Annotated in this window: 50 protein-coding genes; 23 read left to right on the forward strand and 27 right to left on the reverse strand. The window is 65.5% G+C overall.

The genetic code is table 11. From position 1 onward, the window contains the following. Positions 1 to 494: 494 nt before the first annotated feature. The gene (locus ACFPPA_RS16075; protein ID WP_377321745.1) at positions 495 to 689 is read right to left on the reverse strand and encodes a hypothetical protein; all 195 of its coding nucleotides are present in this window, start codon (positions 687 to 689) and stop codon (positions 495 to 497) included. Positions 690 to 800: 111 nt separating this feature from the next. Then, positions 801 to 998 carry a rubredoxin gene (locus ACFPPA_RS16080; protein ID WP_377321747.1) on the reverse strand — a complete coding sequence of 66 codons (198 nt, stop codon included), beginning with the start codon at positions 996 to 998 and terminating at the stop codon, positions 801 to 803. Positions 999 to 1,025: 27 nt separating this feature from the next. Between ACFPPA_RS16080 and ACFPPA_RS16085 the strand changes: the two genes are divergently transcribed. Together ACFPPA_RS16085 and hemL are read left to right on the forward strand one after the other, a co-directional pair. Further along, positions 1,026 to 1,748, forward strand: coding sequence for a thiamine phosphate synthase (locus tag ACFPPA_RS16085; protein ID WP_377321749.1), 723 nt, complete (start codon positions 1,026 to 1,028; stop codon positions 1,746 to 1,748). Next, positions 1,748 to 3,031 carry a glutamate-1-semialdehyde 2,1-aminomutase gene (gene hemL, locus ACFPPA_RS16090; protein WP_377321751.1) on the forward strand — a complete coding sequence of 428 codons (1,284 nt, stop codon included), beginning with the start codon at positions 1,748 to 1,750 and terminating at the stop codon, positions 3,029 to 3,031. The genes ACFPPA_RS16085 and hemL overlap by 1 nt, the downstream gene beginning before the upstream one ends. A gap of 166 nt (positions 3,032 to 3,197) precedes the next feature. Here the strand turns inward: hemL and ACFPPA_RS16095 are convergent, their stop codons facing one another. The 4 genes from ACFPPA_RS16095 to ACFPPA_RS16110 all read right to left on the reverse strand — a co-directional run bounded on the left by ACFPPA_RS16095 (position 3,198) and on the right by ACFPPA_RS16110 (position 7,782). Beyond that, positions 3,198 to 3,617: a VOC family protein gene (locus ACFPPA_RS16095; RefSeq protein ID WP_377321753.1), complete on the reverse strand. Its 420-nt coding sequence runs from the start codon at positions 3,615 to 3,617 to the stop codon at positions 3,198 to 3,200. A gap of 81 nt (positions 3,618 to 3,698) precedes the next feature. Further along, entirely contained in the window at positions 3,699 to 4,130 is a 432-nt protein-coding gene (locus tag ACFPPA_RS16100; RefSeq protein WP_377321755.1) for an HIT family protein, read from the reverse strand. Next, positions 4,127 to 5,353: an acetylornithine/succinylornithine family transaminase gene (locus tag ACFPPA_RS16105; RefSeq protein ID WP_377321757.1), complete on the reverse strand. Its 1,227-nt coding sequence runs from the start codon at positions 5,351 to 5,353 to the stop codon at positions 4,127 to 4,129. The genes ACFPPA_RS16100 and ACFPPA_RS16105 overlap by 4 nt, the downstream gene beginning before the upstream one ends. A gap of 986 nt (positions 5,354 to 6,339) precedes the next feature. After that, on the reverse strand, positions 6,340 to 7,782 hold the full coding sequence (locus tag ACFPPA_RS16110) for a sigma-54 dependent transcriptional regulator (protein WP_377321759.1): 1,443 nt from the start codon (positions 7,780 to 7,782) through the stop codon (positions 6,340 to 6,342). On the opposite strand from ACFPPA_RS16110, the gene ACFPPA_RS16115 reads away from it, so the two are divergent. Further along, positions 7,781 to 8,011: a hypothetical protein gene (locus ACFPPA_RS16115; RefSeq protein ID WP_377321761.1), complete on the forward strand. Its 231-nt coding sequence runs from the start codon at positions 7,781 to 7,783 to the stop codon at positions 8,009 to 8,011. The genes ACFPPA_RS16110 and ACFPPA_RS16115 overlap by 2 nt on opposite strands. 77 nt (positions 8,012 to 8,088) lie before the next feature. Here the strand turns inward: ACFPPA_RS16115 and ACFPPA_RS16120 are convergent, their stop codons facing one another. From ACFPPA_RS16120 to ACFPPA_RS16135, 4 genes are all read right to left on the reverse strand, one after another. Continuing rightward, positions 8,089 to 8,907, reverse strand: a complete 819-nt coding sequence (locus ACFPPA_RS16120) for an SDR family oxidoreductase (protein WP_377321763.1) — start codon at positions 8,905 to 8,907, stop codon at positions 8,089 to 8,091. A 58-nt stretch (positions 8,908 to 8,965) separates the two neighbouring features. Next, positions 8,966 to 9,568: an LON peptidase substrate-binding domain-containing protein gene (locus tag ACFPPA_RS16125; protein WP_377321765.1), complete on the reverse strand. Its 603-nt coding sequence runs from the start codon at positions 9,566 to 9,568 to the stop codon at positions 8,966 to 8,968. A 61-nt stretch (positions 9,569 to 9,629) separates the two neighbouring features. After that, on the reverse strand, positions 9,630 to 11,003 hold the full coding sequence (gene mpl, locus ACFPPA_RS16130; protein ID WP_377321766.1) for a UDP-N-acetylmuramate:L-alanyl-gamma-D-glutamyl-meso-diaminopimelate ligase: 1,374 nt from the start codon (positions 11,001 to 11,003) through the stop codon (positions 9,630 to 9,632). A 46-nt stretch (positions 11,004 to 11,049) separates the two neighbouring features. Next, positions 11,050 to 11,634, reverse strand: coding sequence for an adenylate kinase (locus ACFPPA_RS16135; RefSeq protein ID WP_377321768.1), 585 nt, complete (start codon positions 11,632 to 11,634; stop codon positions 11,050 to 11,052). Positions 11,635 to 11,827: 193 nt separating this feature from the next. Here ACFPPA_RS16135 and ACFPPA_RS16140 point away from each other — a divergent pair, with 193 nt between their 5' ends. From ACFPPA_RS16140 to ppa, 6 genes are all read left to right on the forward strand, one after another. Then, the gene (locus ACFPPA_RS16140) at positions 11,828 to 13,102 is read left to right on the forward strand and encodes a 6-phosphofructokinase (RefSeq protein WP_377321769.1); all 1,275 of its coding nucleotides are present in this window, start codon (positions 11,828 to 11,830) and stop codon (positions 13,100 to 13,102) included. A gap of 97 nt (positions 13,103 to 13,199) precedes the next feature. Then, on the forward strand, positions 13,200 to 14,132 hold the full coding sequence (locus tag ACFPPA_RS16145; RefSeq protein ID WP_377321771.1) for a 1-phosphofructokinase family hexose kinase: 933 nt from the start codon (positions 13,200 to 13,202) through the stop codon (positions 14,130 to 14,132). 354 nt (positions 14,133 to 14,486) lie between these two features. Continuing rightward, positions 14,487 to 16,541 carry a sodium-translocating pyrophosphatase gene (locus ACFPPA_RS16150; protein ID WP_377321773.1) on the forward strand — a complete coding sequence of 685 codons (2,055 nt, stop codon included), beginning with the start codon at positions 14,487 to 14,489 and terminating at the stop codon, positions 16,539 to 16,541. Between the two features lie 85 nt (positions 16,542 to 16,626). Further along, complete coding sequence (locus tag ACFPPA_RS16155) at positions 16,627 to 18,765, forward strand: prolyl oligopeptidase family serine peptidase (RefSeq protein WP_377321775.1); 2,139 nt, start codon at positions 16,627 to 16,629, stop codon at positions 18,763 to 18,765. Positions 18,766 to 18,882: 117 nt separating this feature from the next. Then, positions 18,883 to 19,737: a 2OG-Fe(II) oxygenase gene (locus tag ACFPPA_RS16160; RefSeq protein WP_377321777.1), complete on the forward strand. Its 855-nt coding sequence runs from the start codon at positions 18,883 to 18,885 to the stop codon at positions 19,735 to 19,737. Positions 19,738 to 19,840: 103 nt separating this feature from the next. Continuing rightward, positions 19,841 to 20,377, forward strand: a complete 537-nt coding sequence (ppa, locus tag ACFPPA_RS16165; RefSeq protein WP_377321779.1) for an inorganic diphosphatase — start codon at positions 19,841 to 19,843, stop codon at positions 20,375 to 20,377. Positions 20,378 to 20,448: 71 nt separating this feature from the next. Here ppa and ACFPPA_RS16170 read toward each other — a convergent pair whose 3' ends face one another. Further along, positions 20,449 to 21,471: a DUF2333 family protein gene (locus tag ACFPPA_RS16170; RefSeq protein WP_377321781.1), complete on the reverse strand. Its 1,023-nt coding sequence runs from the start codon at positions 21,469 to 21,471 to the stop codon at positions 20,449 to 20,451. A gap of 81 nt (positions 21,472 to 21,552) precedes the next feature. Continuing rightward, positions 21,553 to 22,461: a LysR family transcriptional regulator gene (locus ACFPPA_RS16175; protein WP_377321783.1), complete on the reverse strand. Its 909-nt coding sequence runs from the start codon at positions 22,459 to 22,461 to the stop codon at positions 21,553 to 21,555. Positions 22,462 to 22,561: 100 nt separating this feature from the next. Here ACFPPA_RS16175 and ACFPPA_RS16180 point away from each other — a divergent pair, with 100 nt between their 5' ends. The 3 genes from ACFPPA_RS16180 to ACFPPA_RS16190 are packed head-to-tail and all read left to right on the forward strand — an operon-like array spanning position 22,562 to position 25,873. After that, positions 22,562 to 23,779, forward strand: coding sequence for an MFS transporter (locus ACFPPA_RS16180; RefSeq protein ID WP_377321785.1), 1,218 nt, complete (start codon positions 22,562 to 22,564; stop codon positions 23,777 to 23,779). A 19-nt stretch (positions 23,780 to 23,798) separates the two neighbouring features. Continuing rightward, positions 23,799 to 24,860 (forward strand): aldo/keto reductase, encoded by a 1,062-nt coding sequence (locus ACFPPA_RS16185; protein WP_377321786.1) that lies wholly within the window; start codon positions 23,799 to 23,801, stop codon positions 24,858 to 24,860. After that, entirely contained in the window at positions 24,857 to 25,873 is a 1,017-nt protein-coding gene (locus ACFPPA_RS16190) for a zinc-binding alcohol dehydrogenase family protein (RefSeq protein WP_377321788.1), read from the forward strand. Before ACFPPA_RS16185 ends, ACFPPA_RS16190 begins: the two co-directional genes overlap by 4 nt. A gap of 13 nt (positions 25,874 to 25,886) precedes the next feature. On the opposite strand, the gene ACFPPA_RS16195 is transcribed toward ACFPPA_RS16190, so the two are convergent. The 4 genes from ACFPPA_RS16195 to ACFPPA_RS16210 all read right to left on the reverse strand — a co-directional run bounded on the left by ACFPPA_RS16195 (position 25,887) and on the right by ACFPPA_RS16210 (position 29,308). Further along, positions 25,887 to 26,486: a ferritin-like domain-containing protein gene (locus ACFPPA_RS16195; protein ID WP_377321790.1), complete on the reverse strand. Its 600-nt coding sequence runs from the start codon at positions 26,484 to 26,486 to the stop codon at positions 25,887 to 25,889. A 158-nt stretch (positions 26,487 to 26,644) separates the two neighbouring features. Further along, positions 26,645 to 27,505, reverse strand: a complete 861-nt coding sequence (locus ACFPPA_RS16200) for a sulfotransferase family protein (protein WP_377321792.1) — start codon at positions 27,503 to 27,505, stop codon at positions 26,645 to 26,647. Continuing rightward, positions 27,505 to 28,488 carry an aspartyl/asparaginyl beta-hydroxylase domain-containing protein gene (locus ACFPPA_RS16205; protein WP_377321794.1) on the reverse strand — a complete coding sequence of 328 codons (984 nt, stop codon included), beginning with the start codon at positions 28,486 to 28,488 and terminating at the stop codon, positions 27,505 to 27,507. Before ACFPPA_RS16205 ends, ACFPPA_RS16200 begins: the two co-directional genes overlap by 1 nt. Before the next feature lie 220 nt (positions 28,489 to 28,708). Further along, positions 28,709 to 29,308 (reverse strand): TetR/AcrR family transcriptional regulator, encoded by a 600-nt coding sequence (locus ACFPPA_RS16210; protein WP_377321796.1) that lies wholly within the window; start codon positions 29,306 to 29,308, stop codon positions 28,709 to 28,711. Positions 29,309 to 29,622: 314 nt separating this feature from the next. On the opposite strand from ACFPPA_RS16210, the gene ACFPPA_RS16215 reads away from it, so the two are divergent. Together ACFPPA_RS16215 and ACFPPA_RS16220 are read left to right on the forward strand one after the other, a co-directional pair. Further along, complete coding sequence (locus ACFPPA_RS16215; protein WP_377321798.1) at positions 29,623 to 30,282, forward strand: protein-L-isoaspartate O-methyltransferase family protein; 660 nt, start codon at positions 29,623 to 29,625, stop codon at positions 30,280 to 30,282. Between the two features lie 32 nt (positions 30,283 to 30,314). Further along, positions 30,315 to 31,664, forward strand: coding sequence for a TolC family outer membrane protein (locus tag ACFPPA_RS16220; protein ID WP_377321800.1), 1,350 nt, complete (start codon positions 30,315 to 30,317; stop codon positions 31,662 to 31,664). A 75-nt stretch (positions 31,665 to 31,739) separates the two neighbouring features. Here the strand turns inward: ACFPPA_RS16220 and waaA are convergent, their stop codons facing one another. Then, the gene (gene waaA, locus ACFPPA_RS16225; RefSeq protein ID WP_377321802.1) at positions 31,740 to 33,005 is read right to left on the reverse strand and encodes a lipid IV(A) 3-deoxy-D-manno-octulosonic acid transferase; all 1,266 of its coding nucleotides are present in this window, start codon (positions 33,003 to 33,005) and stop codon (positions 31,740 to 31,742) included. Between the two features lie 94 nt (positions 33,006 to 33,099). Here waaA and lpxL point away from each other — a divergent pair, with 94 nt between their 5' ends. Continuing rightward, positions 33,100 to 34,017, forward strand: coding sequence for an LpxL/LpxP family Kdo(2)-lipid IV(A) lauroyl/palmitoleoyl acyltransferase (lpxL, locus tag ACFPPA_RS16230; protein WP_377321804.1), 918 nt, complete (start codon positions 33,100 to 33,102; stop codon positions 34,015 to 34,017). Here lpxL and ACFPPA_RS16235 read toward each other — a convergent pair. From ACFPPA_RS16235 to ACFPPA_RS16250, 4 genes are all read right to left on the reverse strand, one after another. After that, positions 34,011 to 34,784 (reverse strand): glycosyltransferase family 2 protein, encoded by a 774-nt coding sequence (locus tag ACFPPA_RS16235; protein ID WP_377321806.1) that lies wholly within the window; start codon positions 34,782 to 34,784, stop codon positions 34,011 to 34,013. The two genes, lpxL and ACFPPA_RS16235, sit on opposite strands and share 7 nt — an antisense overlap. After that, entirely contained in the window at positions 34,774 to 36,105 is a 1,332-nt protein-coding gene (locus tag ACFPPA_RS16240) for an O-antigen ligase family protein (RefSeq protein ID WP_377321808.1), read from the reverse strand. Before ACFPPA_RS16240 ends, ACFPPA_RS16235 begins: the two co-directional genes overlap by 11 nt. 79 nt (positions 36,106 to 36,184) lie before the next feature. Then, positions 36,185 to 37,312, reverse strand: a complete 1,128-nt coding sequence (locus ACFPPA_RS16245; protein ID WP_377321810.1) for a glycosyltransferase — start codon at positions 37,310 to 37,312, stop codon at positions 36,185 to 36,187. A gap of 78 nt (positions 37,313 to 37,390) precedes the next feature. Further along, on the reverse strand, positions 37,391 to 37,600 hold the full coding sequence (locus ACFPPA_RS16250) for a zinc-finger domain-containing protein (protein WP_377321812.1): 210 nt from the start codon (positions 37,598 to 37,600) through the stop codon (positions 37,391 to 37,393). 201 nt (positions 37,601 to 37,801) lie between these two features. Here ACFPPA_RS16250 and ACFPPA_RS16255 point away from each other — a divergent pair, with 201 nt between their 5' ends. Continuing rightward, a complete protein-coding gene (locus ACFPPA_RS16255; protein WP_377321814.1) occupies positions 37,802 to 39,073 on the forward strand; it encodes a Yip1 family protein in 1,272 nt (423 codons plus the stop codon). A gap of 61 nt (positions 39,074 to 39,134) precedes the next feature. On the opposite strand, the gene ACFPPA_RS16260 is transcribed toward ACFPPA_RS16255, so the two are convergent. Next, complete coding sequence (locus ACFPPA_RS16260) at positions 39,135 to 39,728, reverse strand: YceI family protein (RefSeq protein WP_377321816.1); 594 nt, start codon at positions 39,726 to 39,728, stop codon at positions 39,135 to 39,137. 42 nt (positions 39,729 to 39,770) lie between these two features. Beyond that, a complete protein-coding gene (locus tag ACFPPA_RS16265; RefSeq protein WP_377321818.1) occupies positions 39,771 to 40,364 on the reverse strand; it encodes a malonic semialdehyde reductase in 594 nt (197 codons plus the stop codon). A 135-nt stretch (positions 40,365 to 40,499) separates the two neighbouring features. Here ACFPPA_RS16265 and ACFPPA_RS16270 point away from each other — a divergent pair, with 135 nt between their 5' ends. Continuing rightward, entirely contained in the window at positions 40,500 to 41,483 is a 984-nt protein-coding gene (locus tag ACFPPA_RS16270) for a mitochondrial fission ELM1 family protein (protein WP_377322234.1), read from the forward strand. Here ACFPPA_RS16270 and ACFPPA_RS16275 read toward each other — a convergent pair. Further along, complete coding sequence (locus ACFPPA_RS16275; protein WP_377321820.1) at positions 41,478 to 44,471, reverse strand: diguanylate cyclase; 2,994 nt, start codon at positions 44,469 to 44,471, stop codon at positions 41,478 to 41,480. The genes ACFPPA_RS16270 and ACFPPA_RS16275 overlap by 6 nt on opposite strands. A gap of 142 nt (positions 44,472 to 44,613) precedes the next feature. Continuing rightward, on the reverse strand, positions 44,614 to 47,475 hold the full coding sequence (gene glnE, locus ACFPPA_RS16280) for a bifunctional [glutamate--ammonia ligase]-adenylyl-L-tyrosine phosphorylase/[glutamate--ammonia-ligase] adenylyltransferase (RefSeq protein ID WP_377321822.1): 2,862 nt from the start codon (positions 47,473 to 47,475) through the stop codon (positions 44,614 to 44,616). Positions 47,476 to 47,683: 208 nt separating this feature from the next. Between glnE and ACFPPA_RS16285 the strand changes: the two genes are divergently transcribed. Together ACFPPA_RS16285 and ACFPPA_RS16290 are read left to right on the forward strand one after the other, a co-directional pair. Beyond that, positions 47,684 to 49,582 (forward strand): LTA synthase family protein, encoded by a 1,899-nt coding sequence (locus ACFPPA_RS16285; protein WP_377321824.1) that lies wholly within the window; start codon positions 47,684 to 47,686, stop codon positions 49,580 to 49,582. A 226-nt stretch (positions 49,583 to 49,808) separates the two neighbouring features. Continuing rightward, the gene (locus tag ACFPPA_RS16290) at positions 49,809 to 50,303 is read left to right on the forward strand and encodes a hypothetical protein (protein WP_377321826.1); all 495 of its coding nucleotides are present in this window, start codon (positions 49,809 to 49,811) and stop codon (positions 50,301 to 50,303) included. Positions 50,304 to 50,542: 239 nt separating this feature from the next. On the opposite strand, the gene groL is transcribed toward ACFPPA_RS16290, so the two are convergent. Both groL and ACFPPA_RS16300 read right to left on the reverse strand, forming a co-directional pair. Further along, entirely contained in the window at positions 50,543 to 52,195 is a 1,653-nt protein-coding gene (groL, locus tag ACFPPA_RS16295; RefSeq protein ID WP_377321828.1) for a chaperonin GroEL, read from the reverse strand. A gap of 127 nt (positions 52,196 to 52,322) precedes the next feature. Beyond that, positions 52,323 to 52,616, reverse strand: coding sequence for a co-chaperone GroES (locus ACFPPA_RS16300; protein WP_377321830.1), 294 nt, complete (start codon positions 52,614 to 52,616; stop codon positions 52,323 to 52,325). Between the two features lie 231 nt (positions 52,617 to 52,847). Between ACFPPA_RS16300 and cutA the strand changes: the two genes are divergently transcribed. From cutA to aroQ, 4 genes are all read left to right on the forward strand, one after another. Continuing rightward, on the forward strand, positions 52,848 to 53,177 hold the full coding sequence (cutA, locus tag ACFPPA_RS16305) for a divalent-cation tolerance protein CutA (RefSeq protein ID WP_377321832.1): 330 nt from the start codon (positions 52,848 to 52,850) through the stop codon (positions 53,175 to 53,177). Between the two features lie 61 nt (positions 53,178 to 53,238). Beyond that, positions 53,239 to 55,422, forward strand: a complete 2,184-nt coding sequence (locus tag ACFPPA_RS16310; RefSeq protein ID WP_377321834.1) for a protein-disulfide reductase DsbD family protein — start codon at positions 53,239 to 53,241, stop codon at positions 55,420 to 55,422. Further along, on the forward strand, positions 55,422 to 55,973 hold the full coding sequence (locus ACFPPA_RS16315; protein WP_377321836.1) for a TlpA family protein disulfide reductase: 552 nt from the start codon (positions 55,422 to 55,424) through the stop codon (positions 55,971 to 55,973). Before ACFPPA_RS16310 ends, ACFPPA_RS16315 begins: the two co-directional genes overlap by 1 nt. 141 nt (positions 55,974 to 56,114) lie before the next feature. Further along, the gene (gene aroQ / locus ACFPPA_RS16320; RefSeq protein ID WP_377321838.1) at positions 56,115 to 56,573 is read left to right on the forward strand and encodes a type II 3-dehydroquinate dehydratase; all 459 of its coding nucleotides are present in this window, start codon (positions 56,115 to 56,117) and stop codon (positions 56,571 to 56,573) included. Positions 56,574 to 56,577 lie beyond the last annotated feature (4 nt).

Raw genomic sequence — 56,577 nt, forward strand, 5'->3', positions numbered from 1 at the left:
CCAACAAAATCAAAACTCATTACTGACTTTTTTCTTTCATTGGACGCTTGCATTTCTTGGACAGGTCGTAACCCGCCATCGCAAGACGTCCACACAATTCACCTGCGCACACTGTCAAAGATCAACCACTTGCAACCGATTTCTCGATTACCCCTGAAGACGTTTCGTCCTAGGTGAGCCGCCCATTCTACATCGCTTTTTGCGACCGTCAACACCCTCGTTGAAAAACTTTCATCGTGGTTCGTTGCGGAGTCCTTCGCGAGAGGGCGTCTCGTCGAAGGGGCGAGAATCATAGCGCCACACCGCCTCCCTGTGAAGGGGGCACACGAACTTTTCTGTCGTGTGCTGCGGCATGTGATCCTCTATTGCATCACCGCATGCGTGCTCACGCCGTGGCGAGCACGCATGCGGTCAGGTCGAACTGACCGAAATCGCCAGGCTGGGCGTCTTTGCCGCCAAAGTGCGCCCCGCGCTTGACTGGCACGCCTGGATCGTCACGCCCCGGAGCGTCCTGTCGGTGCAATGCAGGGAATCGACGGATAGCCAGGTGACGGCGTCGAAGCGCGATGGGCGGACTGGGCTGCCGGATCACGATCCGCCAGCAGACCGACCCGATAGGGAATCAATTCTTCGGGGCGCAGGTTTTCCAATGCGTCCCAGTCGTCTTCAAAGGGGATGAACTGTTGCATGGGATGCTCCTTGAGAATGGCGCGTCACCGGATGGTGCGCAGGAACATCAAAGCAGGCGGCCCGGCCAATACGCCGGCAAGATCGGGCCGTTTGCTGGCGGACGTGGGCGCTCAGTCGAGTTCGATCATCTCGAAATCGTCCTTGGTGGTGCCGCAGTCCGGACAGGTCCAGGTGTCGGGCACATCCTCCCAGCGCGTGCCGGCGGCAATGCCTTCATCGGGCACGCCCACAGCCTCGTCATAGATATAGCCGCAGACGACGCACATCCATTTGCGCAAGGCGGTGGTTTCGGTGGAACTCTGGCTCATGGTCGGACTTCTTCGGATCACAATGGAATGGGACATTCTCTCAACTCATCCGACAATACGAAAGCATGGCGACGTCATCAGCTCGCCAGCGACAGCTCCGGAGATCAGCCATTGAAAGTCCATGCTTCACTCACAGGCGGCGGCCTCTACGCGATTACAGACGGGCCGCGCCCGGATTTGCTGGATGTTGCCGCGATGGCCCTGGCCGGTGGCGCCCGCCTGCTGCAATACCTCGACGAGGGAACTGACGCGCCCCGGCGTCATGCGGAGGCCGCGGCACTCCTGCAACTGTGCCGCGCCCACGGCGTGCCCCTGATCATTCATGAAGACATCCCGCTGGCCCGGTCGGTCGGTGCCGACGGAGTACACCTCTCGAACGCCGCGGATGGCCTGGATGCAGCGCGCGCCTCGCTCGGGACCGACGCGATCATCGGGGTGGCATGCCGCGATTCGCTGGACAGCGCCCGCATGGCAGCACGCGCTGGCGCCAGTTACGTCTCCTTCGGTGCGTTCTTTGCCTCGCCCACCAAGCCGCTGGCCCCGCGTGCGCCGCTCGATCTGCTGCGGCAAAGTGCTGCGCTTGGTGTACCGCGGGTGGCGATCGGCGGCATCACACCGGACAATGCACGTCCCCTCGTCGAAGCGGGCGCCGAGTTTCTCGCCGCCATTTCCTCCGTGTTCGGTGCCATCGACGCGCGCCATTCAGCCCAACGCTTCGCTCACCTTTATGCCCAGCCACTGAGAAACTGATGACCACCAATCATGAACTCTTCCAGCGCGCCCGCCAGCTGATGCCCGGTGGCGTGAACTCGCCGGTTCGCGCGTTCAAGTCGGTCGGCGGCGAACCGTTTTTCACGGCACGTGCGGACGGCGCCTGCCTGTGGGATGTGGAGGGCAAGCGCTATATCGACTATGTGGGGTCATGGGGACCGATGATCGTCGGCCACAATCATCCCGCCGTGCGCGAGGCGGTCGAGCGCGCAGTAAAGGACGGACTCTCGTTCGGAACACCGTGCGCCGCCGAGATCAGCATGGCCGAGACCCTCGGCCGGCTTGTCCCGTCGATGGAAATGGTGCGCATGGTCAACTCCGGCACCGAGGCCACCATGTCGGCGATCCGGCTCGCCCGCGGCGCGACCGGTCGCAGCAAGATCGTGAAGTTCGAAGGCTGCTACCACGGCCACGGCGACAGTTTCCTGGTCAAGGCGGGATCCGGCGCGCTGACGTTCGGCGTGCCCACGTCGCCGGGCGTTCCGAAGGAGAATGCCGACCTCACGCTGACCCTGCCATACAACGATAGCGATGCGGCGAAAGCGCTGTTTGCCGAACAGGGCCCCGAGATCGCCGCACTGATCATCGAGCCGGTCGCCGGCAACATGAACTGCATACCTCCGGTGGACGGCTACCTGCAGGCTCTGCGCGAACTGTGCACGCAGTCCGGTGCCCTGCTCATTTTCGATGAAGTGATGACCGGCTTCCGCGTCGCGCTCGGTGGCGCACAGGCCTATTACGGAGTGACTCCCGACCTGACCACGTTCGGCAAGATCATCGGTGGTGGCATGCCGGTCGGCGCCTACGGCGGCCGGCGTGACCTGATGGAGCAGATCGCCCCGGCCGGACCGATCTACCAGGCCGGAACCCTCAGCGGCAATCCGGTGGCGATGGCGGCTGGCCTGGCGATGCTGGAACTGGTCCAGGCCCCTGGCTTCCACGAGCAGCTGGCCGCACGCACGTGCCTGCTCGTCGACGGCCTGCAGTCGGCGGCCGATGCCAGCGGCATCGCGTTCACGACCAACGCCGTCGGGGGCATGTTCGGCCTGTTTTTCGGCGCCGCGAAAGTGGATACGTACGCCAAGGCCGTGGAATGCGACAGCGCGTCGTTCAATCGCTTTTTCCACGCCATGCTCGAGCGTGGCGTGTATCTGGCACCGTCGGCGTTCGAGGCCGGTTTCATGTCGAGCGCGCATGACGACGACGTGATTGCGCAGACGATCGCTGCCGCGCGTGAAGCCTTCAGGACGTTGGCGGCATGAGTCCCGACGAGTAGTACAGGGATCGGCGGCGCATGAACTCGATGGCATGCGCCGCCGTCACCTGTGTCGCACGATGGCCATCGGCTCGCTGTCTGCCTGTCGACCCGCGATCCGCGGATGCCATTCAAGACCGCACGTCGCCGCCACCGGTGGCGACGACGGGGGTTTACCAGCTTCCCGTGTTCGGCATGGACGCCCACGGTTCCCGCGCCGGCAGGCGGCCGTCCTGCAGCAGCTCGATCGAGATCAGGTCGGGCGAACGGACAAACGCCATGTGCCCATCGCGCGGCGGCCGATGGATGGTGTAGCCCATCGCCAGCAATCGCGAGCAGGTGGCGTAGATGTCGTCGACCCGAAACGCAAGATGGCCGAAGTTTCGCGCCGAACCGTAGTCTTCCTGCGAACCCCAGTTGAAGGTCAGCTCGATCTCTGCGTCGGGGCTGTCCGGGGCGGAGAGGAACACCAGCGTGTACTTGCCCTCGGGCACTTCGGTGCGCCGGACTTCGTTCAGCCCGAGTCCTTCGCAATAGAAGCGCAGCGAGGCGTCGAGATCGCGCACGCGGACCATGCTGTGGAGATATTTCATGCGGATACCGTCCTGAATGTCGTTCGAAACATGGTACTTGGTGAGAACAGCGTACCCCGCCGGCATCACGGAAATCCCGAGTCAGGACTGCAGCCGGGAGCGCAACGAGCGGGCCATCGCTTCGAGCTCTTCGGCTCCGGTGCATGGCGGCGAACCCTGCGGATAGACGCGCAGTAGGCCATCGCCTGGACGGCGCGGGTGCACATGCAGGTGGAAGTGCAGCACCTCCTGTCCGCCGGCCTCGCCGTTGGACTGCCAGAGATTGAGGCCCGGGACGTGGTACGCCTCGCGCAAGGCTCGGGCCACGCGCACGGCAACCTGCATCACTCCGGCCGCCTCGCCGTCATCGAGCGCATAGAGGTCCGGCACATGCTTGCGCGGTACCACCAGCACATGCCCTGGCACTGCCTGACGCAGATCCATGAACGCCAGCACCTTGCCGTCATCGTGGATCACGCTGGCCGGTGCGTCTCCGGCAGCAATGGCACAGAATGGACAGGCTGCTGCAGTCATGTCCCGACAAAATCGGCCAGGGCGTCACGGAGCCGGTCCAGGCCATCGGCCAGTTCCTCGCCGGTGATGGTCAGTGGCGGCACGAAGCGCAACACGTCCGGGCCGGCCTGCAGCAGCAGCAGGCCATGCGTTGCGGCGTGATCGAGTATCTCGCCGGCCCTGCCCTTCCAGGCATCGGCGAGCACGGCGCCGATCATCAGGCCGCGACCGCGGACCTCAGCAAACAGCTGCCGAGAGTGGTCGATCCGCGACAGGCCCGCGCGGAGGTCTTCCGCCTGTCGCCGCACATTCATCAGCACGGCTGGCGAAGCGAGTTTGGCCAGTGCCACGCGAGCCACCGCGGCAGCCATGGGGTTGCCACCGAAGGTCGTGCCATGGGCGCCGTACTGCATGACCTGGGCGACCTTCGGCCCGGCCAGCATCGCGCCGATCGGAAAACCGCAACCAAGTGCCTTGGCCAAAGTCACGATGTCCGGCACCAGATCATCCTGGGTGTGCGCGAACAGCGTGCCGGTACGACCCATGCCGCACTGGATCTCGTCCAGCACCAGCAAGGCGTCGTAGGTATCGCAAAGCTCGCGTACGCGCCTGAGGAATCCCGGCGCGGCCGGCAGGACGCCACCCTCACCCTGCACCGGTTCGACCATAACCGCAGCGATGCCGCCTTCCGCGAATGCCGCTTCCAGCGCCTCGACGTCATTGAAATCGAGGTAGCGGAAGCCGCCAGGCAGCGGCTCATAACCCTCCTGGTATTTCGGTTGCGCGGTGGCGGTCACCGTGGCCAGCGTGCGGCCATGAAATGAACCTCTGAAGGTGACGATGGTGCGCTGCTCCGGCACTCGCCCTTTCGACGCCGCCCACTTGCGCACGAGCTTGATCGCCGCCTCGTTCGCCTCCGCCCCGGAGTTGCACAGGAACACCCGTTCGGCAAACCCCGAAGCCGCCACCAGTTCCTCGGCCAGCCGCAGCGGTGGCTCGGTATAGAAGACATTGCTGGCATGCCACAGCTTGTGCGCCTGCCGGGTCAACGCATCCAGCAGATCCGGGTCCTGATGGCCGAGCGCGTTCACCGCGATACCGGCGCCGAAGTCGACGTAATCGCGCCCCAGCGTGTCCCAGACACGAGCCCCCTTGCCGTGATCGAGTACCAGTTCGCGGGGCTTGTACACCGGAAGCCAATAGCGTTTGCCGAGATCGATAAGGCTGGTGTCGTGCGCTGGCATGGATATTCCGTACGGTGATCGGCTGCTCGGCTGGCCGGCGTGAAGACGGATCCAGGCTTCGCCAATTATCCATCGTAATTGCTGCCGGATGGCTTTGGACAGGGCCTGGTACCCGGCCGCTGTATACCGGGACTTCCGCTGTAACAACCCTGTTACACCCGGCGGGGACCGCGGCGTGGCGCGCGGCGAGCCACCAGCGCGCGGAAAGCCCGGCTTCTCTTGTAAATGCGGTGTTACAGACAGCGCGCGTGCGACATGACGCCTTCGGCCGCCAATCCCTGCTGCAGCCTCATTTGCCGGTATTGGCATGGCACTTGCCACTACTTCGGCATGGAACACGAGGGGACACCCATGGACCATCCACTCGCACATGCTGCCTGCCGTCAGGTCAGGGGTGGCCCTGCTGGCGGCAGGCCTGCTGGCGCTTCCCGCCGCGGCATGGGCCGCCGATGCGCACAAGGCAGTGCAGCTGGCGGACCCGCTCGATGGCGGTACCGCAACCCGCACCAGTGGTGGTACCAGCGCTGGCATTAAAGGAATGGAGTGAATGGAGTAAATCAAGAGGGCATGGAAGCTCTGCATCGGCCAGTGACGGCCGATAACTCATGCAGCCGTGCAAGCGGCCAATGAGGGCGGTAACCCGGCATCCTGTAGCCGGGCACCTACGGAACCCCCCGGCTCGTCCCCTGCGGGCCGGGGGTCTTCCCTTTGCATGGAATAGAGACACTTCGTTGGAATCGTGGGGAGAATCCTCCTTGCGGGCGCGCCGCGAGAATCTCAGTCTCGACGGCAAGATCGCTGCGCTGGCGACGGCTCAAGCCGTTCGAGATATTCGCCGACATGATCGAACGTCACTGGGATGGCATTGCCGCCTGCTGCCATCGCGAAAACAAGGTCTCGCCCGGCCTTCTCGAAAGACTCAACAACAATATCCGCGCCTGAAGTTGCTCACCCGCATGCCGCCGTAACTGTGAAATCGGATGAATCTACCCACACGATTTCACGAAGCCGCTCTCTTGATTGAAGCCCGGCTCGCGGTCATGCGCGCCATTCATAAGCTTTCGGCCAGGCAGCCGCGTGCTTTTGTGGCGGAGATTTTCAAGCACCAGGTGATGCTTTTTGCACAGCCTGTAGACGGTCACACGGGATACGCTGAGTCGGCGCGCGCATTCGCTGATGTTGAAATGGCTTTCGTGCAGGCAGCTGAGCACCGCTTCGCGCTCGGCCGAGACACGAGTCAAATCGAGACTGGAAGGAGGGATTGAAGTCTGCAGTACGTGCTGCAGGTCCAGATCGGACGGACTTATCAACGAACCCTCGGCCACGACCGCCGCACGCTGTACCCGATTCAGCAACTCGCGAACATTACCGGGCCATGCGAATCCACGTATCGCGTCACGAGCACTGCTGCTGAAGGCCCGAGCGCGACTGCGATTTCGCAAACGGAAGGCATCGAGAAAGTGTTGTGCCAGCAGTTCGACATCGCCTTCGCGTTGGCGCAACGGCGGCATGTGCAGCCGAAGCACGTTGAGTCGATAGTACAGATCCTCGCGGAAGCGACCCTCCGCCACAGCCTGTTCGATATCCACATGGGTGGCGGCCAGAATGCGTACATCGAGCTTGACCGGCTGAGTGGAGCCTACGCGGACCAGGGTCCCTTCCTGCAACAAACGCAGCAAGCTGGTCTGGGCATCGAACGGCAGGTCCCCGATTTCATCGAGGAACACCGTACCTCCGGCCGCAGCCTCGAAATGTCCGACGCGCCGGGCATTCGCTCCGGTGAACGCGCCGCGTTCGTGGCCGAACAACTCCGACTGCACCAGATTCACCGGCAGGGCACCGCAGTTGATGGCAGCGAAAGGGCGATTGCAGCGCGGGGACAGCCCATGCAGCGCACGGGCCGCGATTTCCTTGCCGCTGCCTGTCTCGCCGGTAATCAACACCGGCAGTTCCACCGGTGCAAACTTGCGCAAACTGGCCAGGGTCTCGCGCATCACGGGGCTGAACGCGCCAACGATGCCGGGGACGGCATCTCGTTCAACGGCCGACGAGCAACCGCTGCCGATCTTCATCAAGGTTTCGAGCAGACGTTTCAGATCCACTGGCGCGGTAAAAAATTCGTTACTGGCCCGCAGAATCCGTTCCACCTCGGGCGTGTCCGCTGCGGTGCTCTTCAAAACCAGAGCGAGCCACGGCAACCAAGGGTGAGCATCCATCAGCCGGCCCATGGCCTTGACCGCTTCCGTGTCGGCATTGCGCAGATCCGCCATCGCCACGACGATATCGTCGCGACGCATACCGACACCGCCCTTGAGCCCCGGGTCCCCCACACGCGTGTGCCAGCCTGCTTGCGCCAGGCAACCGCACTCCTCGTCAGTCGGCTGACCGAACCAGACCACGCAACGCCTGGATGACTGTTCGTTTGACATGGCTCTGTCTCCCCTGCTCCCCCAGGGTCGCCGAAGCGACCGGGAACAACGCACCCCGGCTGGTGATCTGTTCCGATGGTTCCACAAGCGCATCCTGCGCCGCATTTGCTACAAAAATGTGATCCAGATCACACAATATACTCTCCCGCGTGAGGAATTTGTAAGAAAATACGAGATCGAAATGGGGGAAAAACCTATTTTAAACAGCAATTTGACGCAAAAATTGTAGGTGAATGGCTCATTTCGTTGTCAGGGTTTGCCCGGCCCAGCCAACTCGCTGCCGCTTCTCGACGTCGATATGGCAGCTCAGTCCAGGAACAGATCCGGCAGCAACGGCATCCCCGGCGCTACGGCGTAACCGTCGAAATCATCGACTCCAGCCTCTCTCAGGATGTCCTCGTCGATCGCGAAATGGCCGGTGTAATCACGTGCCGGGCGTATCAGGATGGCGTGCGCAGCATCGGCGACGATCTCGGGCTTGCGGCAATGCTCGACAGTCACGCCTTCGATCATGCCGATCGCCGCCGTGGCGATCACGGTACGCGGCCACAGCGCATTGACCGCAATGCCCAGCGACGCGAACTCGCCGCTCATGCCGAGTACGCACAGGCTCATGCCGTATTTGGCGATGGTGTAGGCGGTATGCGGCGCAAACCACTTCGGATCGAGATTCGGCGGCGGCGACAGCATCAGCACATGTGGATTGGCAGCCTGCTTCAGGTACGGCAGGCAACTCTGGGTAACCATGAAAGTTCCGCGGGTATTGACCTGATGCATCAGGTCATAGCGCTTCATCGGTGTCTCGGCCACACCGGCCAGCCAGATCGCGCTGGCGTTGTTGACCACGATATCGATCCCGCCGAAGTGTTCGGCCGCTCTCGCCGCGGCGGCTCGCACCTGTTCCTCTTCGCGGATGTCCACCTGCAATGCCAGCGCCTTGCCGCCCGCCGCCTCGACCGCCGCTGCGGCGGTATGGATCGTCCCGGGCAACTTGGGATTCGGCACGCCGCTCTTGGCGGCAATGACGATATTGGCGCCGTCGCGGGCCGCACGCAGCGCGATCGCCAGACCGATACCGCGCGAGGCACCAGTAATGAACAAGGTCTTGCCGGCAAGATGGCTCATGCGTGTCGACTCCGTTGCTTGCGTCAGATGAAGTCCGCCCAGTGTAGGGCTTGCCGATTCACGGCTTCTGGAAGCGCGGCAGGATATCCCGCAGTTCGGCCAGCCGCTGCACCGGATCGTTCAGTTCCAGCATGAGCTGTTGCTCGGACACATCCAGCGGCAGCAGCTCGGCCAGCCGGAAGCCCAGCCAGCTGGCGTCGTCATAGGCACTGCGCGGGGCGTGCCGCCACTGTGGTGCCATGGTCTCGATCAGTCGCTCGAGGATGCTCTGCAACAGGGCGAATTCCACCGGCACCGGCAGCTCCGGCTCACCCGGCCAGACCTCTGCGTCCCCCCGAACCAGACCATCGGACCGCACTCGGCTGCGCGCCACACGGAAACGCGCGCCGCCCTCGGCGACGATACCGAGCAGGCCATTCTCATCGCGGTGAAAATCCCGGATGCGTGCGATCGTGCCGACCGCAGCCGGAGTCGCGGGCTCGCCCGCCTCCTGCCCGTCGAGAATCAGGCAGACGCCGAACCCGGTGCCATAACGCGTGCACTCGCGCACCAGATCGAGGTAACGCGGCTCGAAAATGCGCAGGTGCAGCTGACCCCCGGGAAACAACACGGAGGAAAGCGGAAACAACGGCATTTCGATCAGCGGCGACGGAACGACCATGCCGCCAGTGTAACCAGTGCCGAGAGCCGGGGCAGCTGCAGGCAACACGCTCGATGTCCGCTCAATCGCCCTGCAGACTGTCGACAAACCGTCGCGGCGCCGCCTCGAAGCCGCCGTTGGACATGAAGATCACCTGGTCTCCGGCCAGCACCTGGCGGCGCAGCATCTCGAGCAGGGCGTCCACCGTCGGCGCCGTGTTGCCGCGGCCCTCGAGCTCCGCGATGACATGACCGGCGTCCCACGGCAGCTCGACCCGATGCAGGAACACCACGGCGTCGGCATCGGCCAGCGAAGGCGCCAGCGCCTCGGCGTGTGCCCCCTGGCGCATCGAGTTGGAGCGCGGTTCCAGCGCCACCACGATGCGCGCCTTGCCGACCTTGGCGCGCAGGCCGGCAAGAGTGGTGGCAATCGCGGTGGGGTGATGGGCGAAATCGTCATAGACGCGTACACCGGCCACCTCGCCGACCAGTTCCATGCGCCGCTTGACGCTCTCGAACGTGGCGAATGCGGGCAACAGTGCCTGTGGATCGGCCCCCGCCGCCGCTGCCGCGGCCAGCGCGGCCAGCGCATTCATCACGCTGTGGTTGCCCAGCAGGGTCCAGTGCACCGCACCGATCAGCCGACCATCGCGATGCACGGTGAATGCCGAGCCGTCCGCTTCGAGCAGCGTCGCGCTCCAGTCGCCGCAGCCGATACCGAAGGTCTCCACCGGGGTCCAGCAGCCCATCGCCAGCACCTCGGCGAGTCGCGCATCGGTGGCGTTGACGATCAGTCGGCCATTGCCCGGTACCGTGCGCACCAGATGGTGGAACTGGCGCTGGATCGCAGCCACATCCGGAAAAATGTCCGCGTGGTCGTATTCGAGGTTGTTGAGGATCGCGATGCGCGGCCGGTAGTGCACGAACTTGGAGCGCTTGTCGAAGAACGCGGTGTCGTATTCGTCGGCCTCGATCACGAACGGCCCGCCCTGCCCCAACCGCGCCGACACACCGAAATTGCCCGGCACGCCGCCAACCAGGAAACCCGGCGCGAGACCTGCACTTTCCAGCAGGTGCGCCAGCAGGCTGGTGGTGGTGGTTTTGCCGTGGGTGCCGGCCACGGCCAGCACCTCGCGTCCGGCCAGCACGTTCTCGCCCAGCCACTGCGGACCGGAGATGTAGCGCAGGCCCTGCTCGAGCATGTATTCGACGGCCGGGTTGCCACGGCTCATCGCGTTGCCGACCACGATCAGATCCGGCGGTTCACGACCCGGGCCGGCTTGCAGATGCTCCGCCGCGTAGCCGCTCATCAGGTCGATGCCGAGCGCCTCCAGCTGGGTGCTCATCGGCGGATAGACGTTGGCGTCGGAGCCCTCGACAGCGTGGCCCAGCTCGCGCGCCAGTGCGGCGACACCGCCCATGAAGGTGCCACAGATGCCGAGGATATGCAGACGCATGTGGGAGGAATTCCTTGAAACCCGCTTCGACGGAAGCGGGATGTGCTCAGCCGTTCGCTGCCGCCGATTCGTTCTGCAGCGCCTGCTTGACCCGGGCGGTGACCTCGCTCAACTCGCCGACGCCGTCGACGATCTGCAGCTTGCCGCGCCTGGCGTAGAAATCTGCCACGGGTGCGGTCTGCTCGGCGTAGATGGCCAGGCGCTTGCGCACCGTGTCCGGGTTGTCGTCGGCACGCCCTTCGGCCTTGAAGCGGATCTCGCAGCGGCCGATGATCACCTCGCTGGGCACCTTGAGCTTGACTACCGCATCCAGCGGCTGACCGATCTTCGCCAGCAGCTGATCCAGTGCATCGGCCTGAGCCAGATTGCGTGGATAGCCGTCGAGGATGAAGCCGGCTTTCGCGTCGTCCTGGGTCAGCCGATCCTCCAGCATGCCGAGCAGGATGTCGTCCGAAACCAGCTGGCCGGCGTCCATCACGGCCTTGGCCTTGAGTCCCATCGCGGTACCGGCCGCGACAGCGGCCCGCAGCATGTCGCCGGTGGAGATATGCGGCACGCCGAGTTCGGCCTTCAACCTTGCAGCCTGCGTGCCTTTGCCCGAGCCGGGCGCACCAAGTAGGACGAGTCGCATAATGCTCCACAAGTTCGGCGGGCTGCCGCACACTGCAGCGACCCGCTCGATTCTCAGAAATTCAGCGTCAAATTAGCGTCTGCGCCCGATGCCGTCAAACGGAGCCCTTCGCCAACAGTCGCCAAGTAATTGTTGCCAAAATGATTTGCCGCAAAGTAGCACGACCCAGCCATTGCCAGATTTGAGGATTCCCATGAGCCCGAGCCGCCGTAACACCGTCACCGGCAACCTGCTGTATGCCCAGTCTGGCGGAGTCACCGCCGTCATCAATGCCACCGCCGCAGGGGTCATCCAGGCTGCCCGTGGCCAGGGCGTGAAAGTGTACGCGGCCCGCAACGGCATCCTCGGCGCACTGCGCGAGGAGCTGATCGACACATCGAAGGAATCTGCAGCAGCCATTGCCGCCCTGCGGCATACGCCCGGCGGCGCGTTCGGCTCATGCCGTTACAAGCTGAAGTCGCTGGAAGACAACCGCGCCGAGTATGAACGGCTGATCGACGTGTTCCGCACCCACGACATCCGCTGGTTCCTCTACAACGGTGGCAACGATTCCGCCGACACGGCGCTGAAGATATCCCGGCTGGGCGAGGCGATGGGCTACGACATCCGCTGCATCGGCGTACCGAAGACGGTGGACAACGACCTGGCCGTGACCGACTGCTGCCCCGGCTTCGGCTCGGTGGCGAAGTACACGGCGATCTCCACCATGGAGGCGAGCCTCGATGTCGCCTCGATGGCCGAGACCTCGACCAAGGTGTTCATTCTCGAGGTGATGGGTCGCCACGCCGGCTGGATCGCCGCCGCCGCGGGTCTGGCCGGCGAAGGCGCGGATGCACCGCCGCACATCATCCTGTTCCCGGAAAATGTCTTCGACGAAACGGCGTTCCTGGCCCGGGTGAAGGCGACTGTCGAGCGGGTCGGCTGGTGCACCGTGGTGGCTTCCGAGGGCGTGCGCAACGCGGCCGGCCAGTTCCTTGCCGAAGCCGGCACCCGCGACGCCTTCGGGCATGCGCAACTCGGTGGCGTGGCACCGGTGCTTGCGGCGCTGGTGAGGGAAAAGCTTGGCTACAAATACCACTGGGCATTGCCTGACTACCTGCAACGTTCCGCGCGCAACATGGCTTCCAAGACCGATGCGGACCAGGCCTATGCGGTCGGCAAGGCAGCGGTCGAATACGCGCTGGCCGGCATGAACGCGGTGATGCCGGTGATCACGCGGACATCAGATAAGCCGTATCGCTGGAAGATCGAACCAGCAGCGTTGGACAGGATTGCCAATCGCGAGAAGAAAATGCCGGCCGAGTTTCTTACTCTCGATGGTTTCGGCATCACGGCGGCCGCACGACGCTATCTGGCACCTTTGATCCAGGGTGAGGCGCACCCGCCGCATGGGCGTGACGGATTGCCCAAGTATGGACGGCTGAAGAACACCGCGGTGGCGAAGAAATTGCCGACGTTCGAACACTGACCGGTTCGCGGCAGGACACAGGGCTTTCCTGCTCGAACGCCCGCTTTCCGATTTCGTCGTCCTTTGGCCCAAGGCTCATTTGCTCGCGGAGATTGTCATGACGAAGATCGTCACGCTGACGATGAATCCGGCACTCGATATCGCGACATCGACCGATCAAATCGCCCCGGAGCACAAGTTGCGCTGCGATTCGCCTCGCTACGATCCGGGCGGCGGCGGGATCAACGTCGCCCGGGCAGTTCACTCACTCGGCGTCGATGCGCTTGCGGTATTTCCTGCCGGCGGGGCGGCGGGAAATCTGATCGATCATCTGCTGCATCAGGAGGGTGTCGAGCACCGGGTTATCCCGATCGCCGGGTTCACGCGCGAGAGCCTCAACGTCGTCGAGCGCGAGAGTGGCGCGCAATACCGCTTCGTTCTTCCCGGTCCCGAGATCGGCAGCTTCGACCAGCAGCTCTGCCTCGACGAATTGGCGGCCGCAGCGGCTGACGCGACCTACATCGTTGCCAGCGGAAGCCTGCCACTGGGCGTCCCCGAGGATTTCTACGGCCGTGTCGTGGATCTGGCCAGGCGCCAGGGAAAGCGTCTGGTTCTGGATACCTCCGGGCCGGCGCTCAAGAGTGCCGGTGCCGGCGTCTATCTGCTGAAGCCGAGCCTTGTCGAACTGGAGAGCCTGACGGGCCGTCCGATCCGCGGCGAGCGCGAAGAGGAGCAGGCGGCACGAGAGCTGATCGAGCAAGATCGTTGCGAGATCGCGGTGGTATCCCTCGGCGCGAGAGGCGCCATTCTGGCAAGCAAGGACGCCATCGAGCGTTTGCGGTCCGTCCCGGTTGCCGTAAAAAGCGCGGTCGGAGCCGGTGACTCGATGCTGGCCGGTGTCCTCGTGGGATTGACTCGTGGCCTTTCCTTGAGAGAAGCGACACGTTTCGGCATCGCGGCCGGCGCCGCGGCATTGCTCGCCGAGGGCACCCAATTATGTCGCCTCGATGACGTCGAGCGGATCTACCGGCAGCTCCCTGCAGCCGAATGACCCGGGGCATGTCCGGAGATGGCTACTCAGGCCTTGGATGGGCCGGCGGACCGACTTTTTGCCTGTTCTTTTCCCTGTGACTATCTGTTTCGGATAAGCAGCGAAGGGGAGAGAAGCGCCCTCTTTCGCACTAAGGCAGGCATGGGCCCTCACCCTTCCCGGTGACTCGCAGGTAGTCCTCGCGGGATAAGCCACGGGCAGCGAGTTGACCCGCGCATGGAATTTTTGACTCGACGCACCCCGGAACCGGTATCGCGCCGCTGCGCCGCACAACAGACTGTGCAACAACGTCTGCCTATACTCGTGGGAACCGCCCGTTTCGGACGGCCGCTAACAACCCATGGGGAGGCTCCGATGCTGCAGCAGTATGGCTGGTGGATCGTTCTGGCGTGTGCCGTAGTGGCGGTTTTGTATGGCGCGATTTCCTCGCGCTGGATCCTGGCGCAATCGCCGGGCAACGAGCGGATGCAGGAGATTGCGGCGGCCATCCAGGAAGGCGCGCGCGCCTACCTCAACCGTCAGTACACCACCATCGGCATGGTCGGTGTGGCGCTGCTGCTGTTGATCGGATTCTTTCTCAATTGGCCCACTGCGGTGGGCTTTTTATTGGGCGCCGTACTGTCCGGGTCGGCCGGTTACATCGGCATGAACGTGTCGGTGCGAGCCAACGTGCGCACCGCCGAGGCGGCCCGGCGCGGCCTCAGCCCGGCGATGGACGTGGCCTTCCGCGGCGGCGCGATCACCGGCATGCTGGTGGTCGGGCTGGCCTTGCTGGGCGTTGCCGGCTACTGGCTGGTGCTCAACCACATGGGCATCACCGGCGAAGCGGGCCTGCATGCGCTGGTCGGCTTTGCGTTCGGCAGCTCGCTGATCTCGATCTTCGCGCGTCTGGGCGGCGGCATCTTCACCAAGGGCGCCGACGTGGGGGCGGACCTGGTCGGCAAGGTGGAGGCCGGCATTCCCGAGGACGATCCGCGCAACCCGGCAGTGATCGCCGACAACGTGGGCGACAACGTGGGCGACTGCGCCGGCATGGCCGCCGACCTGTTCGAGACCTACGCGGTGACCGTGATCGCCACCATGCTGCTGGGCAGCCTGATGGTCAGCGAAGTGGGCGCCAACGCCGTGCTGTATCCGCTGCTGCTGGGCGCTGTATCGATCATCGCCTCGATCATCGGCACGCTGTTCGTCAAGGTGAAGGAAGGCGGCTCGATCATGGGCGCGCTGTACAAGGGCGTGATCGTCTCGGCCGTGCTGGCCGCCGCGGCGTTCTACCCGATCACCATCCGCCTGATGCCCGACTTCAGTCACGGCGCAGTGAACCTGTGGGGTTGCACCCTGATCGGGCTGGCGCTGACCGGCGCAATCGTGTGGATCACCGAGTACTACACCGGCACGCAATTCAAGCCGGTGCGGCACATTGCGGCCGCCTCCACCACCGGCCACGGCACCAACATCATCGCCGGCCTCGGCGTATCGATGAAGTCCACCGCGTGGCCGGTGCTCGCGGTATGCGCCGCGATCCTGGCCGCGTTCACGCTGGGCGGCCTGTACGGCATCGCGATCGCGGCGACCGCGATGCTGTCGATGGCCGGCATGATCGTGGCGCTGGATGCCTACGGTCCGATCACCGACAACGCCGGCGGCATCGCCGAAATGGCCGACCTGCCGCCGGAAGTGCGTGGCGTCACCGACCCGCTCGACGCGGTCGGCAACACCACCAAGGCGGTGACCAAGGGTTACGCGATCGGCTCGGCGGCGCTGGCGGCGCTGGTGCTGTTCGCCGACTACACCCACAACCTCGACGTGATGGCGAAGGCCAAGGCGCTGGCCGCCCATGTCGACTACCAACCGATGACGTTCGACCTCTCCGACCACATGGTGATCATCGGCCTGCTGATCGGCGGGCTGATCCCCTACCTGTTCGGCGCCATGGCGATGGAGGCGGTCGGCCGCGCGGCCGGCGCCGTAGTGGTCGAGGTGCGCCGCCAGTTCCGCGAGATCCCCGGCATCATGCTGGGCACCGCGAAACCGGAGTATTCGCGTGCGGTCGACATGCTGACCAAGTCGGCGATCCGCGAGATGATCTTGCCGTCGCTGCTGCCGGTCGCCGTGCCGATCGCGGTCGGCCTGCTGCTGGGGCCGAAGGCACTCGGCGGCGTGCTGATCGGCACCATCGTCACCGGCCTGTTCGTGGCGATCTCGATGACCACCGGTGGTGGCGCGTGGGACAACGCGAAGAAATACATCGAGGACGGCCACCACGGCGGCAAGGGTTCGGAGGCGCACAAGGCCGCGGTCACCGGCGACACCGTGGGCGACCCGTACAAGGACACTGCCGGCCCGGCGGTGAATCCGCTGATCAAGATCATCAACATCGTGGCGCTGCTGCTGATCCCGCTGCTGTAGGGCCAAGCCACAGCCACACCAGGAGTCCCGCTTCGGCGGGACTTTTTTTGGGGAATATTCCTGCAGCCCGGGGAAGAACGTCCCGATGAAAACGGCCTGGCTGATCCTGGCGCCCGGCGTCACAATGCCCGGCATGAATGATGCCGCAAGCCACGACAACCCGCTCGACAAGGCAACCATGACCGACAACGTGAACGACGATCCGTTCCTGTGGCTGGAGGAGATCAGCGGCACCCGCTCGCTGGACTGGGTGAAGCAGCAAAACGCGGTGACGACGAAGCAGTTTGTCGACAACGCCGAATTCGCCCGCACCCGCGACAGCATCCTCGAAGTGCTCGATTCCGATGCACGCATCCCGTATGTCCAGCGGATGGGCAACGAGCTGTACAACTTCTGGCGTGACAAGACCTACCCGCGCGGCATCTGGCGGCGCACCACGCTGGAGGAGTATCGCAAGGCCGAGCCGAAGTGGGAGGTGCTGCTGGACATCGACGCGCTGAACGAGGCCGAAGGCAAGCGCTGGGTGTTCAAGGAAGTCGAATGCCTGAAGCCGGACTACGAACGCTGCCTGATTTCGCTCTCGCCGGACGGCGGTGACGCGACGGTGGTGCGCGAGTTCAGCATTCCGCACAAGGCTTTCGTGGAGGGCGGCTTCGAGTTGCCGGTGGCGAAAAGCGAGGTCCGCTGGATCGACCGGGACACGGTCTACGTCGGTACCGACTTCGGCCCCGGGTCGATGACCCGATCGAGCTATCCGCGCATCGTCAAGGAATGGAAGCGCGGCACACCGCTGAGCACCGCCAGGACCATCCACGAGGGCAAGCCGAGCGATCTCGCGGTCAGCGCCTGGCACGATCACACGCCCGGCCACGAGCGCGACTTCGTTTCCGTTGCCGGGGATTTCTTTCACAGTGAGCTGTACCAGCGCAGTGGCGACCAGCTGACCCGCGTGGACGTGCCCACCGACGCCCACGCCGAGGCTCACCGAGAGTGGCTGCTGGTACAGACGCGCTCGCCGTGGACGGTCGACGGCACCACCTACCCGTCCGGTGCGCTGCTGGCGACCCCGTTCGACGACTTCATGGCCGGAGGGCGGCGCATCGTCGTGCTGTTCCAGCCGGACGCGCACACTTCGCTGGATTCGTTCGCCTGGACCCGGCATCACCTGATCCTCAACCTGATGGATGACGTCAAGAGCCGGCTGGAGGTGCTTACACCACCGCAGATCGCCGCGGCCGACGGCGACTGGAAGCGCGAGAGCCTGCCCGGCGCCCCGGCCATGAGCACGATCCACGTGGTCGATACCGACCCCGACCACGACGACGAATACTGGCTCGACGTCGGCGGCTTTCTCGCTCCGTCATCGCTCGAGCGCGGAGTGCTCGGCAGCGCGCCGGCCGAAAGGATCAAGCAGGAACCGGCGTTCTTCGACGCCTCCGGCTTCACGGTCAGCCAGCACTTCGTTCATTCGAAGGACGGCACCCGCGTGCCGTATTTCGAGATTGCGCCGAACGACCTCCGGCTGGATGGTTCCCACCGCACCCTGCTGTACGGCTACGGCGGTTTCGAGGTTTCGCTGCAACCGCACTACAGCGGCAGCATCGGTCGCGCCTGGCTGGAGCGCGGCGGCGTGTACGTCATCGCGAACATCCGTGGCGGCGGCGAATACGGCCCGGCATGGCACCAGGCCGCGTTGAAGGCCAACCGCCCGCGCGCCTACGAGGACTTCGCCGCGGTCGCCGAGGACCTGATCCGACGCGGCGTCACGTCGGCCAGGCATCTGGGTGCCGAAGGCGGCAGCAATGGCGGCCTGCTGGTGGGCAACATGCTGACCGACTATCCGCAGCTGTTCGGCGCGATCGCCTGCGAGGTGCCCTTGCTCGACATGAAGCGCTACACCCATCTGTCCGCCGGTGCCTCGTGGATGGCCGAATATGGCGATCCGGACACCGCCGACTGGGACTTCATCCGCACGTTCTCGCCCTACCAGAACGTGAAGAATGACGGTCACTACCCACCGGTGCTGTTCTACACCGCTACCAGCGACGACCGCGTCGGCCCGGTGCAGGCGCGCAAGATGGCCGCGAAGATGCAATCGATGAGCCTGCCGGATGTGTGGTTCTACGAAAACCTCGAAGGCGGCCATGGCGCCGGTGCGGACAACCGCCAGTCCGCGCACATGCACGCCATGGCGTACGATTTCCTGTGGAATCAGTTGAAGTAGAGCCCTCGCTTCGCGCCAGCCGACTACCGCGAGCCGACGGTCGCCGGCGAGCGCTTGCCGCACGATCGCGAGACGATTCGTGCGGTAAGCTTTCCGCTTTATCGCCAGCCACACATCATGCATCCACGTATCACGATCAGTCCGGAACTGCGCGAATGGATACTCGCCACGACGCGCGCGGGTCATGGCGTGCCGGACGTGTTGCGGCTGATGAAGGAAAACGGCTACGACCCGAGGCAGAGCCGCAGCATCGTCGCCGAAGTGCTGAAGCTGCCGCTCGCCGCACTCCATGCCAGTACCGGCAAGGTGGCGCCGCAGGGCCTGCGCACGACACACCCGCAGGCGCCCCAGGTCACCGTCGACGGGCACACCATCGAGATTCCGATCAGCGTGGAGGCACCCGCGCTGCGGGTACTCGAGGGCCTGCTTACCGCACAGGAGTGCGCCGAGCTGATCCGGTTGGCCCAGCCGCGACTGCAGCGCGCACTCACCGTCGATACCGACGGCAGGAATCAGGTGGACGATCGACGCACCAGTGAGGGCATGTTCTTCGAGCTGAACGAACTGCCGCTGATCGGGCGGATCGAACACCGCCTGGCCAGCCTGCTCGGGATCCCGGCGAACCACGGCGAGGGCCTGCAGATCCTGCACTACCTGCCCGGCCAGGCATACGAGCCGCATTTCGACTGGTTCGATCCGCAGCAACCGGGCTTCGGCAAGATCACCGCGGTCGGTGGCCAGCGCATCGCCAGCGTGGTGATGTATCTGAATACGCCGGAACAAGGCGGCGGCACGGCGTTCCCGGAGATCGGCCTGACCGTGACCGCGCGGCGCGGCGCGGCCGTGTACTTCGCCTACGAAACCGGCGACCCGAGCTCGTTGCATGCCGGCCTGCCCGTACTCCGGGGCGAGAAATGGATCGCCACCAAATGGCTGCGCGAACGGCCGTACCGGCAACCGAAGCAGTCCTGAGCCGGGACGCGGCACGCGCTTTCGACGCACGGGGTTGCTGCGATGCAACAGCGTTTGGCGTATCCTTGGCGGTCGACATTCCCCCTGTTACCAAGGACATCCCATGGGCCTGCATCTTGTCTCCGCCGGCAGCGACGTGCCGCACGAAATCAACGTCGTCATCGAAATCCCGAAAGATGCCGAGCCGGTCAAGTACGAGGTCGAGAAGGAAAGCGGGGCGATCTTCGTCGACCGCATCCTGTCCACCCCGATGCGCTACCCGTGCAACTACGGCTATGTGCCGGGCACACTGGGTGGCGACGGCGATCCGCTGGACGCGCTGGTGATCCTGCCGCTGTCGCTGATTCCCGGCTCGGTGATCCGCTGTGTCCCGGTCGGCATGCTGAAGATGTCCGACGAGGCCGGCAGCGACGAGAAACTGCTGGTGCTGCCCGCACCGAAGATCTTCCCCGGCTATGCCCACATCACTGACCTGAAAGGCGTCTCGCCGCACTGGCTGGAGCGCATCGGTCACTTCTTCGAGCACTACAAGGATCTGGAGAAGGGCAAGTGGGTGAAGGTCGAGGGCTGGGTCGGCGCCGCCGAGGCCAAGGCCGAGATCAGCGCGGGCATCGCCCGTTACCAGGCAAGCAACGCCTGAGCATGACCCGTGGACGGCGCGTCGCCCGGGCGGGCGACGCGCCGTTTTCATGTCCGTCGTGCCGGTGAAACTCAACCGCGCTTGAGCAATTCGCGCAGGTCGATCAACGCCGCGTTCGCACGCGAGACGTAGTTCGCCATCACCAGCGAATGATTGGCGAAGAAGCCGAACGGCGAGCCGTTCAGCACGATCGGGCTGTGCAACGGTCGCTGGGCTTCCTCCAGCTCGCGGATCACCTGCTGCAGGCTGACGTCGGCGTGCTTGCTGCGCAGGATCGGGCCGAAATCCTGCTGGATCGCCCTGAGCTGCTCCAGCAGGGTCCAGGTGTAGCCACGGGCCTCGTAGAAATTGTCATCGACCTTGGTCCACGGCGTCTTCACCATGCGCCCGCCTTCGGGTGCGCGCACCGAACCGGCTTTCGCCGGCTCGTCCGTTGCCGGCACCTCGCCGATGCGAATCTGCCCCACGCTGGCCGACAGCCGCTGCGACAGCGAGCCCAGCCGCGACGAGACGAGCTGCAGGTAATCGGCGAGATTGTCGGCGCGCGCGTAGAAGTGCGCGCTGCTGTCCTCGGCATCGCCGAGCCGGCCCAGATAGCCGTCCAGATGGCCGATGGCCTTGCGGTACTGGCTTTCCGAGCTGGGCAGCAGCCAGCGATCGTTCGGACTGTTGAGCAGCGGATCGGCCTCGGCCAGGTCCTTGTCCTCGGTGGACTGCGTCTGCGAGCGGCTGAAATCGTTGCGCAGTGCACGCACCAGATCGCGTGATGCGGTGAGCGAGCCGAATTCCCAGTTCGGCAGGTTGTCCATCAACACGCCCGGCGGCAGCTTGTCGTTGCTGAGGTAACCACCGCGTTTGTCGAGCAGGGTGCGCACGGAAGTAATCAGGGTCACCGTGGTGGTCGCACCGACGCTGATCGGGTGCTTCAGCTCCTGCATCTGCGCCTGGGTGACGACCAGCGGATCGAACTGCGCCGGCTCGGTGTCCCACCACCACATCAGGCCGGCCACGAACAGCACCACCAGCACGCACACGGCGGCAATGGATCGCCCAATGGCGCGATGCGACGGCTTCGACGGATCCTGGGTCTGCATCGGGCGGCTCCTGCGCAATGGATAGGGACGGCCCAGCTTACAACGCCGATGGCCGATCGACCGAGGCAGGCCACGCCCTGCTCACTGCTCCCACGGTGGATGCTCGCCCAGCCGCCCAGCCAGGAAATCGACGAACGCACGCACCCGCGGCGGCACCAGCCGGCGCTGCGGCATCACCGCATGGATGCCGGTGGTGGCCAGCGGATAGTCCGGCATCACCACGCGCAGTCGCCCCGCCCGCAGCTCCTCGTGGACGTGCCAGACCGAGTGCACCGCGATGCCCAGCCCGGCCACCGCCGCATCGCGAAGCAGCTCGCCCTGGTTGCTCTCGAAACGGCCCTCCACCCGCTGGGCGATTTCGCCACCGCTGCCGTCGCCGAAGCGCCACACGTCCTGGCGCCCCTGACTGCCGACCAGCAGCAGGCAGTCGTGCCCGGCCAGCTCGGCGGGAGCGTACGGTGTACCGCGACGGCGCAGGTAGTCCGGTGATGCGCACAGCACGCGCCGGTTGACCGCCAGCTGGCGCGAAACCAGGCCGGAATCACCCAGCGCACCCACGCGGATGCCCAGGTCGAAACCGGAACCGACCAGGTCGAGCATCTGGTCATCGAGGTTCACGCTGAGCTTCAGCCGTGGATGCAGCGCGAGGAATTCCGGCAACAGCGGGGAGATGTACTGGCGCCCGAACGAGGCCGGCAACGTGACCCGCAAGGTCCCGGCCACCTCCGTCGCCGCCTGGCGCAGACCGCCGGTCAGCGCCTCGAGATCCTCCACCAGCACGCGGCCCTGTGCGGCCAGCGCAGCGCCCTCCGGCGTGGCGTGCAGTTGGCGGGTGGTCCGGTGCAGCAGGCGCACGCCCAGATCGCGCTCCAGCCGCTTCAGGCGCTGGCTGGCCACCGCCACCGACAAGTCGAGGCTGCGCGCCGCGGCGCTGATCGAGCCCAGGTCGAGCACGCGCAGGAACAGGCTGAGGTCGCCGACACGATCCATGACTATCAACCATTTATTGATAATGATTAGTCATTCTGATGCTTTTTCATCGAAAGGCAATTGCCTAGGCTGGCGCCTCTTTCCTCAGGAATCTGCCGCCATGCGTTCCACTCCCAACCGGGCACGTACTCCGCTCGCGCTCTACGCGCTGACCGCCGGGGCGTTCGGCATCGGCACCACCGAATTCGTGATCATGGGCCTGCTGCTGCAGGTGTCCGCCGATCTCCACGTCAGCATCGCGGCGGCCGGGCTGCTGATTTCCGGCTACGCGCTGGGTGTGTTCGTCGGCGCGCCGCTGCTCACCGCGGCGACCAGCCGGCTGCCGCACAAGACCGCGCTGATCGCCTTGATGATCATCTTCACGATCGGCAACCTGGCCAGTGCGCTGGCGCCGAGTTATACGGTACTGATGATCGCGCGGGTGATCACCTCGCTGGCCCACGGCACTTTCTTCGGTGTCGGTGCAGTGGTCGCGACCGGGCTGGTGGCGGAGGACCGCAAGGCCTCGGCGATCTCGATCATGTTCACCGGCCTGACCGTGGCGACCCTGCTCGGCGTACCGGCCGGCGCATGGCTGGGGCTGCACTTCGGCTGGCGTGCGACGTTCTGGGCGGTCAGCGCGATCGGCGTGCTCGCTACCGCGATCATCGCCCTGCTGGTGCCGGCCGACCGCGGTGACAGCGCCCCGATGAAGTTCGTCGAGGAACTGAAGGGCATCGCGCATCCCCAGGTGTTGCTCGGCCTGCTGATGACCGTGCTCGGCTTTGCCGGCGTGTTCGCGGTGTTCACCTATATCCAGCCGATCCTGACCCGGGTGACCGGCTTTGCCGACAGCGCGGTGTCACCGATCTTGCTCGTATTCGGCGGCGGCATGGTGATCGGCAACCTGCTCGGCGGTCGCCTCGCCGACCGCCGCCTGGTGGCCACGTTGCTTGGCTCCTTGGCCGCGCTGGCGCTCGTGCTCGGCGCGATGGCGTTCGCCCTGCACAGCAAGCCGGCGATGATCGCGTTCAGCGGCCTGCTTGGCATTGCCGCGTTCGCCACCGTGGCACCGCTGCAGTTGCGCGTGTTGCAGAAAGCCACCGCCGGCCAGGTGCTGGCATCGAGCTTCAACATCGCCGCGTTCAATCTCGGCAACGCGATCGGTGCGTGGCTGGGCGGCATGGTGATCAGCCACGGCCCGGGTCTCGGCGCCGTGACCTGGGTGGCCGCGCTGTTGCCGCTGCTCGGCCTGTCGGTGGCGCTGTGGAGCGTGCGGCTGGAAAACAGCAGGCCACGACCGCCGGCTCGCATCGCCTGCGTCGAAACCATTCTCTGACTCACGAAGGACTGCCTTCATGGAATACCGCTATCTCGGCAACTCCGGTTTCAGGCTGCCCGTGCTCGGCTTCGGCGCCGGCACCTTCGGCGGCAAGGGCCCGCTGTTCAGCGCCTGGGGCCATACCGATGTCGAGGAGGCGAAACGGTTGATCGATATCTGCCTCGAGGCCGGCGCCAATCTGTTCGACAGCGCGGACGTCTACTCGGACGGCGCCTCGGAATCGATCCTGGGGGACGCACTGAAGGGCCGCCGCACGCAGGCGATCATCTCGACCAAGCTCAACCTGCGCGCAGGCGACGGTCCGAACGACGTCGGCGCCTCGCGTCATCATCTGGTCAAGGGCGTCGATCGCGCACTGAAACGCCTGGGCACCGACTACATCGACCTGCTGCAGCTGCACCACTTCGACGCGATGACGCCGGTGGAGCAAGTGATGTCGACACTGGACGACCTGGTTCGCGCGGGCAAGGTCCGCTATCTCGGCGCGTCCAACTTCTCAGGCTGGCAGCTGATGAAGTCGCAGGCCGCTGCCGACAAGCGTGGCTATTCGCGTTTCGTGGCAAACCAGACCTACTACTCACTGATCGGCCGCGACTACGAGTGGGAACTGATGCCGCTGGGCCTGGATCAGGGCATCGGTGCCCTCGTGTGGAGCCCGCTCGGCTGGGGTCGCCTCACCGGCAGGCTGCGCCGCGGTCAGCCCCTGCCGCAGGGCAGCCGTCTACACGACACCGCGGGCTTCGCGCCGCCGGTGGACGAGAAACGGCTGTATCGGGTGGTCGACGCGCTGGACGCAGTCGCTGCGGAAGCCGGCAAGACCATTCCGCAAGTCGCGCTGAACTGGCTGCTGCAGCGGCCGACCGTCTCGAGCGTGCTGATCGGCGCACGCAACGAGCAACAGCTGCGCGACAATCTGGGTGCGCTCGGCTGGACGCTGGATCCGGCGCAGGTCGCGCGACTGGATGCAGCCAGCGCGGTGACCCCGCCTTATCCCTATTACCCCTACTGGAATGGCATGTTCGGCGAGCGCAATCCGCCACCGGTAACGTCCACTGCCCCCATGGAGTCGCAAGCATGAAAGCCGTAGCGCTCACCCGTTACCTGCCGATCGACGATCCGGCATCGCTGGTCGAAGTCGAACTGCCCCAGCCGATACCCGGCGCGAACGACCTGCTGGTGCGTGTCGAGGCGGTCTCGGTCAACCCGGTCGACACCAAGGTGCGTTCGCCCAGGCCGCTGGTGGAGGCGCAGCCGAAAGTGCTGGGCTACGACGCGGCCGGCACGGTCGAGGCGATCGGCACGGCAGTCGACGGCTTCCGGCCGGGCGACCGCGTCTACTACGCCGGCGACATCACCCGTCCCGGCAGCAACGCGCAGTTCCAGCTGGTCGACGCGCGACTGGTCGGCCATGCGCCGCGCTCGATCGATCCGGCCGACGCCGCCGCGCTGCCGCTGACGGTGCTCACCGCGTGGGAGCTGTTGTTCCAGCGCATGCCGTTCGACAGCGAACAGGGCGGCAAGGACAAGTCATTGCTGATCATCGGAGGCGCCGGCGGGGTCGGCTCGATCGCGATCCAGCTGGCGCGCCGCGCCGGCTTCACGGTGATCGCCACGGCCTCGCGTGGCGAGACCATCGAGTGGTGCCGTTCGCTGGGTGCGTCGCACGTGATCGATCATCGCCAGCCGCTGGAACCGCAACTGCAGGTGCTGGGCTTCGAGCATGTCGACGCCGTGCTCAACCTGGCCGACACCGATCGCTACTGGGACGTGATCGGAGAAATCCTGGCGCCGCAAGGCCATGTCGGCCTGATCGTGGAGCCGGTGGGTGCACTGAAGATCGGCGATCCGTACAAGGCCAAGGCCATAGGCATCCACTGGGAAATGATGTTCGCGCGACCGCGCTTCAAGACGGCCGACCAAGCCGAGCAGGGGCGCATCCTCGAGCGCGTGGCGGCGCTGATCGACGCGGGCGCATTGCGCAGCACCCGCTGCGAAACCCTGATGCCGATCAACGCGGCGAACCTGCGCGAGGCGCATCGCCGGCTGGAGTCGGGCCGCACGATCGGCAAGCTGGTACTGACCGGCTGGTGATCCTTCGCCGCGATCAGCCGCGCTTGCGTGCGGCTGGTTTGCGGACGGGTGACGACTTCGCCGGCTCGCCCTTCTTGCCGATCTGCTCCAGCAAGGTATTCATGTCCTCGGCGTGCTCCTCCTCCATCGCCAGGATGCCTTCCAGCACACGGCGGGTGGTCGGGTCGTCGGTGCCGATGTAGCTGATCATCTCGCGATAGCTGTCGATCGCGATGCGTTCCGCGACCAGGTCTTCCTTGATCATGTCGACGATGTCCTCACCCTCGACGTAGTCGGAATGGCTGCGGCTGAGCAGGCCTTCCGGCGACAGGTTCGGCTTGCCGTCGAGCTGGGTGATGCGCTCGGCGAGCAGGTCGGCGTGACCCTGCTCCTCGTTCGCGTGCTGCAGGAATTCGGCCTTGATCGCCTGCGAGTGGATTCCCGAGGCCATGTAGTAGTGGTACTTGTAGCGCAGTACGCAGACGATCTCGGTGGCCAGCGCATGGTTGAGCAACTTGACCACGGTGGCCCGATCGGCACGGTAACCGGCGGTCATCGCGCCCTTGTCGATATCCTGACGCGCGCGCTTGCGGATGTTCTCGATGTCGCTGACGAACGGCTTGGTCTTGGCCATTGGCTTGCTCCTGGGGACATTGCATGGATGTCGACCCGCCAGTCGGGTCGATGTCTAAGATTGTCCAGTGAGCCTATAAAGCCGGGCGGAAAAGTCAGGTGAAGAACAGCACCGCAACCAGGCTGTCACGCGAATGCGATCTCGGCGAAGCCGCCCGGTCAGCGCACCGCGAATCGTTCGGCACGATCGAGCGTGGCCTGCAGGCCGGGAAGAACCCGCTCGATCAGGTCGGCGTGACGGCGCCATTTGTCCGGTGCTGGCCGGGAGACGGTGTAGCGGGAAAACGGAAGAGCGGCATCGAGCGGCCGGTCCCATTCGAGTCCCAATGCATTGCACAGGCTTTTCATCTCCGCAGCCGGGGCGGCGAGGAACTCGTCATAGCGGATCTTGTGGCACCGATCCGGCGGGAATACCGACAGGTCGTCCAGCAGGATACGCGTGGTGGTTTCCCACTGCACCGCCACGATTTCCTCCAGTGGTCGGCCGACCAGCTCGCGCCAACCCGGTATCAACAGCAGGGACCAGGGCAACCCGGTCCAGCCGGGCAGCTGCGGATAGGTACGGAACCTTCCGGACTGCCAGGCCTCCATCATGCTGCTCAGGGTCTGGCGCGGATCGCGGTACAGGTAAACGAACTGCGCCTCCGGAAAGGCCCGTGCCAGAAGCGGAATGCGCAGCGCGTTCTTCGGGGTCTTTTCCAGCAGCCGGTATGGCTGTCGCGCCGGCGGCTGCCCGTCGCGATCGCGCATCTGCGAATGGAAGCGCCGGCGCAACTCGTCAACCACGGCCGGCGTTGCGGACGATGCGTCGAGTCGATTGGAATCGTAGCCGCGGAACGCCGGATTCAGGCTGGTGATGCCTTCGATCAAGCCATGACTTTCCCGGCCGGTAGTGAACAGGCCCGGTGCCTGCGCCAGCGTTTCGAACAGCAGGGTCGAGCCGGATCGGGGCGGGGAGATGATGAAGACTGGACGATCGAATACGGGATCCCGTGAAGCTTCCGTCTTGAAAGGTTGCATCACGATGCCCGCCTCATGCCTTGCGTGGCAGTCGGCTGCCGGCGATCGCCCAGCGCACCTATGAAAATCAGCCCGTTCATGCCTTCGATGAAGGACATGTTGCTGTTGAACTTCAACTCTCCGGCAAAACGGTGAATCTGCTGTTCGAAGGCATCCAGTTTCTCGCGATAGATCGGCCATGCGTGCGGGGCATCGCCATGTGCCGCCCAGATCTCCTGCCAGACAGTAATGAAACGGGAAGCGATCTGCCTCACCCGGGCAAGCTGCTCGTGCGGCCGGGTGTCGTCGAGAAGGAAGAGCAGATGTTCCCTCAGTTCCCAGGGCGTCATGACATCCGGGAAGTTCACCGACTCGTACGTCAGGCGCGGCGGCGATGGCGATGCCAAGCCGCTGAACGTTTCCGGATGCCAGTTCTCCGTCACGGATCCGGCGAACGGGTCACGTCCACGATCGACGGTGTTCCAGAAGCGTTCGCTGCCGACGGTATCCGCCACCAGGTGGATTCTTTCGGCGGCGGCGTCGTTGATCACCCGGTGCATGCGCCAGGTATCGAAGAGCCAGCACTCCCCCGCTTTCATGTTGACTTCCTCGTCTCCACAGATGAAGCGCACGGCCGGCTGTGTGACGACGGGAACATGGACGCGCACACGTTCGCGCCAGTAGTAGTTCAGATCGACATGCGGCTTGACCTCGGCATGCCCGCTCAATTTCATCAGACGACTGCGCCCCCATACGGCGCCGATTTTCTCCAGCACCTGCATCAGGTAAGGGCAATGCTCGAGGTAGGGTGTGGGCCGCATCGGGCCGGCAACACCATCGTTTGCCGGATCGCCCTCCACCGAGATCAGCGGCAGCGCAAAATTGCCCGGAAATTTCTGCGGGTGGTCGCGCCAGCACGAGGCGTCCAGCGCATTGATTTCGGCAAGCAGGCGCTGGGCATCAAACAACAGTGGCAGTTGTATGAAGGACGTCTTGAGCTTCATGAACCGACCTCGACTTCGGGAATGGGCTTCGCTACGTAGGTGCGATGGCGTTCCGACACGCTCACCGAACGGTATGCCATTCACCCTGCAAGGGTCCGAAGTATGCACCGTCAGGCTTGTTCACGGGTAGAGCCGGCGGCCGGGCCGGCCTTGTCATCGCTGGACCGGAGACTCCCGAATCCACCCGATCGAGCAGAAAATCAGGACAAATTGCCGCACATCAACGCGGCAGGTAGGCCCGCAGGAACATCTTGACGCCGGCTCGCGCCGTGGTCTCGATTTCCCTGGCATAGCTCTCGGGGCACTCGGTGCAACCGAACATCTGGCGCATCATCAGATTGCCCTTGATCAAGGTGATGAATTGCACGCTGGCGTGCGGCACGTCATCGATGTCCAGCTTGCCGGCGTCAACCGCCTGCTGCAGCAAGCGTTCCATCAAGCCATGTGTACGCATCGCCCCCTCTTCCCAGATCAACTTGCCGTAGCGGGGATTGCCCTGGCGACAGTCGCTGAGAATGGCGCGGAAGGTGCCCACGGTTTCCGCATTGCAGTCGAGGCGAGCATGCGTCAGGGCGACCCGCAACAGGGTTTCCTCGATATCGGCTTGCGGGTCGAAGAAATACGTCTCCTCCGGCAGCAGGTCCTGGATGCGCGAGCGAATCACTTCGCGAAACAGATTGTCCTTGTCACCGAAATGACTGTAGACCGTGAGTTTCGACACGCCAGCATCGGCCGCGATGGCATCCATGCTGGTACCGGCAAATGCATTGCGTATGAACAATGCCTTCGCTGCACTCAGGATCGCGGCACGCTTCTCCATATCCTTCGGGCGACCGGGGCCCTGGGGTCTGATTTGCGCGCTGGTATTCATGCCTCCACCTTCACAAACGGGAATTCCAGCTTTATTATACGCATCGGTTCATTTATTTTCCAAGCTGACACCCGTCGATGGCTGCGTCAACGATGGTGGGCGCGTTCGAACGGGTGACGCCCGTCAGCTGCTCGCGATGACTTCCGGCACTTCGTCAGCCGGCGTACAACCGGCAGGCTAGCCACTGTCGGGCATGTCATTGTGGGGCCGTGCACAAGCACTTATCCTTCTTGACCTTTTTGATCCGCACGGGACACCAGCAGATGGCAATGAATATCGAGCAGGCGCGACTGAACATGGTGGAAAACCAGGTTCGCCCATGGGAAGTGCTGGACGCTCGCGTACTGGACGTGATCAGCCGCGTGCGCCGCGAGGATTTCGTTGCCGCGGAACATCGCCAGCTCGCCTTTGCCGACCTGTGCCTGCCCTTGGGGCACGGCGAAGTGATGATGAAACCCGTGGTGGAAGGCCGCGTGCTGCAGGCGCTGGAGTTGCTGCCCACCGATCGCGTACTGGAAATCGGTACCGGCTCGGGCTTCCTCACCGCCTGCCTGGCCAGCCTGTCGGCGCAGGTGACCAGCGTGGATATCCATGCCGACTTCACCGCGGCGGCCACGGCGCGCCTGCGCGCCGCGGGCATCAGCAACGCTACCGTACTCACCGGCGAAGCGGTCGGTGACTGGCAGCCGGATGGCCTGTTCGACGCGTTGGTGGTGACCGGCGCGGTGTTCGAGATTCCGCCGCGCTGGCTGACCTGGCTGAAGCCCGCTGCCCGGGCGCTGGTCGTGCGCGGCCAGTCCCCGGCGCAGCATGCCACCCTGCTGACGCATGAGGGCACCGGCCGCTATCGCGAAGAAACCCTGTTCGAGACTGACCTGCCGTATCTGACCCACGCCGAGCCGCCGAAGCGGTTCGTATTCTGACTTCGTTCCCGAACGACTCCACGAGGCACCTCATGCGCTTGAAGCTGCTCACCCTTGCACTGGCCCTGGCCGCCATCTCGTTGCCCAGCCATGGTGAGGATCTGCTCGATGCCTATCGTGATGCCCGCGCCAACGATCCGGTGCTCTCGCAGGCCGATGCCACCCGGCTGGCCACCGGCGAGGGCGTACCACAGGCGCGCGCCTTGCTGCTGCCGCAGATCTCGGCAGGACTCACGCTGAGCCAGACCAATGGCGGGGGCAGCGGCGCGGTCCAGGATCCGAACAACCCCGGCCAGTTCATCAGCACCAGCCAGTTCGGGCACACCCGCACGCGCAGCATCGATGGCACGCTCAGCCAGACGATCTTCGATTTCAGCAAATATGCCAACCTGAAGGCGGCGCATTCGGCCGCGAATGCCCAGGATGCGACCTACGAAGCGGCCCTGCAGAACCTGTACGTGCGGGTGACCGCCGCCTATTTCACGGTGCTGAACGACGAGGATCAGCTGGCCTTCGCCAAGGCCAACGAGGATGCCTACAAGCGCCAGTACGATCAGGCCGACCAGCAATACAAGGTCGGACTCTCCGCGATCACCAATGTGTACCAGGCCAAGGCCTATTACGAGAACGCCAAGACCCAGTCGATCGCTGCACGGAACACCCTCGACAACGACCGCGAGGCGCTGCGCGTGATCACCGGCAAGCCGATCGGCGAGCTCAAGAAGCTGCGCGACGACCTGCCGTTGCAGCCACCCACACCGACCGATCCGGACAGCTGGGTCAAGCAGGCCCTGCAAAGCAACCCCACCCTGCAGGCGCAGAAGGACAATGTGGAAACGGCCCAGCACAACATCACGGCCGCCCGCGCCGGTCATTTGCCGACCATTTCCGCGAACGTCACCTACGGCAAGAACTCGAGCTGGTACCAGAATGGCGGTATCCATCAGGACACCCGCCCGTCGACCACCATCGGCCTGACCCTGAGCGTGCCGATCTTCTCCGGCGGCGCCACCCAGTCACGCGTACGCCAGTCGATCTACCAGCGCGATGCCGCCACCGATGCGATGGAATTGCAGCGTCGGCAGATCGTGCAGGACACCCTGAACTACTATCGGTCGGTGATCGCCGGCATATCCCAGGTGGAGTCCAGCAAGGCCTCGGTGGAATCCGGTCAGAAGGCACTGGAAGCGACCCGCGCCGGTTTCGAGGTCGGGACCCAGACCTTCACCGACGTGCTGCTGGCGATCCAGACCCTGACCCAGTCGGAAAGCAACTACTCGCAGGCCCGTCATCAGTTCATCCTGAACAAGCTCCTGCTGCAGCAGGCCGCCGGCACCGCCGACCTGAAGAACATCGAGGAAATCAACGCGCTGCTGGAGTAAATCGCAGCACGCGGACAGCAAGACGGCCGGGTTCGCAGCCGGCCGTCTTGCGATGCATCCATTCGACGATGCGGCCTATTCCTGCAGCAGCGTGTCGATCAGCTGCATGATCCTCTGCACGGCTCCGCGCTCGCGCTCGAAGACCCGCTGCGCCGCCTGCCCCATCTGCTCACGCTTGCCACCATCGAGCAGCAACTGCAGCACGTCCGGACCCAGCTGATCGGCATCCGGCACCCGTTCGGCGCCGCCCTGCTCGATCAGGCTGTCAGTGATCTCCTCGAAGTTGAACGTATACGGGCCCACCAGTACCGGGACGGACAGGGCCGCCGGCTCCAGCACATTGTGGCCGCCGATCGGCACCAGGCTGCCGCCGACAAAGGCCACGTCCGTTGCCGCAAAGAACGGCATCAACTGACCCATCGCATCGATCACGCACACCTGGTGCACCGGCAAGGGGACGCCGTCGACACTGCGCGTGGCGACCGTGAATCCCAGGCTGCGCGCTGCATTTTCGACCAGCCGGAACCGCTCCGGATGCCGCGGCGCGAGCACCAGCAGCGCATCCGGAAATCGCTTCAACACCTTCAGGTGCGCCTCGAGTACCGCCAGTTCCTCACCTTCGTGGGTACTGGCCGCCATCCACACCGGTCGCCGCGGGCCCCAGTGTTCGCGCATCGCCGCACCGGCGGCAACCGCATCCTGTGGTATCGGCATGTCGAATTTCATGTTGCCCGTGACCAGGACCTGTTCCGGATCGGCCCCCAGCAGCCGGTAACGGGCGGCATCGGTGCGCGACTGGGCCGCGATCAACTGCACACAGCGCAGCGCAGATCGCGCCAGACTACGCAACGGCTTGTAGCCGCGCATGGATCGCTCGGACAGTCGTGCGTTGACGATCATCAGCGGAATGCCGCGACGGCGGCAGGCAAAATACAGGTTCGGCCAGATCTCGGTTTCGACGATCAGGGCCAGCCGTGGCCGGATCCTCTTCAGGAAACGATTCACCGAAAATGGCAGGTCGTACGGCAGGTAGACATGGAACACGCTGTCTCCAAACAGCTGGTGCACGCGCGCCGTGCCGGTCGGCGTGACCGTGGTGATGACCAGCGGCGCATTCGGATAGTCCCTGCGCAACGCCTTGATCAACGGCTCCGCTGCATTCACCTCGCCGACCGATACCGCATGCACCCACAAGCTGCCGGTGATTCCGGGGGTATCGAAAATGCCGAAGCGCTCGAGCCAGCGCCGGTGATATGGCCGCGATCGCACCCCGCGCGCCAGCAGCCGCAGCACCAGCAGCGGCGTCACCAGGAACATGGCGAAGGTGTACAGGTAGCGCAACGTTCGATCCCCGCAGTAAACGGGCGAGTATAGCGAGAGCGGCCGGCGCGAGCCGGAACGAGGACAGCCCGCTACAATGCCGACGATGCCCGGCATGCTCCGTCCCAGTTTCAACCGCTCGCTGCTTGTCCCGCGCCATTGGCCGGCGTGGCTGGGCGTCGCCGTGATCTGGCTGATCGCCCGATTGCCGCAGCGCGCGCTGCTGTGGCTCGGTCGTCGGATCGGTGGCCTGGTGCTGCGGATTCCGTCTGCGCGCCGGCGCATCGCCGAAGCCAATATCGCGTTGTGTTTCCCCGAACTCGATGCCACCGCCCGCAAGGCACTGGTCGACGCCAACCTGCGCGACATCGGCTTGATGCTGGTGGAATTCGCGCTGGGCTGGATGGGCACCGATCGCCGCATGGCGGAGATTCCCACCCGCATCGACGGCCTGCAGCATCTCGAAGCTGCGCGCGCGCAGGGCAAGGGCGTGCTGCTGGTCGGGGGTCACTTCTCGCACCTGGAACTGTGCGCGCGGCTGGTCTCGCAGCGCATCCGCATCGCCGGTATGTACCGTCGCATGGACTCGGACGTATTCGAGTGGGTCGTGCTGCGGGCACGTCTGCACTACGCCGCCGCGATGTTCGACAAGGACGACATCCGCGGCACCGTGAAATACCTGCGCGCCGGCGGCACGCTGTGGTATGCACCTGATCAGGACATGCGCAGCAAGGACACCGTGTTCGCGCCGTTCTTCGGCGTGCCGGCAGCCACCATCACCGCCACCCACCACCTGGCGCGCATGGCCGGCGCGGTGGTGATCCCGTTCTTCCATCGCCGCCTGCCGGCAGGCCAGGGCTACGCGTTGCGCCTCGGCGCGCCGCTGCAGGACTTTCCCGGCACCGATGCGCTGGCCGACACCGCCCGCATCAACGCCTGCATCGAGCAGATGGTGCGCGAGGCACCCGAGCAATACCTGTGGGTGCACAAGCGATTCAAGACGCGACCACCGGGTGCTCCGAACATCTACTGATCGGGCTCGCCTCGGTGCAGCTGGCGCTGACGCGCCTCGTAAAGCTTGGCGTATTTCAGGAAGGCGTAGAACGCGTGGACCCGCGCCGCGATGAAACCCGCCCAGCCCGATCGGTAATGACCGCGCAACAGGTAGTAGCGCAGGAACGCCACCGTCGGGTACGCCACCATGCGCAGCCGCAGCCAGGTCACCCTGCGCTGGGCCAGGTCGGCCAGTTGCATGCTGGAGTAGCGGTTGGCCTTGGCGGTGCGTCCGGCGATATCGGGTTCGCCGTAGTGATCGATGATCGCGTCGAGCACGCCGACCGAACCCTCGACCAGCACCGACTCGTGCACCTCGTGGCCGCTCATCCGCGCCCGCTGCCGATCGAACAGCCGCACGTAGTGGTTGAGCCGGGTGCGCGCCGACTGCCAGCGCCAGAACTGCCACTCGCGGCGCCACAGTTGATAGCCCGCATGCGCAGGTGCCACCAGGGTCCGTTGCAGCAGTGCGGCGGCCTCCTCGCCGATCGACTCGTCCGAATCCAGCAGCAGCACCCAGCGATGGCTGGCCAGATCGATCGCCGCCTGCTTCTGCGCACTGTAACCGGCAAACGGCTGCGCATGAATGCGCGCGCCGTGATGCGCGGCAATCGCCAGCGTCGCATCGGTCGAACCGGAGTCCAGCACCACGATCTCTTCGGCCCAGCCCACGCCGCGCAGACAGGCGTCGAGGGTGTCGGCGTTGTTGAACGTGGTCACCACCACCGACAGCAACTCACGCTCCATCGTGACTCTCCCGAGGAAGCGCTTCTTTGAAGAGTCCGGCATGGATGCCGGTTTCTGCTGTGCCGGCAGGGATGCCGGCTACAAATAGACTCGCACACCACAGCCCCAGCAGCCAGCCGAACAGCAAGCCCCACCAGGCCGAATAGAAGGCCAGGTGCGTATTCAGCGGGAACAGCATCACGGCCAGTGCCAGGGTGACCGGAAAGGCCCGCGTCCGCGCCGCCACGCCGACCCGGCGCCAGGCGCGCCACGCCAGCGTGACCGCTGCGAGCCACAGCAGCAGGCCCAGCGTGCCGGTCTCGGTGAGCACCTCCAGCAGCAGTTGATGGGCGTGACAGGCGCCCTCGCCGACACCGCAGGCCTCGGTGGAGACCACGAAATGGTCATTCGCCGGCGCGTAAAGCGGGTAGGCATAGCGGAATCCACGGACACCGACGCCATTGAACGGGTGCGCCGCGATCATGCCGAGGCTGGTGTGCCAGATGTCCAGCCGGCCGCTGAGCGCGGTATCGATGGACTGATCGTTGCCGTGCAGCACGAGCAGGGTGCGCTCCATCCGATCATGGAAACGCGCCGAGGTTTTCCAGGCAACGCCACCGGCGAGCGCCAGCAGGGTGACCGCCACCACGCAGAGCCCGGCAAAGCGCCGCAGCGATCCCGCCTCATGCCAGGCAAATCCCAGCATCACCAGCGCATAGCACAACCAGGCCGCGCGCGAGCCGGCCAGCAGCACCGGCCCCAGTACCAGCAAGAAGGCGAGCAGCAGGCCACGCATGCCCCAGTGCCGGCGTGCCGCCCACAGCGCAAACGGCGACAGCACCGCCAGGGTCGGCCCCAGCTTGAGATTGTCCGCCCCGAAGATGCCCGAGACACGCTCCGCCTCGGCATGCCCGCCCAGGCTCCAGCCGGTGAACGCCTGCAGCCACGCATCGACGCACCACAGACCCAGCACCACGGCAACGGCCGTATACAGCGCCTGCAGCTTGCGTTCGCGGCGGATCGCGAAACACGCATACAGGCCCAGTGGCACATAGCGCAGCAATGCGATCACGGTGCTCCAGCTCTTGCCCGGCATGATCGCGTCGAAGGCGGAAAACAGCGCCGCTCCCACATAGGCCGCCAGCAACCACAACAACAGGCGCGCCCCGGCATGTTGCTGCAGGGCGCGCGGATCGCGCGCAAACAGCATGATGACGCCAAGCAGGCAAAGGAACGTGCCCAGCTCCGAACTGCGGCCGAACGGCAGCAACGCGATCACCAGCCAGAAGGGCAGCAAGGGCGAGCGCAGTGCGGCCTTGATGGAGTTACCGAGGGAATTCATGCGCGAGCCGGGTCGTAGGCGATCACGCATTGTAGGCGAGCCGGAACGCCTGCGACGCCGGCATTCACGACCGGCTGGATCAGCTGCCGCTGACTTCGTCGTACAACGCCAAGGTCGCCTGCTGCATGTCGGTCAGGCGGTAGCTCTGCAGCGGCGAGATAGACGGCGCCACGCGCAGCAACTCCGCCGCTCGCTCGACCAGCCGCTCGCGATCCCCCGGGGGAACCCGCCCGGCCGGATACAGTTCGGCCAGCAGTTCGCCGACGCCGCCGTGCGCGTAACCGAGGACGGGACGGCACAGCGACAGCGCCTCGATCACCGTGCGTCCGAACGATTCGGGCTTGTTCGACAACTGCAGCACCAGCGCCGAAACCGCATAGATGTCGCGGATGTCGTGGCGTGGCGGTGCCAGCACCACCTGCGAGGCCAGGCCGCGCAAGTGGATCAGCTCGCGCAGCTCGGCCACGTACGCCTCGCGTCCGGGCTCGATCACCCCGAGCAGCAGCAGGCGCGCCTCGATCCCGCGACGCTTGAGGTCGGCCAGCAACTCGATCGCGTCGTGATGACCCTTCAGCCGCGTGCCGCGACCTGGCAGGGTCAGCAACGGCGCTTCGGCCAGGACCGGGAACTCGGCAAAAAATGCCTTCTGCCACGCATCGTCCGGTCGATGCCCGTACGGAAACGCCTCCGGATCGATGCCGCGCGGAATCACCCGCACCCGGGCCGGCTCGAGCCAGCGGTAATGGCTGAGCACGTAATCGCGCAGTGTCTGCGAAACCGCCACCACCCGCTCGCCGCGCAGCAGGATCGCGCTGTAGCGCCCCGGCGAATTGAGCCCGTGCACGGTGGTGACGAAATGCGGCTGCGGCCTCATACCCTTCAGTGCCCACCAGCCCAGCCATGCCGGCAGGCGCGAGCGGGCGTGCACGATATCCGGCTTGAGCTCGCGCAGCACGCGCCGCAGGGTCCCGAGCCGCATCAGCGTCAGCAGTGACTTGCGGCCGAGGTCCAGCGTTACATGCTCACTGCCTTCGGCCTGCAACTGCTCGACCAGCCGTCCACCCGCCGAGATCACCACCGAGCGGTGACCGGCCTGTACCAGTGCCCGGGCAATTTCCAGCGCCGATCGCTCCGCGCCGCCGGAATGCAGTGCAGGGATCAGTTGGACCACGGTCAGCAGCTTGGCAGGCGCGGAGATGCTGGACATGAGCTCGGGACTGGAGGCTTTCATTCCCTGGAGGCATGCAAAAATAGTGCCGCAAGCGCCGGGAGTGAAGCCGTCCGGTCAGTCGCGCAGGACGTATCGCGCGCCACAGTAGGCGCAGGTTGACTCGCCGCCGTCATCGACGATCGGCAGATACACCTTCGGATGCGAATTCCACAGCACCATGCCGGGCATGGGACAGGACAACGGCAGGTCGGCACGCGTCACTTCGTAACGATTTTCGGCATTTGCCGGCACCAGTGGCACCGTCGCGGAAAGGGTGGGCGACATCAGTGAACTCCGGACTGGACATCAGGCCGCAAATGGTAGCAGGCTGCAGCCTTCCGTCGGGGGACGGAACAGGGGAAGCGGGGAAGAATCGGCCGTCATGTTCAGCCGCCAGGTTGCTGCAGAGCTTGTCACGAAAGCGGGTACATCCTTTTCGGCCAGGCGCCCTGCGCCGGGCCTACCCAACTGATTCGGGAGCAGACCATGGATTCCGGAAAAATCATCTCACGCGTCAAGAACATCCTGACCACACCGCGGACCGAATGGCCCATCGTTGCCGCCGAAGCGGACACGGTCGGCGGACTGTATACCGGCTACATCGCGATCATCGCCGCCCTGCCGGCCATTGCGAGCTTCATCAAGGGCAGCCTGATCGGCAGCAGCGCTTTCGGCATCACCGTGCGCACACCGATCGGCATGGGCCTGGTCGGCATGTTGCTGCACTACGCCCTGGTGATGGTGCTGATTTACGTGATGGCCCTGATCATCGACGCGCTGGCGCCGACATTCGGTGGCCAGAAGAGCATGCTGCAGGCGCTCAAGGTCGTGGCCTACTCGTGGACCGCCAGCTGGATCGCCGGCATCGCGATCATCGTGCCGTGGCTGGGCTGGCTGATTGCCATTGCCGGCGCGGTGTACGCCATCTACCTGCTCTACCTGGGCCTGCCGCATACCATGATGTGTCCAGCCGATAAGGCCGGTGGCTATACCGCGGTCAGCGTGATCATCGCGATCGTGCTGAGCTGGATCATCGGTATCGTCGTCGTGGGGGTGATCGGTACAGCCGCGATGAGTGGCGCCGCGATAAGCGGCATCCACGTCACCGGCGCCAACGGCGACAGTGACAGCGTCACCATCGACAGCAACAGCGCGCTCGGCCAGCTCGCCGCCATCGGCAAGCGCGCCGAGAAGGCCGGCAAGGAACTGGACGCGGCGCAGAAGTCCGGCGACAGCACCGCGCAGTCGGCGGCGATGGGCAAGATGATCGGCGCGATCTCGGGCGCCGGCGGCCCGGTCGAGGCGCTCGCGCCGGACCAGATCAAGGCCTTCCTGCCGGACAGCCTGGGCACCCTCAAGCGCACCAGCAGCTCGGCCCAGCGCAACAATGCGATGGGCATGCAGGTCTCCGAGGCAACCGGTGAATACGCCGGCGACAATGGCCAGCACATCACCCTCGAAGTCACCGATACCGGCGGAGCGAAGGGTTTCATCGCGATGGCCACGGCGATGGCCCCGGAGGAAGAGAAGGAGACCGACCACGGTTACGAGAAGACCTATACCGCCGACGGCCACTTGATCCACGAGGAGTGGAATACCCAGTCCAGGTACGGTGAATACAGCGTGGTGATGGGCAAGCGTTTCACGGTCAAGGCCAACGGCAACGTCGGCAGCATCGAGCAGTTGAAGCAGGCGGTCACCAGCATCGACCTGGGCAAGCTGGAAGCGATGAAAGACGCCGGCGTGAAATCGGACTGATCACCGACGCGCACAAAAAAACCGCGCCGCTGCCAGCGCGGTTTTTCTTTGCCCGCCTTGCTTACCTGGCCGTGCCGGTCTTCGGCACCGAGCCTTCGGTGGTGATGCGGATGCTGATCTCGTCGCTGACGTTGGGCACATAGGCACCGACACCGAAATCCGAGCGCTTCAGGCTCGCGGTGGCATCGAAGCCGATCGACGGTACCTTGGTCATCGGATGCGGACCGACCTTGTTCAGGGTCGCGTCCAGCACCACCGGCCGGGTCACGCCGTGCACCGTGAGGTTGCCGGTCACCTTGAACCGGTTGCCGCCCAGCGCTTGCACCGCCGTGCTCTTGAACGTCACCACCGGGTACTTGTCGGCGTTGAAGAAGTCCGGTTTCTTCAGATGCTCGTCCAGTGCCGGCACATGGGTGTCGAGCCCCGCCAGTGGCAGGCTCACCTCCACGCTGGAGTCGGCCGGGTGCTGCTCATCGAACACCACGGTGCCTTCGCCCAGGCCGAGATCGGCGGTGGGGTTGGAGAAGCCGAAGTGATTCCAGCTGAACAGCACCATCGTGTGGTTCGGATCGAGCTTGTAGGTTACCGGGGCGGCCTGCACCGACACGACGGCGCCGAGCAGACCGGCAAGGACGAGATATTTCAGTGAACGCATGGGCGCATGACTCCTTGGGATGGGGGTGGATACCAGGTTGCTTCAGGCGATCTTGCAGGCTTCGTCGAACGCGAGACGCGGACTGCGTGGAAACAGGTTGCGACTGGCATCGCCGTAACCGATGCTGATGAGGAAATTCGATTTGATGGCGGTGCCCGCGAAAAATGCCGCGTCCACGGCGGCATTGTCGAAGCCGGACATCGGACCGCAATCCAGCCCCAGCGCGCGCGCCGCCATCAGCACATAGGCGCCCTGCAGCGTCGCGTTGCGAAACGCCGTGGTGTCGATCAGCGGCTGGTTGCCGACGAACCAGCTGCGCGCATCCGCATGCGGAAACAGCTTCGGCAGCTGCTCGTGGAATTCGTGGTCGGTGGCGATGATCGCGGTCACCGGCGCCTCCATGGTCTTGGCCCGGTTGCCCTCGGACAAGAACGGTTCCAGCCTGGCCTTGGCATCCTTCGACTTCACGAAGACCACGCGCATCGGCGAGCTGTTGGCGCTGGTGGGTCCGAACTTGGCCAGCTCGTAGATCTGCTGCAGCTGCTCGTCGCTGACGTCCTTCGGCAACCAGGCGTTGAAGGTGCGGGCATTGCGGAACAGCTGGTCGAGGGCGCGCTCGGAAAGCAACTCGCTCATGGGTATCCTCCATTGAAAGACGCGCCGACGGCGGCGCCAAGCTGGTCAGTGTATAGGTGGGCGCCGACGAACAGGCCATGGCTCCGGAGAACATACTGTGTTCATTTGCGAAACAATGCCGCGGTACCCATGACCATGCCGAAGCTGCAGGGAGAGTGCTGGGTCATCACCGATACCGCCGCCGGCAACCAGCGCCAGGCGCTGGCATTGGCCGAGCTGCTCGGCCTGCCCGTCCGGCATCTGATCCTCGAGCCACGCAGACCCTGGTCATGGCTGGCGCCGCGCCTGATGCTGGGGGGCCGGCCCGCCTTGCCTGCCGCCCAGCGCGAACTTTTCTCGCCACCGTGGCCCAGCGTGGCGATCGGCTGCGGCCGCGCCGCGGCGCTGTTCACCCGCCTGCTGCGCCCGCTGTCCGGGGGGCGCTGCTACACCGTGCAGATCCTCGACCCGCGCATGGATCCCGCGCACTGGGACCTGGTGATCGCCCCCCGGCACGATCGGGTTCACGGCACCAACGTGGTCCGGCTGCTGGGTTCATTGAACCCGATCGACGATACCTGGCTCGCCGATGGTCGCGCTTCCTGCCCGAGCTTTGCGGATCTGCCGCGTCCCCGCGTCGGCGTCTTGCTCGGTGGTCCGCGCCAGGGCATCGCGCTGGACGCCGCGTACGCTCGCGAGTTGCTCACCCACCTGCTTGACGCCCGCGAACGCGAAGGTGGCAGCCTGCTGGTGCTGGCCTCGAGAAGGACGCCGGCCGCCGTGATCGGAATCTTCCGCGATGCACTCAAGGAGATGCCCGGCCTGGTCTGGGCCGACCGCAGCGATGGCGCCAACCCTTATCCCGGCGTGCTGGGCTGGGCCGATCGTCTGCTGGTCACCCCGGACTCGGTCAACATGCTCAGCGAAGCCTGTGCCACGGGTTGTCCGGTGCAGACCTTCGTCAACGCACCGTTGCCTGCGAAGCTGGAGCGGTTTCATCAGGCGCTGCGTGAAGCCGGCTTGCTGCAGCGGTTCGGCGAGCCACCTTGGGCGGGACGAGCGCCACCGCTGCGGGAGACCACGGCGATCGCAGGCACCCTGCGCGAAAGGATCCGCGCGGCCCAGATGGGTCGCTCATGACACCAGTCGTACCCAGCGCAGCCGATCCGATGCCAGCAGCGCATCCAGTTGCGGCGCAAGAGGCCCGCGCATGATTTCGGCGGGCAGCAGCGTGCTGACGATCAGCCCTACGCAGGTATTGCGGCCATCGCGCTTGGCTCGATAGAGGGCAAGATCGGCCAGCTCGAGTGCCGCCTCGAAGGTGGCGGTGTCCGCGTAGGCGGTAATCGGGTGCGTGCTGAAGCCGATTGAACAGGTAAGCCGCAGCTTGCCGCCACGGCCGTCCGTGAAATCCTGTGCGGCGATATCACGGCGCAGGCGTTCGGCGATGTTCATCACGCCAGCGGCATCCATGTGCTGCAACAGCAGCAGAAACTCCTCTCCGCCCCAGCGCACGGTAATGTCGCTGTCGCGTCGCACCTCCGTGATCAGCCGGCCCAGCTCGCGCAATACGGCGTCGCCCACGGCGTGGCCATAGCGGTCGTTGACCTGCTTGAAATAGTCGATGTCGACCTGCAGCACACCGATGCGGTCGTTGTCCGACAGTATCCCGGGCAGACGCGTCATCAGGTAGCGCCGATTGTGCAGCGCGGTCAAGGTATCGGTATGGCTTTCCTGGGCCAGCGCGAGGTTGCTCACGCGCAGACGCTCGATCGCCCGCGCAAGCTGTTCCGTGCGCCCGGCGACTTCCGCCTCCAGCCACGCATTGCGCCGAGCCTGCACAAGCAGGCGCCACCTGACCAGCAGCACGATCGCCAGGCCCAGCAGCAGGAAGGCCGCACCGCGTACCAGGGTGCGTTCATACCAATGCGGCGCGACCTCCATGTCCAGATCCGCCTCGGGGCCGAATCCGGGTGTACCGGCGAGCGTCGCCGCCACACGGAAACGGTATTTTCCGGGCGGCAGATGGGTGTAGAACGCGGTGCGCCGACTCCCGGCTTCCTGCCAGGCCGCGTCGTAACCTTCCAGCCGATAGCGAAAGCGCATGGCGCCGATGCGCAGATAGGGTGCCGTGTAGGTGATCGCGAGGTCGCGCGCACCGCGGCGCAAATCGAATGCCTCGCCCGGGAACCGCCGGCCGTCGTGCTCGATCGATTCGATCATCGCCGCCGGTGCCGTCGGCCGTGAGCTGAGCGCGCGCGTGTTCAGCCCCAGCGCGCCATCGGTCGTGCTGTACCAGATGACGTCGCCATCGACCAGGCTGCGCGCACCCCCACCGCCGTTGCAGCAGTGGGTATTGCGCAGGCTGGTGGCACGTTCCTCACCGGCAAGCAGCTGCGGCGCGACCCGGCGCACCGGCGAACCGGGCAACGGCAATTGCACGAGCGGCAAGCGCCATACGCCGACCATCGAACCGGCATAAAGCTCACCGTCGAGTACATCGAGCGTCCAGACGTTGTCGCTGGGCAGGCCGTCCTTCCGGTCGGTCATGCGCAGTCGCCCGGCCTGCAGGACACCGACACCGGCGTCCATCGTGCCGATGCCGATCAGGCCCGGCCCGAGCGCAGCCAGGCGGGTGACGAAATGGCCGCGCAACGGCTCGGCCCAGGCCGGTTGCAGCCATTCGCCGTGCCGCCATTCGCGCACGCCATCCTCGGTCCCCAGATACAGGTGATTCGCCGCCAGCGGCAAAATCGAACGGATGGTCGCCGCGGCCGCCGAGGCATCCGGATCGAGGCGTTGCAGGTTCCCCTGATGCCAGCGATACAGGCCCCCGGATGTACCCACCCAGAAATCGTCGGCGGCCACTTCGCGGATGTCGTTGATCTGCCAGCGATCCAGCGCGGACAGGGCTGCCGGGGTCACGTTGCGGTCGTGGTCGTAAATCGCGAGGCCGGCGCGGGTGCCGACCCACAGGCGGCCTCGGCGGTCGTAGTACAGCTCGTACGCCGAGGGATTCGGCAAGTCGCTGCCGGCGATCAGGGGGCGCGCGCGGCTGCCGTCGAAGGTTTCCACATCGGAATTGGTGCCGAACACGATCCCGCCATCCGGCGCACGCGCAATGCTCCACACCAGCGCATCGGCGACCCCGTCACGGGTCGACACGCGCCGTGTCCAGCCATTCCAGACCCGGTACAGCCCTTCAATATGCGTACCCATCCAGAGATTGCCGGCGCGATCCTCGAACAGTGCCTGCACCCACGGGTGGTGCACGATATCGTCGTCATCGGCCCGTTCCGGGGCCGCCCCGGGCAGATGTCGATAGAGCGCCGGCACGGTGCCGATCCACAACGCGCCGGCACGGTCGGCCAGCAGGCTTTCAATCGAGATGGTGTCGAGTTCATGGCTCAGCCCGGCGGGCACGATGCGATTTCCGTCCAGTCGCATCAGCCCGCCGTGCGTACCCAGCCACAGGCTTCCGTCCGTGCTGGCCAGGTGGGTAATCGGCACCGGCTGATGGCCTGCGGAATCCAGCCCGACGCATGTCAAGGTTGACCCGTCGATCGGCGCGGGGAGACGGCATACGCGTCCCAGGCCACCGATCCACAGCGTCTTGCCAACGCGCAGCAGGCTGAAGGCCGGCCCGGCGAAGCCTGCCAGCGGAACGATCCTGCCGTCGCGTACACGTGCCAGACCCTTCGAGGTGGCCAGCAACGGCGTGCCATCGCCGGCATCGGCGATCGCGTTGACCGCGTTGCCACCCCATGCGCTGAAATGACCGTCGCGCTCGCGCAACAGGCCGTGCGTACCGCCGAACCAGACCTGCCCGAGCGGGTCGGCCCACGCCGCAACGAGCATGCTGGTGTCGACCCCGGTGCGAACCCGGTCGAACGTGACGAAATGCGCGCCATCGAAACGCGCCACCGCACTCTGCGTATTGATCCACAGGAAGCCGGCCCGATCCTCGGCCATGCCGAGCACCGTGATCTGTGGCAGGCCCTGCTCGACACTCCAGTGATCGAGCACCATCGCATGGAAAGGCGTCTGCGGATCCAGCGCCGCCGCGGGTCGCACACCGGTCAGGCAGACCGCGATGACGGACAGGATCGTGTACAGCGCTCGTGTCATGCCACTCCCTGCCGCGACGTCGATATTTTCCCTGCCACCCGGCTTCCGGGCCGACTTCGCCCGATCTTGCCCCGTGATCTACCTGTCGGACAAGCGGCGCATGCCCGGCGCACCCGGCTCCCTCGGCATATCTGCACGACGCTCAGGCCAGGCTGCCGGACATGCCGAAGCTGAAACCCAGGGCATCGGTGACCTGGCGTACGCCGGTGCACAGCTGTTCCAGTTCGGCATCGCGCGGCGCGATGCGCGAGCGCAGGTCCAGCGTGCAGGCCAGGGCGCGCCGCAGCAGTTCGGCGTGCGCCAGGGTCAACGTCGCCGCCTGAGCGCTGTCGAGCAGGCCGGCGGCGCGGCAGGCCTCGATCAGGCCGGCGTTGGCGGTGACGCCGAGCAGTCCCGGTTGCCGTGCCGCGTGCGCCAGCACCAGTCCCTGCAGCGCGAATTCGATATCGAGCAGGGCGCCGTGACCCTGTTTCAGATCGAGCTGGCGCTCGTCCGAGCGGTCGCGTTCGGCGCGCCAGCGCTGGCGCATGCTGCTGACCTCGGCCATGACCGTCGCGCGCTCGCGCGGCACCGCAAGAATCCCGCGACGTACCTCGCCCAGTTCACGATTGAGCGCGGCATCGCCGGCCACCGGGCGGGCGCGCAGCAGCGCCTGATGCTCCCACGTCCAGGCGCGGCTCTGCTGGTAGGCGATGAACGCATCGAGGCTGCTGACCAGCAGGCCCTTGGAGCCGTCCGGACGCAGCCGGGTATCCACCTCATACATGCGCCCGGCACGGGTCAGCACGGTCAGCCAGTTCATCACCCGCTGGGCCAGCCGCTGATACCAGCGGGCACCTTCCAGCGGTCGCGCGCCATCGCTCATCGCCTGCGCGCGACGGCCGTCGTAGACGAACACCAGGTCCAGATCCGAGGCAAAGCCGAGTTCCTCGCCACCAAGGCTGCCGTAACCGAGCACGGCAAAGCCGGAGCCGTCACCGGGCAGGCGCCCGTGCTGAGCAACCAGCTCGCGCTCGGCCAGCGCAAGCACGGCACTGACCACCGACTCGGCGAGGGCGGCCAGCCGGCGTGCGGTAGCCACCGCATCGACGCGGGTATCGTTGAACGCCAGCCCGAGCCGGAACGCGGTGGACGAGCGGAATTCGTTGATCCGCTCGAGCTCGGCCTCGGCCTCGCGCTCGTCCAGCGTACTCAGCACGCGGGCGATCTCGGCGGTGATGTCGGCGCGCTTGAATGGCAGCTGGTCGATGCGCGGGTCGAGCACGTCGTCCAGCAGCAGCGGCTGTGCGATCACCCGCTCGGCCAGGAACGCGCTGTCGGCGAACAACCTGACCAGCCGCTGGCGCGCCGCCGGCTGCTCCTCCAGCAAGGCCAGGTAGGACGAGCGCCGCGCCACGGCCTGCATCAGCCGGCACAGTCGCAACAGGCTCGGTACCGGCGCGGCGGTGGCGCGCGCGGCACTGAACAACTGCGGCATGAGGCGATCCAGGCGCTCGCGCGAACGCGCCGACATCGCGCGCACCTGCGACGCCTGTGGCAGCTTCAGCAACGCATCGGTCAATTCGCCCGCCGCCGGAAAGCCGGAAGCCGCCAGCGTGGCCACATCGAGCGCCTCGTCGCAGGCCAGCTGCCACAAACGCACGTCGGCCGCCGGCACGCCCACCGCCTGGCCATCCTGCGGCATCAGCACCGCGGCAAACTCCTCGCTGACGATGGCGCGATGCCTGGCCAGCGCCTGGTTCAGCGTGTCCCAGTCCGGATAGTCCAGGCTCAGCGCGATGCGCTCGCGACTGAGCGCATCATCGGGGATGTCGTGCGTCTGCGCATCGCGCAACATCTGCACCCGGTTCTCGACCCGGCGCAGCAGCATGTAGGCCTCGCGCAGCATGCGTGCCCGCGTGGCCGGGATGTGACCGCGCGCCTCGCACGCGGTCAGCGCCGGCAACAGGCCGCGCACGCGCAGGCTGGGTTCGCGTCCGCCACGGATCAGCTGCGCCAGCTGCACGATGAACTCGATCTCGCGGATACCGCCGGGGCCGAGCTTGAGGTTGTCGGCCAGGTCCTTGCGCGCGACCTCGGCATCGATCAGCGCCTTCATCTCGCGCAATCCCGCGAACGCGGTGTAGTCGAGATACTTACGATAGACGAACGGCCGCAGCAGCTCCTGCAGTTGCTTGCCGTCGGCGCGATCGCCGGCTACCGGTCGCGCCTTGATCCAGGCATAGCGTTCCCAATCGCGTCCCTCGCTCTGGTAGTACTGCTCCATCGCGGCGAACGACAGCGCCAGCCGCCCGGCGTTGCCGAACGGGCGCAGGCGCATGTCGACCCGGGCACAGATGCCGTCCATGGTCGGCTCGTGCAACAGCCGCACCAGTTGGCGACCCAGCCGCACGAAGTACTCGCTGTTGTCCAGCGAACGCGCGCCGTCGGTCTGCCCGCCTTGCGGGTAGGCGAACACCAGATCGATATCGGAGGAGAAGTTCAGCTCACCGCCGCCGAGCTTGCCGAAGGCGATCACCAGCAGCCGCTGGCGCACGCCGTCGTGGCTGCGGCTGTGGCCATAGCGCAGGGCCAGCGCCCGCTCGGACCAGTCCAGCGCCACGCCGAGCAATGATTCGTAGAGCACGCTGGTGGCGGAGAGGGTTTCCGGCAGCTCGTCCAGCCCGTTGACGTCGCGGAACACCAGCCGCAACGCCTCGGCATGGCGGAAGCGACGCAGGGCGACCATGCAGCCGGCTTCGTCATCGGGCAGCTTCAAGGCATCGATGCGCGCGCTGGCATCGGCACTCGAGCGCAAGCGCTCCAGCCCCTGCGGCGCCAGCAACTGTGGCTGGCGGCACCACACGTCGAACGCGAAATCGCTGGCCAGCACCGTGCGCCGGATCCGTTCGGCGACACCGGCATCGTCGTGCAGCGGCACTCCCGCCGCCCGGCAACGGGCCACCAGATCGCCGTAGCGATCGTCGATCAGTGCACGCAGCGCGGGGGATTCATGCAGGGACATCGGTCCATTGTGCCGTAGTCAGTGTCACCTGCCGACCGGAACGCACGTGACCGGCCCTGTGCACTCCTGACGCGCCGGCGCGTTGTCTGACTGCGCACGGGCTCGGGACTCAGCGTCGAAAGTACCGCCCGCCGGATGCCTACTTGCCGTTCATCTAGGCCCGATTACATTTGTTTGTCCATACCATGACAGCAAGCACAGGACTGGCATGCCCCAGAATTTCCCGAACCCACCTTCCCGCTGGCGTGTACTGCTGCCGCGCATCGGCTTGCTGGTGGCACTGGTGCTGGCGTTCGTGCTGCTGACCGGCCTGCTCGATGGCGGGATCGGCGTGGCTCCGCTGCGCCTGTTCGACCAGCCACGATTCCCGCTGGCCAATGCACTGCCAGGCCTGCTGCTGGCCGGCGTGCTGCTGGCGCTGAGCAATCGCCCGTTGCTGTCGTTCGGACTGGCCTTCGTGCTGGAAGGGCTGGTGTACGGCGTCAACCTGCTCAAGGTGGCCAACCTCGGCACGCCCCTGCTGCCGGACGACTTCCGCATGATCGGCCAGTTGCGCAAGGGCGGCATGCATGTGCTGGCGGGTTATCTGCCGCACAGCCCCTGGCCGTATCTGGCCCTGCTCGGGGCGCTGGCGCTGGTGGTCATGGCCTGGCGGTTCGAGCCGCCGCTGTTCCGGCGGCATCGCCGCAAGCGGCTGGCCGCTGGCGGCATACTGGCGCTGACCCTGCTCAGCATGCTGGCCAGCGTGTCCGCGTGGGGGAAGATCTACAACGCCAGGGTGCTCTGGCTGGAGCCGTGGTCGGCGTCCGTGACGACCGTGCATTCGGGCCTGATCAGTTCGCTGATGCTGTTCCACCTGCAATATGGCGGCAGCCAGCACAAGCCCGACCGCGCTGCCGCGGTGAAGCTGATCGAGCAGTCGAAGCCCGCCTTGCTGCAATCGATGCAGGAGCCGACGGCAGCCACCGAAGCACCCGATATCGTGGTGGTGCAGAGCGAATCGCTGTTCGATCCGACCATCATGCGCGGCTACGAGCACAGCAACTTCCTGCCGAACCTGCGCCGGCTGGCTGCCCACGGCATCAGCGGCGAGCTGCACGTCCCGACCTTCGGCGGCGGCACCATCCGCACCGAATTCGAGGTGCTCAGCGGGTTGTCGCTGCGCTACTTCGACAACCTGCAGTTCCCCTACCTGCAGATGAGTCACAAGGCATTGCCGAGCCTGGTGCGTGTGCTGAGTGCGCATGGCTACACGACGATGGCGCTGCATGGCAACGATCCGTCGTTCTGGAACCGCACCACCGCATTCAAGGCGCTCGGCTTCGATCGCTTCGTGTCGCAATCGGCTTTCCCCGCCGATGCCGCGAAAGACGGCAAGTACATGGCCGACAGCGCGATGACCGACGAAATCATGACCCAGCTGAAGGACTCGGGGCCGCCGCAGTTCCTGTTCGCCATCAGTATCGAGGCACACGGCCCGTACGACGTCGAACCGGCCAACACGGCCGAGCGCGATGCGATCCCGGTGCCCGATGGCATCACCGGCCGGGACAAGCTGGAGCTGCAGACCTACCTCTATCACATCGGCCATGCGGACGCCGAACTCGGCCGGCTGGTGAAGTGGCTGGCCCAGCGCAAGCGACCCAGTCTGGTGCTGTTCTACGGCGATCACCTGCCAGCGCTGAGCAACAGCTATCACATCGCCGGCTTCGTCGACGGCGGCGACATGCTGAGCCAGGCTGGCACCTGGCTGCTGGTCGACCCGCAGCACCCCCTGGCCAAACCGGTCCACCTGGATACCGCCTCATGGCTGCTGCCCGGCAAGTTGCTGGCGCAGGCCGGCATCCACAACGATCCGTATTACGCACTGACCCAACTGGTCGGCCCCTCGCTGGCCGCCCTCACCGAAGCCCCGGGCGCACCGCCCCCGACCGAAGGCAGCGCACAGCAACAGCTCGACCTGGCCATGGCCAGCGTCGACCAGCTGCGCCTGAGCAACAAGCTGGACAAGTTGCTGCCGAACACGCCAGCGGTTCCCGCGGCCGATTTGGCTCGCGGCGGCGAGGCCCCGGCCAGTCCATCGGCGGTGGTCCCGCACTCGCGTTAGGCCCGGGCGGACGCAGTTCATTCGGGCCCCTTCGCCCGCTCGGGCGAATCCGGCCGATCCCACGTGCGTGGGTGCCGCCGTCCGGCGAGACCGGGATCGATCCCGATTCACCTGAACCTGAATTCAGCGAGCTGTCTGCCCGCTTAAGCCGAGACCCGCTGTTCACGTGACAGTGGGGGCATCACGTCCAGGGTGGGGCCCACATCCCCGATTGGAGGTCACATTGATGCGCAAGACTCTGTTTGCTGTTTATATCGCCGGTGCCTGCATGCTGACCGCCCCCGCGTTCGCCCAGGTCAATCTCGGCGGTGCTGCCCAGGTGGGCGCCGGCGTGAACGCGGGCGTGGCGGTACCACCGGTCGCGCATACGCTGGATCAGGCCGGCGCCCGGACCGGCCAGACCCTGCATCGTACCGCTCGCCACGCGACGGACCTGACCCGCAAGACCGCCGATCGGGGTCGTGCAGCCGTCGACGCACACGGCAACACCGCAGCCCAAGTTCGCACCGCTGGCACCCTGGATGCGGGCGCGGCAGGCCGCCGCGCCAGCGAGATCGGCCACGCCGTCAGCCATCGGGCTCGCCGCAACGCCCGGTCGGCGGCACGTAGCGGCGAACATGCGGCACGCAGAAGCGGGAAGATGGTCAGCCATGCCACGAGCGGACCATCCGTCGAAGCCGATGCCAGGGTGAATGCAGACGTCGACGCACACGGCCATTGAGTCCATAGCGCGCACAGCCGGCTCCGGGAAACCCTCTCCCGGGGCCGGTTTTTTTTGCCGCCCGTCTGAAGGGATGGAATCGATGCCGAGGTCTGCCATCCCACCGGAAGTCCCCACGCGAGGTGACCGCGCTTGTCCTTGCCGACCCGTTTTCGGTCGCCCGATCGGCAAGTTCCCGCAAAGAAAAACCCCGCTCAAGGCGGGGTTTTTCCTGACTGGTGCAATCTGGAAAGCGGGACTTAGAAGTCCATGCCGCCCATGCCGCCCATGCCGCCGCCCATGCCACCGCCGCCATGGCCGTGGCCTTCGTCCTTCTTCGGCAGCTCGACAACGATCGCCTCGGTGGTGATCGCCAGACCGGCAACCGATGCAGCGTGCTGCAGCGCGGTGCGGGTGACCTTGGTCGGGTCCAGGATGCCCATCTCGACCATGTCGCCGAACTCGCCGGTGGCGGCGTTGTAGCCGAAGTTGCCGGTGCCTTCCTTGACGCGGTTGACGATGACCGACGGCTCTTCGCCGGCGTTGGAGACGATCGCACGCAGCGGCGCTTCCAGCGCACGACGGGTGATCGCGATGCCCAGGTCCTGATCGGTGTTGTCACCCTTCAGGCCGACCACCGCCTTCAGCGCGCGGATCAGCGCGACGCCGCCGCCCGGAACCACGCCTTCCTCGACCGCTGCGCGCGTGGCGTGCAGGGCGTCTTCGACGCGGGCCTTCTTTTCCTTCATCTCGATCTCGGTGCCGGCACCGACCTTGATCACGGCAACACCGCCGGCCAGCTTGGCCACGCGCTCCTGCAGCTTCTCGCGGTCATAGTCGGACGAGGTCTCCTCGATCTGCGCCTTGATCTGGCCGATGCGCGACTGGATCTTCTCCGCTTCGCCGGCACCGTCGATGATCGTGGTGTTTTCCTTGGTGATGACGATGCGCTTGGCGCGACCCAGGTCGGCGATCGTGGTCTTCTCCAGCGACAGGCCGACTTCCTCGGACACGACCTGGCCGTTGGTCAGCACCGCGATGTCTTCCAGGATCGCCTTGCGACGGTCACCGAAGCCCGGCGCCTTGACGGCGGCGACCTTGACGATGCCACGGATGGTGTTGACCACCAGCGTGGCCAGCGCCTCGCCCTCGACTTCCTCGGCGACGATCAGCAGCGGCTTGCCGGCCTTGGCGACGGCTTCCAGCACCGGCAGCAGCTCGCGCACGTTCGACACTTTCTTGTCGTGGATCAGGATGTACGGGTCGTCCATCTCGACCTGCTGCGAGGTCTGGTTGTTGATGAAGTACGGCGACAGGTAGCCGCGATCGAACTGCATGCCCTCGACCACGTCCAGCTCGTTCTCCAGGCCCGAACCTTCCTCGACCGTGATCACGCCTTCCTTGCCGACTTTCTTCATCGCGGTGGCGATGATGTCGCCGATGTTGGTGTCGGAGTTGGCCGAGATCGTGCCGACCTGGGCGATTTCCTTGTCGTTCGCGGTCGGGTTGGACAGCTTCTTCAGCTCGCCGACGGCGGCGATCACCGCCTTGTCGATGCCGCGCTTCAGGTCCATCGGGTTCATGCCCGCAGCGACGGCCTTGAGGCCTTCCTGGATGAACGCCTGGGCCAGCACGGTGGCGGTGGTGGTGCCGTCACCGGCGACGTCGGACGTCTTGGACGCGGCTTCCTTGACGATCTGCGCGCCGAGGTTCTCGTACTTGTCGGCCAGCTCGATCTCCTTGGCGACGGACACGCCGTCCTTGGTGATCGTGGGGGCGCCGAAGCTCTTCTCGAGCACGACATTGCGACCCTTCGGGCCGAGCGTGACCTTGACCGCGTTGGCCAGGGTGTTGACGCCTTTCAGCATGCGGGCGCGGGCGTCTTCGCCGAAACGTACTTCTTTAGCTGCCATTTTCTTGAACCTTTAGAAATGAGGGAATAGGAGTGAGAAACGAGGGAACAGCAGGAGCAGGAGATCCGAGGCTGCGCGGTTGACGCGCTCTACTCTTTTCTCGCTTCTCCGCATGTTTCCTGCTTGATCAGCCTTCGATAACAGCCACGATGTCGTCTTCCTTCAGGAACACCAGATCTTCGCCGTCGATCTTGATTTCCTGGCCGGCGTACTTGCCGAACAACACGGTGTCACCGGCCTTCAGCGACATCGGGCGCACCTTGCCGTCGCTCATGATCAGACCGGTGCCGGCGGCGACGACCTTGCCGCGGGTGGGCTTTTCGGTGGCGCTGTCGGGAATGACGATGCCGCCGGCGGAAACGCGCTCTTCTTCGAGACGCTTGACGATGACGCGATCATGCAACGGACGCAGTGTGCTCATGGATGACTCCAACTGTCGATTGAGGTGGGACAAGGCTTTCAAGACCGGGACCGGCTATCTTGTTAGCACTCGGTGCAAATGAGTGCCAATTTTAGCGCCGCAGCGCCCCGCTGCAAGTACTTTGAACCGGGGACCCCAAGCTAATTGGGTAGACCGGGCGGCCTTTCAAGGGCCAACATGCAAATCGACCCGTCCCGATCACATCGCGCACTTTTCTTCCTGCCGCCGCCCATGCCGACTCCCCCCACCGTCCTGCTCTGTTACTGCAGCTGCCCCGATGCGGTCAGCGCGCAGCGTATCGCCGAAGCGCTGGTGCGGGAGCGCCTGGCGGCCTGCGTCAACCACTTGCCCGGCATCACCTCCACCTATCGCTGGGACGGCGCGGTGACCACCGACAGCGAGGCCCTGTTGCTGATCAAGACCACCGTCGCCCGGTTCGAGGCGCTCACGGCGCGCCTGCTGGAGCTGCACCCCTACGACCTGCCGGAGTTGATCGCGGTTCCGGTGGAACGTGGCCATGCCGCCTATCTGGAGTGGGTGCGCGCGAACGCCACAGGCTGACGAAAGCTCCCGACGCGGCGGGTGGGCCATAATGCGGGCTCGCACTTTTTCTGGAGTCGTGATGCGACTGTTAGTTGCGGGTCGAGGCGCCACGCGTCTGCTGGTCTGGCTGGGCTTGCTGCTCGCGGCATCGCCGTTGTTCGCGCAGGGCACCGACGACCTGCTGCCGGTGACCGAAGCCTACCGGCTGCAGGCGGATGCGGGCACGCCGGGCCTGCTGAAGCTGCACTGGACCATCGCGCCGGACTACTACCTGTATCGCGGCCGCATGAAATTCAAGGCCGGCGATGGCGTGACGCTGGGCCAGGCGCGGCTGCCGGACGGCGAGAAGCATCACGACGAATATCTTGGCGATGTAGAGACCTACCACCACGGCATCGACGCCGTGCTGCCGTATACGCTGGCCGCCGGCACGAGCCGGCTGCGCCTGAGCGTGCAGTACCAGGGCTGCCATGAAGTCGACCCGAAGATCTGCTACCCCCCGCATACCGAGCAACTCGACCTTGCGCTGCCGTCGGCTCCGGGCATCGCCCCGGCGGCGGCCAGCGGCAATCCGCTGGGTGCCGCGCTCAGCCGGCTCGGCAGCAGCCCGAGCGATGCATCGGGCGGCCTGAATGCCGCGCCGCTGCCCGCGGAGCAAGCCTTCCGATTCGATGCGCTGGCGCAGGAGCCGCATCGGTTGCTGCTGCGCTGGACGATGCCGAAGGGCTATTACCTGTACCGCGATCGGACCACGTTGAAACTCGGCGACGGGGCCGGCCTCCGACTGAAACCCGTGTGGCCGGCCGGCACCACGCATCACGACGAGCACTACGGCGACGTCACCGTATATTTCAACCAGGTCGAGCTCCCCGTCACGATCGAGGGTGAGCTGGCCGGCCGCACCCGGCTGACTCTCGAGGCCAGTTTCCAGGGTTGCCAGGAAGGTGGCTTGTGCTATCCGCTGATGAACCGCACGGTGAGCGTGGATCTCGGCGGCAGTGCCGCCTCCACGCCGCCCGAACTGCCGCCCGCCGAAGCCACTCCGGCCCCGTTGCAGGCGAGCCTGCTGGTCGCGCTGCTGCTCGCGCTGGGCGGGGGACTGGTGCTGAACCTGATGCCATGCGTGCTGCCGGTGCTGTCGATCAAGGCGGTCAGCGTGCTGGAGAGCCGCGAAAGCCACGCCTCCGCCCGACGGCACGCGCTGCTCTACAGCGCCGGTGTCCTGAGCAGTTTCGCCGCACTCGGCATGGGCCTCCTCGCGTTGCGCACGGCCGGTCATGCACTGGGCTGGGGCACCCAGCTGCAACAGCCGCTCGTGGTGGCCGTCCTGGCCTGCGTGATGCTGGCGGTGGGACTGTCGATGTCGGGCGTGGTGCAGTTCGGCGCCTCCCTGGGCAATACCGGTGCCGGCCTGGCCATGCGCTCGGGTCCCGCCGGCGATTTCTTCACCGGGGTGCTTGCCGTCGTGGTGGCCAGCCCCTGCAGCGCGCCGTTCATGGGCAGCGCACTGGCTTATGCGTTTGCCGCACCGACGCTGGCGGCGCTGCTGGTGTTCCTGGCGCTGGGCCTCGGGCTGGCGTTGCCGTTCCTGCTGATCGGCTTCGTGCCCGCGCTGGCGCGCCTGCTGCCGCGGCCCGGGCGCTGGATGGAGACGCTGAAGCAGGTGCTGGCGTTCCCGATGTACCTGACCGCCGCCTGGCTGGTCTGGGTACTGGCGAACCAGCGTGGCGCCGACGCGGTGGGCCTGGTGCTGGTGGCGATGGTGCTGCTGGCGATGACCTTGTGGTGGTTCGAGCGCAGCCGCTCGCGTGGGCTCGCCAGTCGCGCACTGGTCGCCGTCCTCGCCGCGGCCACGCTGGCGCCGATGTACCTGCTCACCCACATACCGCGCTCCTCCGCCGCCACCCCGGCCGAGGACGGCGTGATCGCCTACAGTCCGGCAAGACTCGCCAGCTTGCGCGCGGCCGGCACCCCGGTGTTTGTCGACATGACCGCCGACTGGTGCGTCACCTGCAAGGCCAACGAACATGCCGTGCTCGACACGCAGGCATTCCGCGACCTGCTCGAACGCACTGGTGCGGTCTACATGAAAGGAGACTGGACCGACGTCAATCCGACCATCAGCGCGTTCCTGCAGCAATATCACTCGCCCGGCGTCCCCCTGTACGTGGTGTTCCCCAAAGACGGCGGCCCCGGCAGACAGCTGTCGACGGTACTCAGCACCTCGATGGTCGAGCAGGCGCTGACGGAAGCGGCGCGCTGATGCTCGGTCGCGGCAACTGGCTGATCCTGGGCCTGGCCGTGCTGGCCGCCGGCATCGGCGGCATCGCCGAACATCGCCGCCAACCGGCGCTGTCGATGGAGGACGGCACCGATTCCGCGCTCATCGGTCATGCCGTACCCGCGCTCACCCTGCCCGACCTCGACGGCAAGCTGCACTCGCTCAGCGACTATCGGGGCCAGCGCCTGCTGCTGAATTTCTGGGCAAGCTGGTGCGGCCCGTGCCTGGACGAGATGCCGACATTGAACCAGGCGCAGAAAAAGTTCGGCGAAAAAGGGGCGATCGTCGTCGGTATTGCCATGGATGAACCTGATCGCGTCAGGGCATTTCTGGCCGCACATCCGGTAAGTTACCCGATGTTAGTAGGTCAATTGGCGTCACCCAGCAGCTCGGAAAAATTGGGCGATGAAGACCAGATACTGCCATATAGCGTGCTTATCGACGGCGATGGGCGCATTCTGGCGACACATAGAGGTTCTTTGTCCACCTCCCGGCTGGATCGGTGGCTGGCACCTGCGACAGGGCAGCGCTGAACAAGGGTCGACATACGCTTCCGCACGGGAATCCCGTACTTCTCCGCCAAACATCGCCGATCTGCGGTGAACTGGACAACATTCCCGACTGCGCGCACACTGCGCCGATTCCGGGTCTCCGGACGCAAGCGGGACGGTTTCGTGGCGAAGATCCTGGTCCTGCATGGACCCAACCTCAACTTGCTGGGTGCACGCGAGCCGCAGATCTACGGTCGCGAAACGCTGGCCGATATCAACCAGCGACTGGCCGAACACGCGCTGTCGGCCGGACATGAACTGCAGTGGTTCCAGTCCAATGCCGAGCACGAACTGATCGGCCGCATTCACCAGGCCCGGGACGACCAGACCGCGCTGATCCTGTGCAATGCCGGCGCATTCACCCACACCAGTATTGCGTTGCGCGACGCGTTCGCCGCCGTGGCGATCCCGTTCATCGAAGTGCATTTGTCCAATGTGTACGCCCGCGAGTCCTTCCGCCATCACTCCTATCTGTCCGATCTCGCCATCGGAGTGATCTGCGGCTTCGGCAGCGACAGCTATGGCCTGGCGCTGGATGCCGCCATCCGGCGGCTGCAGGTACCGGCATCCGGCGCGGCATAACGCG

The sequence above is a fragment of the Rhodanobacter ginsengisoli genome (assembly GCF_042657065.1).
GTDB classification, from domain to species: Bacteria; Pseudomonadota; Gammaproteobacteria; order Xanthomonadales; family Rhodanobacteraceae; genus Rhodanobacter; species Rhodanobacter ginsengisoli.

Coding starts and splice junctions, on each gene's coding strand:
- ACFPPA_RS16075 (WP_377321745.1), bottom strand. CDS start 689: ATGCAACAGTTCATCCCCTTTGAAGACGACTGGGACGCATTGGAAAAC.
- ACFPPA_RS16080 (WP_377321747.1), bottom strand. CDS start 998: ATGAGCCAGAGTTCCACCGAAACCACCGCCTTGCGCAAATGGATGTGC.
- ACFPPA_RS16085 (WP_377321749.1), top strand. CDS start 1,026: ATGGGACATTCTCTCAACTCATCCGACAATACGAAAGCATGGCGACGT.
- hemL (WP_377321751.1), top strand. CDS start 1,748: ATGACCACCAATCATGAACTCTTCCAGCGCGCCCGCCAGCTGATGCCC.
- ACFPPA_RS16095 (WP_377321753.1), bottom strand. CDS start 3,617: ATGAAATATCTCCACAGCATGGTCCGCGTGCGCGATCTCGACGCCTCG.
- ACFPPA_RS16100 (WP_377321755.1), bottom strand. CDS start 4,130: ATGACTGCAGCAGCCTGTCCATTCTGTGCCATTGCTGCCGGAGACGCA.
- ACFPPA_RS16105 (WP_377321757.1), bottom strand. CDS start 5,353: ATGCCAGCGCACGACACCAGCCTTATCGATCTCGGCAAACGCTATTGG.
- ACFPPA_RS16115 (WP_377321761.1), top strand. CDS start 7,781: ATGGCTCTGTCTCCCCTGCTCCCCCAGGGTCGCCGAAGCGACCGGGAA.
- ACFPPA_RS16110 (WP_377321759.1), bottom strand. CDS start 7,782: ATGTCAAACGAACAGTCATCCAGGCGTTGCGTGGTCTGGTTCGGTCAG.
- ACFPPA_RS16120 (WP_377321763.1), bottom strand. CDS start 8,907: ATGAGCCATCTTGCCGGCAAGACCTTGTTCATTACTGGTGCCTCGCGC.
- ACFPPA_RS16125 (WP_377321765.1), bottom strand. CDS start 9,568: ATGGTCGTTCCGTCGCCGCTGATCGAAATGCCGTTGTTTCCGCTTTCC.
- mpl (WP_377321766.1), bottom strand. CDS start 11,003: ATGCGTCTGCATATCCTCGGCATCTGTGGCACCTTCATGGGCGGTGTC.
- ACFPPA_RS16135 (WP_377321768.1), bottom strand. CDS start 11,634: ATGCGACTCGTCCTACTTGGTGCGCCCGGCTCGGGCAAAGGCACGCAG.
- ACFPPA_RS16140 (WP_377321769.1), top strand. CDS start 11,828: ATGAGCCCGAGCCGCCGTAACACCGTCACCGGCAACCTGCTGTATGCC.
- ACFPPA_RS16145 (WP_377321771.1), top strand. CDS start 13,200: ATGACGAAGATCGTCACGCTGACGATGAATCCGGCACTCGATATCGCG.
- ACFPPA_RS16150 (WP_377321773.1), top strand. CDS start 14,487: ATGCTGCAGCAGTATGGCTGGTGGATCGTTCTGGCGTGTGCCGTAGTG.
- ACFPPA_RS16155 (WP_377321775.1), top strand. CDS start 16,627: ATGAAAACGGCCTGGCTGATCCTGGCGCCCGGCGTCACAATGCCCGGC.
- ACFPPA_RS16160 (WP_377321777.1), top strand. CDS start 18,883: ATGCATCCACGTATCACGATCAGTCCGGAACTGCGCGAATGGATACTC.
- ppa (WP_377321779.1), top strand. CDS start 19,841: ATGGGCCTGCATCTTGTCTCCGCCGGCAGCGACGTGCCGCACGAAATC.
- ACFPPA_RS16170 (WP_377321781.1), bottom strand. CDS start 21,471: ATGCAGACCCAGGATCCGTCGAAGCCGTCGCATCGCGCCATTGGGCGA.
- ACFPPA_RS16175 (WP_377321783.1), bottom strand. CDS start 22,461: ATGGATCGTGTCGGCGACCTCAGCCTGTTCCTGCGCGTGCTCGACCTG.
- ACFPPA_RS16180 (WP_377321785.1), top strand. CDS start 22,562: ATGCGTTCCACTCCCAACCGGGCACGTACTCCGCTCGCGCTCTACGCG.
- ACFPPA_RS16185 (WP_377321786.1), top strand. CDS start 23,799: ATGGAATACCGCTATCTCGGCAACTCCGGTTTCAGGCTGCCCGTGCTC.
- ACFPPA_RS16190 (WP_377321788.1), top strand. CDS start 24,857: ATGAAAGCCGTAGCGCTCACCCGTTACCTGCCGATCGACGATCCGGCA.
- ACFPPA_RS16195 (WP_377321790.1), bottom strand. CDS start 26,486: ATGGCCAAGACCAAGCCGTTCGTCAGCGACATCGAGAACATCCGCAAG.
- ACFPPA_RS16200 (WP_377321792.1), bottom strand. CDS start 27,505: ATGCAACCTTTCAAGACGGAAGCTTCACGGGATCCCGTATTCGATCGT.
- ACFPPA_RS16205 (WP_377321794.1), bottom strand. CDS start 28,488: ATGAAGCTCAAGACGTCCTTCATACAACTGCCACTGTTGTTTGATGCC.
- ACFPPA_RS16210 (WP_377321796.1), bottom strand. CDS start 29,308: ATGGAGAAGCGTGCCGCGATCCTGAGTGCAGCGAAGGCATTGTTCATA.
- ACFPPA_RS16215 (WP_377321798.1), top strand. CDS start 29,623: ATGGCAATGAATATCGAGCAGGCGCGACTGAACATGGTGGAAAACCAG.
- ACFPPA_RS16220 (WP_377321800.1), top strand. CDS start 30,315: ATGCGCTTGAAGCTGCTCACCCTTGCACTGGCCCTGGCCGCCATCTCG.
- lpxL (WP_377321804.1), top strand. CDS start 33,100: ATGCTCCGTCCCAGTTTCAACCGCTCGCTGCTTGTCCCGCGCCATTGG.
- ACFPPA_RS16235 (WP_377321806.1), bottom strand. CDS start 34,784: ATGGAGCGTGAGTTGCTGTCGGTGGTGGTGACCACGTTCAACAACGCC.
- ACFPPA_RS16240 (WP_377321808.1), bottom strand. CDS start 36,105: ATGAATTCCCTCGGTAACTCCATCAAGGCCGCACTGCGCTCGCCCTTG.
- ACFPPA_RS16245 (WP_377321810.1), bottom strand. CDS start 37,312: ATGTCCAGCATCTCCGCGCCTGCCAAGCTGCTGACCGTGGTCCAACTG.
- ACFPPA_RS16250 (WP_377321812.1), bottom strand. CDS start 37,600: ATGTCGCCCACCCTTTCCGCGACGGTGCCACTGGTGCCGGCAAATGCC.
- ACFPPA_RS16255 (WP_377321814.1), top strand. CDS start 37,802: ATGGATTCCGGAAAAATCATCTCACGCGTCAAGAACATCCTGACCACA.
- ACFPPA_RS16260 (WP_377321816.1), bottom strand. CDS start 39,728: ATGCGTTCACTGAAATATCTCGTCCTTGCCGGTCTGCTCGGCGCCGTC.
- ACFPPA_RS16265 (WP_377321818.1), bottom strand. CDS start 40,364: ATGAGCGAGTTGCTTTCCGAGCGCGCCCTCGACCAGCTGTTCCGCAAT.
- ACFPPA_RS16270 (WP_377322234.1), top strand. CDS start 40,500: ATGCCGAAGCTGCAGGGAGAGTGCTGGGTCATCACCGATACCGCCGCC.
- ACFPPA_RS16275 (WP_377321820.1), bottom strand. CDS start 44,471: ATGACACGAGCGCTGTACACGATCCTGTCCGTCATCGCGGTCTGCCTG.
- glnE (WP_377321822.1), bottom strand. CDS start 47,475: ATGTCCCTGCATGAATCCCCCGCGCTGCGTGCACTGATCGACGATCGC.
- ACFPPA_RS16285 (WP_377321824.1), top strand. CDS start 47,684: ATGCCCCAGAATTTCCCGAACCCACCTTCCCGCTGGCGTGTACTGCTG.
- ACFPPA_RS16290 (WP_377321826.1), top strand. CDS start 49,809: ATGCGCAAGACTCTGTTTGCTGTTTATATCGCCGGTGCCTGCATGCTG.
- groL (WP_377321828.1), bottom strand. CDS start 52,195: ATGGCAGCTAAAGAAGTACGTTTCGGCGAAGACGCCCGCGCCCGCATG.
- ACFPPA_RS16300 (WP_377321830.1), bottom strand. CDS start 52,616: ATGAGCACACTGCGTCCGTTGCATGATCGCGTCATCGTCAAGCGTCTC.
- cutA (WP_377321832.1), top strand. CDS start 52,848: ATGCCGACTCCCCCCACCGTCCTGCTCTGTTACTGCAGCTGCCCCGAT.
- ACFPPA_RS16310 (WP_377321834.1), top strand. CDS start 53,239: ATGCGACTGTTAGTTGCGGGTCGAGGCGCCACGCGTCTGCTGGTCTGG.
- ACFPPA_RS16315 (WP_377321836.1), top strand. CDS start 55,422: ATGCTCGGTCGCGGCAACTGGCTGATCCTGGGCCTGGCCGTGCTGGCC.